We start from the raw sequence: 57,193 nt of genomic DNA, 5'->3' as shown, positions 1-57,193 counted from the left end.
CGTCCGGGCTTCTCCTCGTCGGTGGCGACCGCGAGCTCGTCGGTCTTCTTGACCAGGGAAACCTTGGGCCGCGCCGCCTCGTCGATCGGCGCCTGTCCATGCATGCGATCACGCTAACGGCCCGGGCGGGCCGGTGCACGTAGGCTGCCGACATGGTGCCGGTCGGCGGGAACACGCAGCCGCGGTTCGCGCGCGTGCGCAAGGCGTTCGAAGAGCTCGGTGACGCGGGCAGCGGCCTGGCCGTGGTGCACGACGGCGAGGTCGTCGTGGACCTGTACGGCGGTTGGCGCGACGCCGCCCGCACCGAACCGTGGACGCCCGACACGCTGGTGCACGTCTTCTCCGTGGGCAAGGCCGTGGTCGCCGCGGCCCTGGTGCGGCTCGTCGGCGAGCGCCTCGACGATCCGGTGGCCGCGCACTGGCCCGAGTTCGCGGCGCACGGCAAGGGCGGGACGACCGTGCGGCACGTGCTCGCCCACGCCGCCGGCCTGCCCGCGTTCCCCGCGCCGGTCGCGGATCCCGGTGACTGGCACGGGCTGTGCGCGCTGCTCGCCGGCGCCGAACCCGAGTTCCCCGCCGGCACCGCCGTCGCCGAGCACGCGATCACGTACGGCCACCTGGTCGGCGAGCTGATCCGCCGGATCGACGGCCGGATGCCGGGGGAGTACCTCCGGGCCGGGTACGCCGGCCTCGACTTCGCGCTCGGGGCGACGCCGGACGAGCAGGCCCGCACCGCCGAACTGGAGTACACCGAGCCCGGCTGGCCGGAGCGGACCGTCGGCCCGCCCGGCTCGTACCGGCGGCGCGTGCTCGACAACCCGCCCGGCTGGCTCGCGCTCGACGTCCTCAACTCGGCGACCTGGCGGCGGGCGCAGGTGCCGGCCGTGAACCTGCACACGACGGCGCTGTCGCTGGCGCGGTTCTACGCCGGACTCACCGGCGAGATCCGCACCGTGCAGGTCGCGGGGGAGGACCGGCTGCTGCAGCGGCACGTCAACTGGGGGCTGGGCGTGCAGGTCGAGGAGACCGGCGAGTTCGGCATGGGCGGGATCGGCGGCTGTGACGCGTTCGCGAACCCGGGACGCGGGTACGCCTACGCGTACGTCACCCGGTGCCTGGGTGACTTCGACCGGTCCGAGCGTCTGATCGAGGCTCTGGAGGAGTGCCTGTGAACAGCGGTGTGCAGGTTCCCGAATCCGGCGACGGCAAGCGGAGCACCTCGGCGCTCGGCCGCACCGTGGTGGCCGACGCGCTGTCGGCGGTCGACCCGGTGGGCGCGCGCGGCGTGCGGTCGGAGACGAGTTGGCGGCAGGCGTACATCGTCCACTTCCGGCGGCTGGTCGAGGCCGGGCTGGACAGCCGCGACGCCGCGCTGTCGATCGCCCGCGACGGCCTCGACTCGCTGTACCGGCACATGACCTATGACGACAAGCCGATCGGGGAGCTCGGCGGCTTCGACGGCGACCCGCTCGGCACCCGCACCGTGGCCGGTGCCGGCGAACCACAGCGCGACCTCGTCGTCCCCTACCGCGGCGACCGCCTCACCGGTGACGACCTGCACCGCCAGCTCGACCGGTGGATCGCCGACGGCATCGTCGAGCCGTCGTTCGTGGAGGCGATCCGGGCCGTCATGGCCAACCCGGACTGGCTCGACCTCACCGACCGGCGGGTGGTGGTGCTCGGCGCCGGCGCCGAGATGGGTCCGCTGATCTCCCTGTTGCGCTGGGGCGCCGACGTGGTCGCCGTGGACCTGCCCCGGCCGGCGGTCTGGGAACGGGTGCTCGGCGTCGCGGCCCGGCACGCCGGAAACCTCACGGTGCCGGTCCACCGGGACACCAAGGACCTCGCCCAGGGTGCCGGCGCCGACCTGGTCTCCGACCTGCCCCGCGTGGCGGCGTGGATCACGGCGATCGACGGCCCGCTCGTGCTGGGCAACTACGTGTACGCCGACGGGGCCACCAACCTGCGCGTCTCGATGGCGGTGGACGTGCTCACGACGTCCCTGATGAAAGAGCGACCGGAGACGGCGCTGGCCTTCCTCGCGACCCCGACCGACGTCTTCGCCGTGCCAGCCGAGGCGGTCGCCGAGGCCGACCGGCGCTACCGCGACCGGAGCGGTCTCGGCCGGCTGAAGCGGCCGGTGCGGCTCCTCAGCGGGGGCCGGCTGCTCAGCCGCAACTACCCGCCGGGCGCCGAGCCCGGCGTGCACGACGCGCTGGTGCCGCAGCAGGGCCCGAACTACGCGCTGGCCAAGCGCCTGCAACGGTGGCGGGCCGCCGTGGCCCGCGACGCCGGGACGGCCGTCTCGCTGAACGTCGCGCCGGCGACCCGGACCCGGAGCGTGGTGCGGAACCGGGCGCTCGCCGCGGCCTACGCCGGCGCCCACCGGTTCGGGATCGAGGTGTTCGAGCCGGCCACCAGCAACACGTTGATGGCCGCGCTGCTCGTGCACGACCTGCGCGCGCCGGTGCCGGCTCATGATCATCCGTGGCGGGACGAGGCGTACGCGGCCGCGCACGGCGGGCTGTGGCGGCAGGCGTACTCACCCCGGTCGGCGCTCGGCCTCGCCGTGTTCCTCGGCCTCGGATCGACGAGAGGCTAGATCTCAGTTCCACCCGCGGGTGGACCGAGTTTCGTTCTCGAGGGGCCGGGGTACGCGATCATCGGTCCGAGGCGGCTCGGCTGGGGGGTGCGGTGCGCACGCTGGGTAGGCGGTACCGGCTCGAGAAGGAGCTCGGTACCGGCGGCATGGCGGTGGTCTGGCGCGCGCAGGATCTCGTTCTCGGCCGGCAGGTGGCGGTCAAACTGCTCGGGCCGAGTTTCAGCGGGCGGGAGTCCCGCGAACGCATCAAGGCCGAGGCCCGGGTCGCGGCCCGGCTCGCCCACCCGAACGTGGCCGGCGTGTACGACTTCGGCGAGTCGCGCCAGGGACGGCGCGGCAAGGTGCCGTACATCGTGATGGAGCTCGTGCACGGCGACACCCTCGCGGTGCGCCAGGAGAGCGACACGATGCACTGGCGCACGGCGGTCGGCATCGCCGCCGAGGTGGCCGCCGCGCTCGCCGCCGCGCACGCGAGCGGCGTGGTGCACCGCGACGTCAAGCCGGGCAACATCATGCTCGCCCGCACCGGGGTCAAGGTGGTCGACTTCGGCATCGCCGCCGCCGTCGGCGAGCTCGACGATCATGGCGACGAGCTGCTCGGCACGCCGGCCTACGTCGCGCCGGAGCGCTTCGTCGGGCGTCCGGCGGCGCCGGCGACGGACGTCTACGCGCTGGGCATCCTGCTCTACCAGTGCCTCACGGGGTCCCTGCCGTGGCCGGCCTACACCGCGACCGACCTGGTCACCGCGCACCGCGAGCTGCCGCCGGCGCCGCTGCCGCCGATACCGGGCCTGCCCGACGACGTGGCGGAACTGTGCGACCAGTGCCTGAGCAAGGACCCGGACGAGCGGCCGTCGAGCCTGTACGCGGCGGTGGTGCTGGGTGAGGCGGCCGGGGTGGCGGTGACGCTGCCGGCGGTCGGTTCCATGGAGGCGGCTCCGTTGACGAACCCGGCCCCGCGCGCGGCCTCGCGCGCCGCCTCCCGCGCGGCCTCCCGCGCCGCCTCGCGGCCCGCGCGCCGCGCCGCCGGCCCGGCGGTGGGTGACGCCGGTGCCGCCGGTGACGCGGGTGACGCCACCCAGCCGGTGCGGCCCCGACTGCCGCACCGCCACCGGCTGGTCAACAGCTACCTCTCCGAACGCATCTCGATCGGGCGGTTCTCCATCCGCCGGGTGGTCGCCAGCGCCGGGCTCGCCGTGATCGTCGGGCTGGCCACGCTGGGCGCGGCCGTCGCGGGTGCCCGGGTCGCGCAGGACCGGGCGGAGGGACCGTCGGGTGCGGCGGCGACGCCGAGCGGCGGCTGCGCCACCCGGTACGTGGCCAACCCGGCCAGCGGCGGGACGTTCACGGCCGAGATGGCGATCACGAACACCGGCCGGGCGCGGCTCGACGCCTGGTCGCTGGAGTTCGCGCTGCCCGTCGGCCAGCGCATCACCGACGCCGGCGGGCTGCGCTTCGACCAGCGCGGCGAGGACGTGACGCTGCACGGCGACCGGCCGTTGGAGGCGGGTGGCACCCGGCAACTGGCGTTGACCGGTACGGCGTCCGCCGGGCCCGTTCCGCCCACCCGGTTCACCCTCGACGGCGCACCGTGCACCCCGTCGGCGGGCGGCACAGCGGTGGTTCCGCCACCCGCACGGTGAGTTCCGGGTCGTGACTGTCCGCCCGTGCGGGTGATAGACATCCACCTGTGTGGTTGGTAGACCAAAAGTGGTGAAGCCCGCTGACGCACCCGTACCCGGGAGGATCGTTGCTGCCTACGTGATCCCGATGGTGGTGGTCGGCGCTCACCTGCTCGTAGTTCCGGAGTGGGGCGGTGCCGGCTGGCCCCTGATCGGCGTCATCGGCGCGGTCGCGGTGGTGGTCGGGGTGCATCGCAACCGGCCGGCCCGGCGGTTGCCCTGGTACCTGCTCGGCGGAACGATCCTCTGCGGTGCCGTCGGCGACGCGCTGTACGCGCTCGACGGCCAGCGGGAGGGCATCTTCCTCACCCTGTCCGACACCACCTACATGCTGATGGTTCCGCTGGTCACGGGCGGTCTGCTCGGGTTGACGCGGGTCAGCGTGGTGCTGCGGGACCGGCTGGGACTGGTCGGCACGCTGACGGCCACCTGTGCCATCGGCCTGATCGTGTGGGTGCTGGTGGCGAGCCCGGTGCTGCGGCACAGCACGCTCGCCGCCGCCGACCGGTACTCGATCGCCGGGTTCCTGCTCGGTGACCTGCTGATCCTCGCCGTCGCCGGCCGGCTGGTCCTGGCGATGCCGCGGAACTGGTCGGTCATCCTGATCATGATCGGCGCGGTGGCCAGCCTGGCGGGCGACATCGCGTACGCGTTCGCCACGATGGCCGGCCAGGGCTGGGAGGACGGCCCGGCCAACATCGGCTACCTGGTGCTCTACGGTGCCTGGGGCGCGGCGGCGCTGCACCCGTCGATGGTCGACCTCACGACGCCGCTGCCGCCCCGCACCCCGGGCATGAGCCGCCGCTGGATGGTGCTGATCGCGGTGTCGCTGGCGGTGCCGCCGGTGATCCTCCTCATCGAGTCGTTGTCCGGCGGCATCGTCGACGGCGTGATGATCGCGATCGTCTCGGTGGGGATCTACGTCCTGGTGTTCACGCTGCTCGCCGACGTCGTGGGCGCGCACCGCCAGGCCGTGCTGCGGGAGACCGGGCTCCGGCAGGCCGGCGGCGCGCTCGTCGCGGCCACCGCGCAGGCCGAGGTGTTCGCGGCGGTGCGGGTCGCGGTCGCCGGGCTCATGCCCAAGGGGACGCAGCACAGCGTGTTCCTCGCCGGTGAACCCGTCGAGGGGGCGACCACCCGGATCGTGCCGGTGGCCGACCTGGCCGCCGAGGCGCAGGCCGAACTGGCCGGTTTCGCCGACGCGCTGGAGTGCCCGATCCTGCCCCGGCCGCGCGGTGCGGTGGATCCCGGAAAGGTGGGCGGTGCCGTCACCATCGGTGCCGACCGGCGGGTCCTGCTGATCGCGCGGGACGCCGTGGAGGTGCTGGCCGCCGAGGCCCGGCTGGCGCTGGAACGGATCCGGCTGACCGAGGCCATCAACCGCCGCGACAGCGACAACTACCTGCGCACCGTCATCCAGAACACGAGCGACGTCGTGCTGGTGGTCGACGAGGACGACACGATCCGGTACGCCAGCCCGGCGCTGGGCCGCGAACTGGGCCTGCCGCTACCGCCGTCGGGCCGGCTCAGCGACCTGGTGACCGACGACGAACTCGCCGGCATCGAGCTGACCATCGCGCAGGCCCGCGACAACAGCGGCCCCGACGGCGTGCGCGACACCTGGAACCTGCGCCGCGCCAACGGGAGCCGCGTGGTGGTCGAGGTGAGTTGCCGCGACCTGCGCGACGACCGAATGGTGCGCGGCTACGTCCTGACGCTGCGCGACGCCACCGTCGAGAGCCAGCGCCACGAGGAGGAGATCCGGCAGGCGCTGCGGACCCGGCCGGCCGGCCAGAACCGCCACAACTCGTCGAACAAGTTCCGCTGATCTATGCGGGGAACGCCTCGCGCATCCGGTTGATCTCGACGGTCTGCTCCGTCGCGATGTTGTTGGCCATCTCGCCGATCTGCTCGTTGCGGCCGGCGCCCAGCACGTCGGTGGCCATCTTCACAGCGCCCTGGTGGTGGCTGATCATCAGGTCGATGAAGAGGCGGTCGAAGGCGTCGCCGCGGGCGGCGGTGAGGTCCTTGATCCGGTCGGCCGACTGCATGCCCGGCATCGTCGCGTGATCGTGGCCGGGGTCGTCGAACGGCAGTCCGCGGGCCGCCAGCCAGCTCCGCATCACCGCGATCTCGGGTAGCTGGGCGGCGCGCACCCGGTCGGCGATCGCCAGGATCTGGGGGTGGTTGGTGCGGCCCGCCGCCAGGACGGCCATCTCCAGCGCCTGCGTGTGGTGCGGGATCATCATCCGCATGAAGTAGACGTCGGGCAGGTTGTAGGCGGTGCCGTCGGGCACCGTGAGCTCGTTCGACATGACCGTCGACGCCGACTCGCCCGGCCGGCCGGGCACCACCACGGGAACCGGCGAGGTCGACGGTGTCTTCGATGCGCTCACGCCCGTCTCCCCTGAACCGCCGCCGCCCGCCGTGGCCGCGACCGCCGCGACGACGAGCGCGGCCGCACCGGCTGCGACCGCGATCAGCAGGCGGCGGTTCGGTCGGTGCGGGGTGGGCATCTCGCCACGCTATCCGCCCATCGACAAACTTTGTTCAGTGACCCAGGTCACACCCGCCCGGGGGATCGAAGGAGAGCGATAGCCTGTCCTAACCTTGCTCTCAACAAAGGGGTTGATCATGCTCGCTACCACCCCACGAGGGCTGCGACGACTGAGATCCTTCGGCTTCACGGCAAGCGCCGCCGTCGTGGTCGCTCTCGGTGCCGTAGCTCCGGCCCTCACTCCTGCCGCGGCCAGCCCGACCACAGACGACTGCGTCGCCGACGTCGTCTCCACCGTCTGCCTGCCCAGCGGCGAAGCGGTGTCGATCGACACCTCGGCGGCCGACATCCCCGGTGTCGACGAGATCCGCAGTTCACCGAACATGCGCCTGGTCACGAACCGGCCGAAGCTCGGCCCGGCCGCCACCGCGACCAACTCCGACATCGCCTTCCAGGGCAAGTACGCCTTCGCCGGCAACTACAACGGCTTCACGATCTACGACATCTCGAACCCGCGGAGCCCCGCCGAGGTCAGCCTGGTGTCGTGCCCCGGCTCGCAGAACGACGTCTCGGTCTACGGCAACCTGCTGTTCCTCTCGACCGACTCGCCGCGCTCCGACGACTCCTGCGCGAGCACCGCGACCTCTGCCACGATCAAGGAATCGTGGGAGGGCATGAAGATCTTCGACATCAGCGACAAGAGCAACCCGCAGTACATCAAGTCGATCGAGACGAACTGCGGCTCGCACACCCACACGCTGGTGCCCGGCAACCGCGGAAACGTCTACATCTACGTGTCCTCGTACGCCCCCGACGCCACGTTCCCGGACTGCCAGCCGCCGCACGACCTGATCTCGATCATCAAGGTCCCGGTGCGCAATCCGACCGCGGCGGCGCTGATCTCCACCCCGGTGCTGTTCCCGGACGGTGGCAACCCCACGGGCAACTACAGCCGCGTCACGTCGGGCTGCCACGACCTCACCGCGTACCCGGTGAAGAAGCTCATGGCCGGTGCCTGCATGGGTGACGGCATCCTGATCGACATCGCCGATCCCGAGCAGCCGCGCGTCATCAGCCGCGTGCGTGACACGGTGAACTTCGCGTTCTGGCACTCGGCGACGTTCAACCAGCTCGGCACGAAGGTCGTCTTCACCGACGAACTCGGTGGCGGCACGCAGGCCCAGTGCACCGAGGCCGCCGGCCCGACCCGTGGCGGCAACGGCATCTACGACATCGTCGGCCGCGGTGACAGCCGGCAGCTCGTGTTCAAGAGCTACTACAAGATCCCGCGGATCAACGCCGCCACCGAGAACTGCGTGGCGCACAACGGCTCGATCGTGCCGGTGATCCTCGGTGACCTCATGGTGCAGGCGTGGTACCAGGGTGGCGTCTCGGTGTTCGACTTCACCGACTCGTCGCGGCCGCGGGAGATCGCCTGGTGGGAGCGGGGTCCGATCTCGGACACCGCGCTCGTCACCGGCGGCGCGTGGTCGGCGTACTGGTACAACGGCTACATCTACTCGAACGACATCACCAAGGGGCTCGACGTCCTCGAGGTGACCGACTGGCGGGTCTTCACCGCCAAGATCAACCGGATTCCCGAGCTCAACACCCAGACTCAGCCGTCCTACTGGGGCTGGTAACACCCGGTAGTGGAGTGACTGCCCCGTTCGTCTCTTGGGCGAACGGGGCAGTATGGGTTGGTGAGCCGAACTCAGATCCGACGGGCGATCGCCGCGGCGGCCGCCATCACCGTGGTGCTGGCCGGCGGCGCGGCCTGCTCGAAAGACAAGAACAGCTGGAACGGACAGGGCGGTGACGACGGCGACAAGAAGGCCGCCGTCGACCTGGCCGTCACACCGGCAGAGGCCGCGACCGACGTACCGGTCTCGGCGGAGATCGAGGTCAAGGCCACGGGGGGCAAGGTTTCGGAGGTGACGCTGGCCGACTCCACCGGCGCGGCCGTCACGGGCGCGATGCGCGCCGACGGGACGTCGTGGGTGCCGGCGTCGCCGCTCAAGTACACGACGCAGTACAAGGCCGTGGTGAAGGCCGCCGACGAGAAGGGCAAGGCCGTCGAGAAGACGGTCAACTTCACCACCATGGCCCGCCCGGGCAACCGCATGGGCGCCCAGATCTTCATGTCCGACAACATCCAGACGTACGGGCAGGCCATGCCGATCGTCGTGGAGTTCCGCAACGGTGGGGTCAAGGGCAAGGACCAGAAGGCCATCGTCGAGAAGCGGCTGTTCGTCACCAGCGAGCCGGCCCAGGAGGGCGTCTGGCACTGGGACAGCGACATCCAGGTGGAGTACCGGCCCAAGGAGTACTGGCAGCCGGGCACCCAGTTGAAGGTCCGGCTCGGGCTCGGCGGCCTGCCGCTCGGCGACGGCCGGTTCGGCGAGACCGACATCACGATCAAGGCCGGCATCGACAAGGTGCGCCGCTCGATCGAGGTCGACAACGCCACCAAGCAACTGGTGGCCACCCAGGACGGCCAGGTGGTCAAGCAGATGCCGGTGAGCCTCGGCAAGACGGCCAACCCGTCGATGTCGGGCACGATGGTGATCATCGAACGGCTGGAGAAGACGGTGTTCGACTCCTCCACGTACGGCGTGCCGGCCAACTCGGCCGACGGGTACCGCACCGACATCCAGTTCGCCGAGCGCCTCACCTGGAGCGGCCAGTTCATCCACGCGGCTCCGTGGTCAGTTGCCGACCAGGGCAAACGCAACGTCTCGCACGGCTGCGTGAACGTGGCGACCGACAACGCCGCGTGGGTCTACAACTGGACCCGCGTCGGCGACCCGGTGACCGTCAAGGGAACCGAGGAGAAGCTCCCCGGCGGCGACGGCTGGACCGCGTGGAACCTGTCGTGGGAGGAGTTCCAGAAGGGCAGTGCGCTGCAGAAGTCCGGCACGCCGGGCAGCGGAACGGGCGTGACGCCCAGCTCGTCGCCGAGCTGAGCGCCACGCACGCTTTCTAGACGAGGGCTGGCTCCTTCTCGGCCACCGGCAGGTGGTCCTGGGGCCGGCCCTCGACGTTGAACTCGGGCAGGCGCTTCGCCAGCCAGCCCGGCATCCACCAGTTGGCCTTGCCGAGGATGTGCATGACGGCCGGCACCAGGAGCAGGCGCACCACCGTCGCGTCGATCAGGATCGCGGCGGCCATGCCGACGCCGATCACCTTGAGGATGACGTCGGGGCTCGGGACGAACGCCGCGAACACCGCGATCATGATCGCCGCCGCCGCGGTGATGACGCGACCCGTGCCGGCCAGGCCCTCGGTGACCGCGCGGCGGTTGTCGCCGGTGCGCACCCATGCCTCCCGCATCCGGCTGACCAGGAAGACCTCGTAGTCCATCGACAGCCCGAACAGCACCGCGAACATCAGCACCGGGACGAACGACGGCAGCGGGGTCTCGGTGTCGATGCCGATCAGCTGACCGGCCCAGCCGCCCTGCAGGACGTAGGCCACCACGCCGTACGCGGCGGCCACCGACAGCAGGTTCATCGCCGCCGCCTTGAGCGCGACCGCGACGCTGCGGAACGCGACCAGCAGGAGCAACATCGACAGCAGCACCACACCACCGACGAGCAGCGGCAGCTTGTCGGCGACGTTCTCGGTGCTGTCGATCGAGGTGGCGGTCAGGCCGCCCACGTAGGCGTTCGAGCCGGTGCCGGGGATGACGTCGTCGCGCAGCCGGTGCACGAGGTCCTCGGTGCCGGCGGCCTGCGGCCCGGTCGTCGGGATGACCACGACCACGGCGGTGTCACCGGCGGGGTTGAGCCGGGCCGGCGCGACCGCCGCGACCCCGGTCGTGTCCTTGACGGCCTGGCTGAGCCGGGTGAGCGCGGCGTCGGTGGGGTTCTCCATCACCAGCACCAGCGGGCCGTTCGCGCCCGGGCCGAAGGCCGCGGTCTGCATGTCGTAGGCCTGCCGACCGGACGTCTCCGCCTGGGCGTTGCCGGCGTCGGGGAAGCCGAAGCGGACGCCGAGGAACGGTGCGGCGAGCGCGAGCAGGATGGCGACGCCGGCACCGGCGGCGAGCAGTCGGTGCCGCTCGATCAGCCCGCTCCAGGCCAGCCAGCCGCGGCTCGGCTCGACGTGACCGTTGACCGCAACTTCAGTGCGGCGGCGGCCGATCGGGAGGCGCAGCCGGTCGACGTGCCGGCCGAGGTAGCCGAGCAGCGCCGGGAACAGCGTCATGCTCGCGACCATCACCACGAAGACCGCGAGGATCGTGACCAGCGAGGCGCCACGCATGAACGACAGGCCCATCGCGAACAGGCCGAGCATGCTGACCATCACGCTGCCGCCGGCGACGAGCACCGCACGCCCGGCGGTGTCGAGCGTGGCCACGGTGGCCGCCTCGGGGTCGAGGCCGGCCGTCCGCCACTCCCGGAACCGGGTGACCATGAGCAGCACGTAGTCGATGCCGATACCGATGCCCATCATCGTGGCCAGCGAGGTCGACCAGTCCGGCGCGTCGACCAGCAGCAGGAGCACGCCGGTGAGCATGCTGCTGACGGCGAGCCCGGCGACCGCCACGAGGATCGGCAGGCCGGCGGCGACCACGGTGCCGAACGTGATCAGCAGGATCAGGGCGGCGGCCAGCAGGCCGATCATCTCCGAACCGACCTCGCCCTGCTCCGCCTGCTGCACCGGCTGGCCGCCGAGGGCGACCGTCAGGCCGTCGGTGCTGGCGGCCTTCGCGGCGTCGAGCAGCCGCTGGGTGTCGGCGACCGGCATGTCGTCGGGGTTGGTGACGTCCAACCGGATCTGCGTGACGAGCGTGCGCCCGTCCGGTGAGATCGACCCCGGCGTGGTGTAGGGATCGGGGACGCCCGCGACGTGCGGCAGGCCCTTCATCTCGGCGAGCAGGCCGTCGACCGCAGACTTTGCGGCCTCGACGCCGCCGTCGGCGCGCACCACGAAGTCGATCGTGGCGCCGGACTCGCTCGGGAAGCGGTTCTCCAGCAGGTCCTGCGCGGCGCTCGAGTCGGAACCGGGCGCCGAGTAGTCGGCGTTGAAGTCGCCGCCGAAGGCCACCGAGAGGCCGACCGCGATGGCCAGCGCGGCGAGCCACGCCAGCAGCACGCGGCCGCGGCGCCGGTAGGCGACCCGGGCGATCCGCCCGAGCGGGCCGGGTTCGGCCTTGGCAGCCGCGTCACGCGACGGCGGCTCCGGGCGGTTGGGCGCGAGAGTGGACATGATCCCCGTCCTTGGGTCGTCGTTACGTCATTTAACGTCACTTGAGTTACGATGCATAACCAACACGACGCCGCATCACTTGTCAAGTGTCTTCACGTCTGTGATGATGATTAACGCAACGGTCTTCTGAGAGGATCCTGAGAAGACCTGAGAGGACGAACAGGTATGTCCGCCGCCCCCCGCCCCGCCCCCCGCCGCGAGCGTGCCCGTGCCGCCACGATCGACGAGATCAAGCACACCGCGCTCGACCTCATGCGCAGCAGCGGCTCGATCGACATCAAGTTCACCGACATCGCCCGCGTGATGGAGCTCACCCCGCCGGCGCTCTACCGCTACTTCGCCGATCGTGACGCACTTCTCAACGTCCTCATCGCCGACGCGTACGTGGCGCTCGGCGCCGCCGTCGCCGCGGCCCGCGACGCGGTGCCGGTCGCGGACGTGTGGCGCCGGTTCCTGGCGATCGCGCAGGCGTACCGCCACTGGGCCCGGTCCGAGCCGCAGTTGTTCACGCTGATCCTCGGGATGCCGGTCGCCGGCTACGAGGCGCCGGAGGACGGGCCGACCACCGAGGCCGCGCAGGGCGCGATGCGCGAACTGTCGCGGGTGTTCGTCGACGCCAACCGGCAGGGCAAGCTCGGCGAGCCGATGATCTCGTCGGACAACGAGGACCTCGTCGAGCACAAGAAGGAGAAGCACCACGAGGCCGAGGAGATGTCGGCGGGGCATTTCCAGGCCATGCTGCACTGCTGGGCGTCGCTGCACGGGTTCACCACGTTGGAGGCGTACGGCCACTTCGACTGGCTCACCGAGAACGCCCGCGACGGCCTGTTCGTCGACCAGGTGGCGCTCGCCGCCCGGGCCGCGGGGATCTCAGTACCCTGACGTTCGTCTCAACCGGGCGCGGCGTGCGCCGATAGGGCCGTTGACTGTCCCCGCCGCGAGGAGTGAGACGCCCGATGGCACCGTCGCACTGGGTTGGCCGCATCGCGTGGGTCGGCCTGGTCGTCACCGTGCTCGTCATCGGGGCGGGCACGTTCGTCGCCGGGTTGAGCGTGCGCGAGCAGACGAACACCACCGCCACCGAGTCCGACCTCGACGGCGCCTACGACGACGCGGCCGACGCGGTGGCCGCGGAGATCGCGATCGAGCGCAAGTACCAGTTGCGCCCCGACCCCACCCTCCGCACCGAGTTGAAGGTCGCGCAGGACAAGCTCGACCGGGCACTGACCGAAGTGGTGGAGTACGGCACCGGTGCCGACCTCGACATGGTCACCGAGCTGCGCAACGCGCACATCCTGCTGAACCGGAGCATCCAGCGGATGATGGAGGCGGCCGACGCGGGCGACCGCGCGATGGCGCTGCGGATCGAGACGAACGAGCTGGCGCCCGCGTTCGACACCATCCACACCCTGATCGTCGAGGCCGGCGAGAAGAGCGAGGCGACCGCCGACAAGGCCGTCAACGACCTGCAGCGGATCGAAGCGATCATGTTCGTGACGATCGGCGTGATGTTCGTGCTGGGGCTGGCGTTGATCGCGGGCTGCATGGTGCTGATCTCGCGGTTCCAGCGCCGGCTGGTCGAGCAGGTCGAGGCCAGTCACCACCAGGCCACCCACGACGCGCTCACCGGCCTGCCGAACCGGGTGCTCTTCGCCGACCGGCTCGGCCAGGTGCTGTCGTCGGGCCGCCGGAACGGGACGTCGGTGGCGGTGATGCTGCTCGACCTCGACCGCTTCAAGGAGGTCAACGACACACTCGGCCACCGGTACGGCGACGACCTGCTGCGCAGCGTCGCCGAGCGGCTCGGCGGGATGCTGCGGGAGTCCGACACCGTCGCCCGGCTCTCCGGTGACGAGTTCGCGGTGCTGCTGCCGGGGGTCGACGCGGCGGCCGGCCGGGAACTGGCTGACCGGGTGCTGCAGGAACTGCACCGCAGCTACCTGCTGGGCGACGTCACCGTCGACATCGAGATCAGCATCGGCATCGCGGTCGCGCCCGAGCACGCCGACGCGGTCGAGGACATCATGCGCTGCGCCGACCTCGCGATGTACAGCGCGAAGGACGCCAAGACCGGCGTGGTCATGTACGACCCGGGAACGCTGGTGCACCAGCCGAGCCGCCTGGTACTGCTGGGCGACCTGCGCCGGGCGCTGGACCGGACCGACGAACTGGTGCTGCACTACCAGCCGAAGGTCGCCCTGAACATGGATCAGGTGTGCGGCGCGGAGGCGCTGGTGCGCTGGCACCATCCGGTGCGCGGCATGGTGTCGCCGGCCGAGTTCATCCCGATCGCCGAGAGCACCGGCCTCATCAACCGGCTCACCGTGCACGTGCTGGCGTTGGCGTTGCGGCAGGTGCGGCGGTGGCTCGACGACGGGCACGAGATCCCGGTCGCGGTGAACCTCTCGCCGCGCTGCCTGCTCGACACCTCGTTGCTCGACACGGTGCGGAACCTGCTGACGCGGTACGGGGTGCCGGCGCGCATGTTGCGGTTGGAGGTCACCGAGACGGCCGTGATGGGGAATCCGGCGCTCGCCCTCGCCACGCTGACCGGGCTGCACGAGCTCGGCGTGCGGCTGGCCATCGACGACTACGGCACCGGCTACTCGTCGATGGCGTACCTGAAGCGGCTTCCGGTGGACGAGTTGAAGGTCGACCGGTCGTTCGTGCTGAACATGACCGCGAGCGACAACGACGCCATCCTGGTGCGCAGCGCGATCGACCTCGGGCACAACCTCGGCCTGACCGTGGTGGCCGAGGGCGTCGAGACCGACCAGCACGTGGAAGCGTTGCGGCACCTGGGCTGCGACATCGCGCAGGGCTACCACTTCGCCCGTCCGATGCCGGCCGAGGACGTGGTCGAGTGGCTGCGGACGAGCGGCCGGCAGACCCGCGTCGCGGTCGGATAAGGCTTCAGCTGACTCTGCTAGCTGGCCGTGCGCAGCGCGGCCCGGAGACGGTCGAGTCCGACCGGACCCAGGTCGAGCGCGGCCGTGTGCCACCGCTTCAGGTCGAAACCGGGACGCTGCTGCGCCTCGGCCCGCGCCGCCAGCCAGGCCCGCTCGCCGAGCTTGTACGAGATGGCCTGCGCCGGCCACCCGAAGTAGCGCACCACCTCGGCGTGCACCCGGTGCGGTTCGGCCCGGCCGCGGTTGCGCAGGAAGTCGCACGCGTTCCCGAACGTCCAGCGGGAGCCGTCGGGCATCGGCAGATCGAGGTGGACGCCGATGTCGAGCACCACCCGCGCGGCGCGCAACGACGAGCCGGTGAGCATGCCGAGCCGGGTGCCCCGGTCGGTGAACCAGCCCAGCTCGTCGGCGAGCCGCTCGGCGTACAGGGCCCAGCCCTCGCCGTGCCCGCTCACGCCGGTCATCTTCGCGAACCGCGACAGCTTGTCGCCGGCGATGCGGCAGGCGCCGTTCTGCAGGTGATGGCCGGGCACGCCCTCGTGGTAGACGGTGCTGAGCTCGCTCCACGTCTCGAAGCGCGTGCGTCCCCCGGTGGGCCACCAGGTGCGCCCGGGGCGGCTGAGGTCCTCGCTCGGCGACGTGTAGTACGCGGCGCCCGACTTCGACCCGGTCGCCAGCGTCACCTCGACCGTGCGCAGCGGCTCGGCGATGTCGAAGTGCACGCCGTTCAGCTGCTCGATGGCCCAGTCGTGCTTGTGCTGCAACCAGGCCCGGTAGGCGTCCTCGCCGTCGACGTACTCGGACGCGTCGAGCAGCGCCATCGCCTCGTCGATGGTGGCGCCGGGCCTGATCCGGGCGGCCTCGACGGCGAGCTCGGCCTCGATGCGCTCGAGTTCCGCCCAGCCCCACTCGTACGCCTCGCGCGCGTCGAGGTCGGCGCCGAGGCTCATGCGGGCGTGCACGGCGTACCGTTCCGGCCCGACGCCGTCGACCTCGGTGGCCCGCGGCGCGTAGGTGTCGAGGAGGTACTTCGCGAGCTCCGCGTACCCCGCGTCGGCGGCCTGCGCGGCCCGCGCCAGGTCGGTGGCCACCGGCCCGTCGCCGTACGCGCGCACCAGTTCGTCGTGGCTGCCGACATAGCTCTCGGCCTGCGCGGCGCCCTCGACGGCCTGCCGCCGCGCGGCGGGCGTGCCCCGCTCGATGCCGGTGTCGAGCGTCTGCCGGAGCCCGGCCAGCATCAGCGGCACGGCGGCCAACCGGGTCGCGACGTTGCGCCACTGGTCGTCGTTGCCGCGCGGCAGCATCGACGCGTTGTCGTGGACGATGTGCATCGTGCCGAAGAGCGCCCGCAGATCGCGTGCCGGTTCACCCAGGTCGTACCACGCGGCCTGCGATTCCAACCGCTCGCGCAGGTAGGCGGCCGCGCCGCGGTCGGAATCGGTCATGACGCCGGATTCCAGCACCGACAGCTCCGACAGCGTCGAGCGGACGAGGTGCTCGCGCGCCGCGTGCCCGTCGGGACCGTAGTCGGTGGCGACTCGGAACTCGGTCTCGACACCGCGCATCGTGGCGAAGACGGGGTCGAGCGCGGCGAGACGATCGACGTAACGGGAGCAGAGTTCGAAGACCGGCGTCACCCGTAGAACCCTAGTGCAGCGGTTATCCGGTCGCCGCCATACCACGGGGGTAATAGCGTCGGGGGGTGGATGCCTATCTCACCACCGAGCGGCTGGTCCTGCGGTGGCTCACACCGTCTGATGTGGACGATCTGGTCGCGCTCGACAGCGACCCCGAGGTGATGACGTACCTCACCGGCGGCAGGCCGAGCAAGCGGGAGACCGTCGAGCGCACCCTGCTCGACGCGTGCGAACCCGAGGCCGGGTACGGCCGCTGGGCGGCGTTCGAGATCGCCACCGGTGCGTTCGTCGGGTGGTTCGCGCTCACCCGCGACGGCAAGCACCCGCCCGACGAGGCGGAACTCGGGTACCGGCTGCGGCGCGACGCGTGGGGCAAGGGGTACGCGTCCGAGGGCGCGCGGGCCCTGCTGCGGAAGGCGTTCACGGAGCTGGGCACCCACCGGGTGTGGGCGGAGACGATGTTCGTCAACACGCGGTCCCGCGCGGTGATGGAGCGGATCGGGCTGCGGTTCGTGCGGGTGTTCCACGTCCACTTCGACGACCCGATCGAGGGAACGGAGCACGGCGAGGTCGAGTACGAGCTCCGTCGCGACGACTGGCTGGGCGGGCGTCCGTAGCGGACGCCCGCCCGTCGGTCGGTATTACGGGCCAGTGCCCTCGACCGGGTCGATCGACTCGACGAGGGAGCTGGACACGCCGCAGTTGGGTGCCGACCAGAACCGGCTGCTCCGGCGGTCGACGTGGGTGTGGTCGTTGTGGTCCGGGTAGCCCGGGCCGAGAATTCCCGGGAAGCCGTGGTTACGGGCCTGCTGCGCGAGCCGGCACAACGTGTGCGGTCCGGCGCCGAGGTCGACCGCGTCGCCGTAGAGGTGCCGGCTGCTCGACGCGCCGCCCGCGGCGTTGTTGCAGGCCACGCTGCGGAATCCGCTGGTCACCCGGATCTGCTGGTCGCCGAGGGCGTGCCGCATCGCCTGCAGCTTCCACATCGACAGGAGCGCGTTGGCCTTCGCCGTGGCCGCCGACACGTTGCCGCCGGCCCAGGTGCTGTTGCAGTCGTTCAGTTCCGCGTAGCTGAAGTTGACCGGTGTGCAGTCGTCGTCCTGCAACGCGTAGATCTTGGCGAACGTGTTCGGGCCGGCGATACCGTCGTCGGCGAGCCCGTACGCCTGCTGGAACCGCACAACCGCGGCCTTGGTGCCGGCCCCGAACTGGCCGTCGACGGCCAGAACGCCGCCGTAGCCCGGGTATCCGGAGATCCGGATCTGCAGTTGCCGAACGTCCTCTCCCGACGTGCCCTCGGAGAGCTGACGGCCCCAGGTGTAGCAGCCGTCGGCGAGTGCCTTCTCCGGCATGGCGAGGGCACCGACGAACGTTGCGGTTACGGTGAGTAGAAGCGACGCGAACACATTGCCGAGCCGCCGCATGACGCCTCCAGTTCTGCCCCCCATTAGCAGGACCGATTCGATCGAAGTATGGCGATGCGGGTGGTGACCGTCAACCCATCGACCTGCAACGATCGCGATAATCGGTGGCATGCGACGGATCAGTACGGCCGAACGGCGGGCCCGGTTGGGCCGTCTGCACCGGCTCACCGCGACCTCCCGTGCGTCCACTGTGGAGGACGCGACCCGGTCGGTCGTCGCGCTGCACGCCACCGATCCGGCGACGGTGTATCTCTCGCTGCAGGCCCGCGTCCGCGACGTCACCGTGTCCGGTATCGAGCGGGCCCTGTACGACGATCGCACGCTGCTGCGGATGATGGCGATGCGCCGCACCCTGTTCGTGGTGCCGGTGGAGTCGGCGCCGGTGGTGCAGGCGGCCGCGAGCCGCGCGGTGGCCGCCACGCAACGCCGCCGGTACCTCAAGCTGATGGCCGACAACCACCTGGACCTCCCGGCGAGTGACCGCGCCGAATGGCTCGCCGACGTGGAGGCCGGCACGTTGCGGGCGTTGCTGGCGCGGGGCGAGGCGACCGGCGCGGAACTGGCGGCCGACGAGCCACGGCTGCACGCGACCATCTCGATGGCCGCCGACAAGTCGTACGGCGGCACGCAGAAGATCACCAGCTGGGTGCTCAACCTGATGTCGCTCGACGGGCACATCGTGCGCACCCGGCCGCGCGGCTCCTGGATCAGCCAGCAGTGGCGCTGGGCGCCGGCCGACACCTGGGTGCGGGGCGGTGTCGGCGACCTGCCGGTCGAGGACGCGCGGGCGGAGCTGGTGCGCCGGTGGCTGGCCGCGTTCGGGCCCGCACCGGTCACGGACATCAAGTGGTGGACGGGCTGGCCGCTCGGCCAGGTACGCGCGGCGCTCACCGCGATCGGCCCCGAGGAGGTCGACCTCGACGGCGCGCCCGGCGTGATGCTGCCCGGCCCCGATACCGACACAGCCACCGACGCGCCGGAACCGTGGATCGCGCTGCTCCCCGGGCTCGACCCGACCCCGATGGGCTGGGCCGAGCGGTCGTGGTTCCTCGGCCCGCATGCCGGTCCCCTGTTCGACCGCAACGGCAACATCGGCCCGACGGTGTGGTGCGACGGGCGGATCGTCGGCGGCTGGGCCCAACGCCGCGACGGCGAGGTCGTGGTGCGGTTGCTGGAGGACGTCGGTGCCGAGGCGGCCGCCGCGGTGGAGACGGCGGCGGCCGGCGTCACCGCGTGGACCGGCCCGGTGCGGGTGACCCCGCGCTTCCGGACGCCGCTGGAGAAGGAACTTACGGCCTGACGAGTTCGGTACGCAGTTCGTGGCTCTCGTCGGGCAGCCGGGCCTCGTAGTAGATGCGGTAACCGCCGCCCGGCAACGGCACCGCCTCCAGGTACCGCACGTCGGTGACAGGCGTGCCGGGCACGGCCGCGAGTCCGGATCCATCCGGCGCGGCGATCCCGCTGCGCTCGAACCAGTTCTCCGCCGCGCTGGCCCGCCCGTCGTAGGCGGCCCGGCCGTCGGGCAGCACGGTGGTGACGCGCGCGCCACGGGCGTCCCACTCGCCCGTCCGTCCTTCGAGGACGGTGCCGTGCCACTGCCACGCGAGGCCGTCGTCGCTCGTGGCGTAGGCGGTGTTCATCCGGTCCTCCTCGCCCGGAAGGTCGAGGAGGTGGCAGCAGATCCAGGCGTGGTAGCGGCCGTCGACGAGGCGGATGAACGGGTCCTTCACCGCGTTCAGGTCGTCGCCGGGAAACCCGGGCTGGGCGGGTGCGTCGGCGAACCCTGCCGGGTCGGCGGCCTCCAGCGACTCGATCCACCACCGCTTGCTGGCGGGATCGTCGACCGGGCTGCCCATGCAGACCCACATCCGCCACCGGTCCGGCGCGACCTTCACGAGAGCGGGACGCTCCATCCAGTTGGCGCCGAACCGGCGGCCGTCGAGCACCGCCACCGTCGTGAAGGTCTCGCCGTCGGGCGAGCGGGCGACGACGGTCTGGTCGAGGCCGTCGTGCCCGTTGCGTACGCGGTAGGCGAGCACGTAGGTACCGTCGTCGTCGAGCGCCGCGCTCGGCGCGCCGGCCCAGAATCCGGGGCCGGCGGCCGGCGCCGCCGCCACGACGACCGGCGTTCCGGTGCCGGGAACCGGGAAGTCCGTCATGGAGAATCAGCTTACGGCGCAACCTCTGGCCCGCAACGGATCCGGCCGACACGATGGTGCGATGGATGGTGCGATGACCGAACCGGCTCGCAGGGGATTCAGCGGCGAGGTCGCCGAGAACTACGCGCGGTTCCGGCGCGGCTATCCGCCGCCCGTCGTCGACGCGTTGGCCGAGGCGTTCGGGCTCGACCGCACCGACGTGGCGGTCGATCTCGGCTGCGGCACCGGCCAGTTGACGCTTCCGTTGGCGGAGCGCCTCCGCGCGGTGGTCGGCGTCGATCCGGAGCCCGACATGTTGCGCCTCGCGGCGGCGACCGCGCGCGAGCGGGGCGTGCGCACCGCGTCCTGGATGATGGGTTTCGACAGTGACCTGCCGACGCTGGCCGCGTTGCTCGGGCCCGGCGCGGTCGCGGCCGTCACGGCCGCGACCGCCATCCACTGGATGGACCACCGTGCGCTGTTCGCGTCGGCGCGGGCTCTTCTCCGGGACGGCGGGGGAGTGGCCGTCGTCACCAACGGCGATCCGTTGTGGTTGCAGGCGAGCGACTGGTCGCGCACGCTGCGCGCGGTGCTGGCGGAGTGGACGGGCAAGGACGTCGGGTGGGCGTGCGGTACCGACGAGGAGTCGCGGGCGGGCTACCGCGCGGCGATGGTCGACGCCGGTTACGAGGCCGGCGAGACGCGGGTGGAGTACGAGGCCGATCTCGACGTCGAGGGGATCGTCGGCCTCATGTTCTCCGCGATGTCCACAAAGGACGTTGCGGATCCCGTGCGGCGCAACGACTTCGCCGGCCGGGTGCGCGCCGCGTTGGCGCCGCGCACCCGGTTCGTCGAACACGTCACGGTGGTGGTTCAGACCGGCGTGCTCGAAAAATGATGCTCAGAAAGTGATGAGCGGGTCGCCGACGAGATCGGCGACGAAGTTGACGAAGAAGAAGCCGAAGAACAGCACGTTCAGAACGAGGATGACGTAGTGCCACGGCCGCGGCCGGGCCGGCTTCGGCAGCCTGCTGTTGAGGTACATCAACAGGAACGGGTAGATGAGCGCGCCGAGGTTCGACATGTTCGCCGACCACTGCACGAGGTTCACCGGTAGCGCCTGGTGCAGCACCACGGCGATCACGACGATCAGGAACAGCATGAACGGGTAGTAGAAGCGGCGCGGGTCACCCTCGATGAGTTTCCGCAACCGCGGGCTGGTGCCGTGTGCCGCGTCGGTGGTCACCCGCACCATGCCCTCGAAGATGCCGAGTTGCGTGCTGAAGAGGATCAGCACGCCGAGAATCAGCGCGATGTAGAACATCGGCCGCCCGTACTCCTCGTCGAGCACGCCGGCGACGAACGTCGGCACGGTGGCGGGCGTCGGCTTCTCGCCCGAGACCTCGACGGCGTGCGCCATCAGGATCGTCGGCAGCAGCATGCCGAGCATCGCCCCGATGAAGAACACCACCCACTGGTCGAGCAGGAGCAGGCGGTACCACCGCTTCCACATCGACGTGTTGGCCTGGTCGTCGGGGAACGTCACCCCGACCGCCTTCAGTTCCGGCCGTTCGCCCCGCATCCCGGAGATGTAGCCGGTGCGGTAGCCCATGCCGTAACCCTTGTCGCGGTAGTGGCCCATCACGTACCAGTTGAGGCCCGACGCGAGCGCGGTGAACCCGGCGAGCCCGCCGAGTTGGGTCGCGGTGATGCCCTCGGGCGGCAGCGCCGGGGTGACGAAGCCGCGGATGCCGTCCCACCACACGGAGAACGGCACCACGAACAGGTCGATGAGCACGAGGCCGACGAGGATCGTGCCGACCATCAGCCAGTTCGCCAGTTCCAGCGAGCGGCTGATGCGCCGCGCGGCCACCGTGATGAGGAAGACCAGCACCAGCAACGCGATCGCCCAGATCCGGGGCTCCTCCGCGCCGCTGGGCGCCACCTCGCCGTGCACGAGCGCGTACACGCCCTGCCCGGCCGAGGCCGCCCAGCCACCGGCGATGAACGCGAAGATGACGACGAACACCGACAGCGGCACCCAGAGCAGGACGCCGGGTGGAACGCGTCCCCACGCGACCACCGGCGCCTCACCGGTGGCCATGACGTTGCGGGCGATCTCCACGTTGTAGAACGTCTGCAGGACGGCCGAGACGGTGATGACCCAGCCGACCCCGATGAAGCCGTACTGGCCCACCGCCTGCGGGCCGAGCAGCCATTCGCCGCTGCCGATCGAGATGCCGAGGGCGATCAGGCTCGGCCCGATCGCGAACTTGATGATCTGCACCCATCCCAGGCGGGGGACCTTGAAGACCTCTTCCGGTTGCGGCAGGTCGTCGACCGCGAGCGGGGGACGGGTCTTTCCGAGTTGGACTGACATGTTGGCGCCTCCCATGGTGCGCATGGAATACAGCCGGACACCAATGGTCATCCGGCCCGGCGCCACGATCAATAGAAGATGGCCAATACGTTACCGAAGGGTGTCGGCATGGGATGCCGGTTCACCGGGCAGGGCGGCGCCGGCGGTAGAGGAGGACGCCGAAGACCACCGCGAGGCCCGCGAGGGCGATCAGCACCGTCGTGGTCGGACGCCTGCTTTCGGACGCCGCTGGCGTCGTTTCGGGTGCGGCGGCGGTGGTTCTCGCGGCGGGGGCGTTCGTCGCCGTCTCGTCGAACGGGTTGCGGTCGGCGTCGACCGGCATGGTCGGTGGGCGGATCTCTTTCCACGGCAGTTGGTCCGCGGGCATCTCCATCGGCGTCGGCACCGGCAGCGCGATCAGGGCGCCGGGCGCGGCGAGCGTGCCCACCCGGTACGGCTGGAAGTCGCCCTGCAGGCCGACCAGCGTGTAGGCGCCCGCGGCCGGCAGGTAGATCGTGGTGACGTAGTGCGCCGGCTCGGGCAGCGCGATCCCCGTGAACGTGGTGGTGGCGCCGCCCGGGACCACCAGCTGGAGCGCCACCGGGTCGAGGGTGCCCTCGTACGGGTGCGAACCGTGCTGCAGCACCCAGAACCCGATCGTGTAGGACCGGCCCGGCTCGAACCGGTCGGGCACCGGGTCGAGCACCGTGGTCGCCCAGTTACCGGCGTAGGCCGGCCCTGCGCCGAGGATCGCACCGGCCATGCCGGCGCCGAGAACCGTCAGAAGAGCGGCCGCCGCGCGGATCAGTCTCATCGTTGCCCACCTCCACGAGGTGGACACCGCGGCGGCGTGCGGGGTTCCCGGCACCGGCGGGCCGGCCGGCGCTTCCCTTCACCGGCAGCCTGGCGATGCAGTGGGTCGGCGAATCAGCGGGTCGGCGGTTCCCAGTAGTGGTCGTTCTCGACGAAGGCCTCGGCCACGAGGTTCTGCACCCAGTGCATCCGCGTGACCGCGGCCTCCGGGAAGTCGCCGTAGGCCTGTGCGACCCAGGCGGCGCAGCCACGGGCACCGAGTACGCGGAGCGAGTGTTCGATCGCTTCCCGTACGTTTTCCGGGCTGGGATGGTCGGATCGGCGTATCGACGATGCGAAGAGGGCTTCGCACCGCATCGTGTGAAGGTTGACGCGGGGCACTGACCGATGCTCCGTCGCGGCGCACCCTCGAGACATCCGCCAACTCGCGCGGGTCTCAGCTCCAGGTGCGGGAGTCGATGTGGAACCACTGGCCGGCGTCGTCGTCGACGTTGTCGCCGGTGAAGTCGAGGTCCAGGTCGAAGAGGCCGTCGAGGCCGTCGAGGTCGACGTCGTGCGTGCGGGCCGATCCGTCGCAGTGGGTCAGCACGACCGCATGGATCGCGATCGCGTTGCCGCAGACCACGGTCGAACGCTGGTAGATGTGGGTGAACCGGTTGCCGTTGGCGTCGGCCTGCGCCATGCCGACCGGAGCCAACAGCAGCCCGCCGGCCGCGATCGCGGCGACGCCTGACAGCCGGAGAATCTGTCGCTTCATGATGTGCGGTCCTTCCGGGAGAGCTGAAAAACGGACCGGGCGCCCATCACCCGGGTGACGGGGATGGGCGCCCAGCGTGCTTGGCCGTGCGGTCCTACCAGTTGATCGCGTAGGCGCCGCCGTGGCAGCCGGCCGACGCGAACCCGAAGATCGCGATCGAGTTGCCGCAGATGCTGGTCGGGCTCTGGTACACCGACGAGTACTGGTTTCCGTTGAAGAACCCGGCGTTGAAGCCCGAGTACATGCCGCCGCCGCCCCAGCCGCCGCCGTGCGCCGCGGCCGGTGCGCTGAAAGCGAACAGGCCGGCGCCCGTGATGGCGGCGACGCTGACTGCCCGGAGGATCTTCCGCTTCACTTTGTTGCCCTTCCCCGTAATGTGCGCCCGTTTCGAACGCCCGGGAATAGCTAATCCCAACGAGCGAGGCTTCGTTGCAGTTTCGGGGTAATTCATCCGTCTATCAGCAAATCACAGCAAATAGCCCATCAGAGGTCGGTTGTCGATCGACCCGGAGCGGGGGAGACTGGCCCTGCCTGCACATGGAGGAGGCCCCCCTTTGAGCCGTCCGGCGATGCTCACCGTCGACGACGATCCCGCCGTTTCCCGGGCGGTCGCCCGCGATCTTCGGCGCAAGTACGGCGAACAGTTCCAGATCGTCCGGGCGTCGTCCGGCGACGAGGGGCTGGCCGCCCTGCGTGAGATCAAGCTGCGCGGCGGACGGGTGGCCGTGCTGCTCGCCGACTACCGCATGCCCCAGATGAGCGGCATCGAGTTCCTCGAACAGGCGATGGACCTGTTCCCGAACGCCCGGCGGGCGCTGCTCACCGCGTACGCCGACACCGACGCCGCGATCCAGGCCATCAACGTGGTCGACGTCGACCACTACCTGCTCAAGCCGTGGGACCCGCCGGAGGAGAAGCTGTACCCGGTGGTCGACGCGCTCGTCGAGGCGTGGAAGGCGGCCCCCGACCGCGAGGTGTCGGAGATCAAGGTGGTCGGGCACCGGCTGAGCGCGCCGTCGTGGAAACTGCGCGACTTCCTCGCCGCCAACCTGGTGCCGTACCGGTGGTTCACCGTCGACGACCCGGAGGGCCAGCGGCTGCTCGACGCCGCGGGCGTCGGCCGGGAAGCGGTCCCGTTGATCGTCACCGCTGATGGGCGTCCCCTCGCCGCTCCGTCCAAGGCGGAACTGGCCGCGGCCGTGGGCCTCTCGACCGAGGCCAGCCAGGACTTCTACGACCTCGTGATCGTCGGCGGCGGGCCGGCGGGCCTCGGCGCCGCCGTGTACGGGGCGTCGGAGGGCCTGCGCACGGTGCTGCTCGAACGGCGGGCGACCGGCGGCCAGGCCGGCCAGAGCTCGCGGATCGAGAACTACCTTGGCTTCCCCGACGGCGTGTCGGGCTCGCAGCTCACCGAGCGGGCGCGCCGGCAGGCCGGCCGGCTCGGCGCCGAGATGCTCACCACGCGCGACGTCACCGCGATCGAGGCGCGGGGCTCGGCCCGGGTCGTGCGGTTCGGCGACGGCAGTGAGATCTCCGCGCACACCGTGATCCTCGCGACGGGTGTGTCGTACCGGCCGTTGCAGTGCCCGGGCGCCGCCGACCTCACCGGGCGCGGCGTCTACTACGGCTCCACGGTCACCGAAGGGGCCGCGTGCAAGGACAGCGACGTGTACATCGTCGGCGGGGCCAACTCGGCCGGGCAGGCGGCGGTGTTCTTCTCGCAGTACGCCCGCAGCGTCACGATCGTGATCCGGGGCGAGTCGCTGGAGCGCTCGATGTCGTACTACCTCATCCAGCAGCTCGGCGCGATCGAGAACGTCAGCGTGCGCACCTGCACCGAGGTGGTCGGCGCGCACGGCGACGGGCGGCTGGAGTCGCTGACGCTGCGCTGCTCGAACGACGGCACCCACGACCGGGTCGAGGCCGGCTACATGTTCGTGTTCATCGGCGCCGAGCCGCGCACCGACTGGCTCGGCGACGCCGTCGCCCGTGACTCGCGCGGGTTCGTCTGCACCGGTCCCGACCTGATGCTCGACGGGAAGCGGCCGAGCGGCTGGGACCGCGACCGCGACCCGTACCACCTGGAGACCAGCGTGCCCGGGATCTTCGCGGCGGGCGACGTACGGTCGAATTCGGTCAAGCGGGTGGCCTCGGCCGTCGGCGAGGGCGCGATGGCGGTGACGCTGGTGCACCGGTACCTGGAGGCACAATGACTCCCGATGAACTGAGGCAGCTTTTCCTGTTCGAATCGCTGTCCGACGAGAAGCTGCAGTGGCTCTCGGAGCAGGGCCGGGTCGAGGAGTTCCCGGCCGGCGACGTGCTCCGCGAGGGTGAGCCGGCCGAGCTGTTCCTCGTGCTGCTCTCCGGCACGGTCGCGCTGAGCCGGCGGGTCGGCCAGGGCGAGGTCGAGGTGAACCGGACCGACCACGCCGGCTCCTACATGGGCGCCACCCAGGGTTACCTGGCCGACGACCAGTACGGCCGCGTCTACACGATGACCGTGCGCGCGATCACCCCCGCGCGGTTCTTCGTGCTGCCCGGCGACGCCTTCGGCCACATGGTGCGGGAATGGTTCCCGATGGCCATCCACCTGCTCGAGGGCCTGCTGTTCGGCATGCGCAACTCGCAGGCGATGATCGGCCAGCGCGAGCGGCTCAGCGCGCTCGGCTCGCTCACCGCGGGCCTGATGCACGAGCTGAACAACCCGGCCGCCGCCGCGGGGCGGGCCACGGTCGCGTTGCGCCAGCGGGTCGCCGGCATGCGGCAGAAGCTCGGCAAGCTCGCCGACGGCCGCGTCACCCAGGAGCAACTGGTGGCACTGACCCAGTTGCAGGAGTCGGTGATCGAGCGGGCCGCGAAGGCGCCGTCGCTGTCGGCGATCGAGGCCAGCGACCGCGAGGACGAGCTGTCCGACTGGATGGACGAGCAGGGCGTCTCCAACGCGTGGGACCTCGCACCGATCTTCGCCCAGGGCGGCATGGACATCGAGTGCCTGGAGGAGATCCGGGAGACCGTCGGCGACCCGCTGCTGGTGGAGAAGTCGTTGCAGTGGCTCGCGTACGCGCTCGAGACCGAGCAACTGATGACCGACATCGAAGACGCCACCGCCCGGGTGTCGTCGCTGGTCGGCGCCGCCAAGCAGTACTCGCAGATGGACCGCGCCTCGCACCAGTGGATCGACGTGCACGAGGGCCTCAAGAGCACGCTCATCATGCTGAACCACAAGATCGGTGACGGCATCACGGTGGTCAAGGACTTCGACCGCACGCTGCCGAAGATTCCGGCCCACCCGGCCGAGCTCAACCAGGTGTGGACCAACCTCATCGACAACGCCGTCCACGCGATGAAAGACGGGGGGACGCTCACCATCCGCACCGCGCGCGAGAACGACTGCCTGTTGGTGGAGGTGCGCGACACCGGCACCGGCATCCCGGCCGACATGCTCCAGCGGGTGTTCGAGCCGTTCTTCACCACGAAACCCGTCGGCGAGGGCACCGGGTTGGGGCTCGACATCTCCTACCGGATCGTGGTCAACCGGCACCGCGGCGACATCAGCGTCACCTCGTCGCCCGGTGACACGCGGTTCCAGGTGCGGTTGCCGCTCACCGAGTCCCGAGACGATTGATCAGGTCCGTCAACGCGGCCACGACGGCGTCGAGGCCGTCGTGGGGCGGGCCGCCGGGTTCGCGCATGTAGGTGTCCCGGCGGATCTCGATCATGATCGCGGCGACGCGGCTCTCCCGGCGGTAGTGCTCGAGCGGAACGTAGCAGCCGCTGAACGGGGTGTTCTCGGCCGTCTCCGGAAACGCTTCGCGGGCGGCGGCGAGCAGCTCGGGCGGTGTGTGGAACGGGTCGGTGCCGAGGCAGACGGCCGGCCGCGCGCCGTGCCGGTGCAGTTCGTACGGCAGGGCGCGGCTCGGGTACGAGTGCACGTCGACGAGCGTCACGGTTCCGGCGGCGGCGAGGCGATCGTCCACTGTGGACGTCATGGCCGCCGCGTAGGGGTGGAAGTACGCCGCGAGGAGGTCGGCCTCGTGGTCCCCGTCGTCGGCCCGGAGCACCTCGCCGTGGGTGGTACGCGTGTAGACGGCGCCCATCCCGACGGCGGCCATCTCCTCCCGCTCGTCGGGAAAGCGTTCGGGATCGACGACCACCCGCGAGAGCCGGTTGACGAACCGGTGCGGCCGCACGTCGGCCCGGGCCGCCGCCAGCTCCGCGATGAGGTCGGTGTGCGCGTCGGTGATGTGCCCGAGCTCGGCGGCCAGTTCGGCGTCGCCGAGCAGGATGTGATCGCGCGCCGACGCCGGCACGTGGGTCGACGAGTGCGGCACGTGCAGCAGCACTCCCGACGCCGGCTCTCCCGCGAAAATTTCGTACACGGTCGCGATTCTGACACCTTTGCAACGTCTTAAGTCCGGCTGAAAGGGAGCGCCCGAGCGTGGTCGAGTGGATACCGTCCGGCTGGATTGGGGGTGTCCATGGTGGACGTCAAGAACATGGTTCGCATCGGAGCGGTCCTCGTCGCCGCGGTGCTCGGCGGCGGGCTGGCCGTGTCGCCGGCGCAGGCGGCATCGAAGACCTCCGGCGGCGGCTTCACCCTGCCCGCCGGTGCGCCGACCCCGGGGGCGGGTTTCAAGATCAAGAATGCGTACCGGGTGGCGGTCGGTGTGCAGGAGTACGCCTGCACCGACGCCGGTACGTGGGCGACGGCATCGACGCCGGAGGCCCTGCTGGTCCGGTACGGCTCACCGCGGCCGATCTACCACTACGCCGGGCCGCGCTGGCGGGCGCTCGACGGGTCGATCGTCCTGGGCGCGGTGGCGACACGGGTTCCGAAGGACGGCACCATCCCGTGGTTGCTGCTGACCACCACCGTGGAGAAGGGCCGACCGGGCCAGGAGCTCACCAACGTGACGCACATCAGCCGGGTCAACACCACCGGCGGCGTCGGCCCGACCGGGGCCTGCACGGCGGGCACCACGCAGAAGGTCCGCTACGGCGCGGACTACGTGTTCTGGGCACCGGTGTAAACGTACGAAACGCGGCGCGGCGCTCCGTTCCCCTCGGAGTGCCGCGCCGCGCGCGTCAGATATCTCTTTACTTGTTCGGGGCGAGGCAGAGCACGAGGCCCTTCTTGCCGGCCTCACCCTCCCAGTACGCCTGCTCGGCGCCCTGGTCGACGTACGGGGCGCACACGGTGTTGCCGGCCTCGGACTGGGTCTTGTTCTCGACCCGGCCGACGACCTTGAAGTCGGCGTCGGCGCTGCTGCACTCCACGACCTTCAGGTCGTCGGCGCCCTCCTGGGCGACGCAGTCGCCGACCTTCGCCTTGTTGGCGGCATCACGGTTCATGTACCAGCTGACACCGGCGATGCCGCCGAGCACGACGAGACCGACCACGATGCTGGCGACCCGCTTCTTCCAGCCGCCACCCTGCCGCACCGGCTGCGGGGGCGGGCCGGGCTGGAAGCCGCCCTGGGGCGGGAACCCGCCGGGCTGGCCTTCTCCGGGCGGCGGGAACTGTCCTGGCTGCCCCGCGGGCGGAAACTGCTGGTTCGGGTCGTTGGGGAAGGGCTGCTGCGGCCCGGAGGGGCTGGACATGGTGCTCCTGATTCGCTCGGCGAGCTGGCGCGAGGGTCTTTGCTGTGTAAATGCTCAGCGTCGTTTTCAGAGCGCACTGTATCCACCGAGGTAAAGCCCCGTCGTCCCGCCAGGGGGAACTTGTCACCGATCTGAGCTCTTCACACGTTCGCTCACCCTGGGTGACTGTCACTCTAGAACTTCGGTACCTCACGGGCCTCGGCCGCCGCGGCCGACACGTCGTCGAGCCCGGCGCCGGTGGCCGCGAGCACGGCGGCGGCGACGGCGCCCTCCACGAGCGGCGCGTCGATCAGGAGCACGTCGGCCCGCGGGCGGTCGTCGAGGACGGTGCGCACGGTGAGCACGGCGCTACCCATGTCGGCCAGCACGACGACGCCGTCGCCCCGGTCGGCCTTGGCGATCGCCGCCTCGATTCGCTGGTAGCTGGTGCCGAACCTGCCGTCGTCGGTGCCGCCGGCGGCCTCCACCGCCACCTCGCCGGGAGCGAGCGTGACGACCAGGTCGCGGAGCCCCGCGGCCAACTGCTCGCTGTGCGAGACCAGAACCAGACCGACCATGATGCGGATGCTAATTTCGTCTCGATCTGTTCTGCAATACCGAACGAGTGAGACTGAGGTGTCATGGCGACCGTACAGGCCGTGGCCAGAGCGATGGAGATCCTCCGGGGTCTCTCGGGTGCGCCGCGCGGGCTCGGGGTCACCGAGGTGGCGGCCCGGCTCGGCGTCGCCAAGCCGACCGCGCACGCGCTGCTACGCACCCTGGCCGGCGGCGGCCTGGTGAACCAGGACCACAACACCGGCAAGTACCGGCTCGGTCCGGCGCTGCTCGAACTCGGCAACGCCTACCTGGAGACGCACGAACTGCGCGCCCGGTCGCTGATCCTGGCCGACGCCCTGGCCTCGCGGGCCAACGAGGCGGTCTGGGTGGCGGTGCCGAGCGGCGACCACGTGCTCGTCGTCCACCACGTGTTCCGGCCCGAGGGCGCGGTGCAGATCCTGGAGGTCGGCGCCGTGCTGCCGTGGCACGCGTGCGCGCTGGGCAAGGTGATGGTCGCCTACCTGCCGGAGGCCGACCGGGCCACGCTGCTGGCCGGCGCGCTACCCGTGCTGACCGGCAGCACCGTCACCGACACCGGGACACTGCGGGAGGAACTGGCCGAGGCCCGGCGGAACGGGTACGCGGTCGAGGACGGCGAGGCCGCCATCGGTGACGCCGGGATCGCCGCGCCGGTGTTCGACAGCGACGGCGTCGTCGGCGCTCTCGGTGTGGTCGGGCCGGTCGAGCGGGTGCTCGCCCCGGAGCGGCGGGAGGCGCACGCGGTGCAGGTCCGGGAGACCGCCAAACTGCTCAGCCGCGATCTGGGTGGCGGCCGACCGATGCTGCGGCGGGTCGTTGCTTAACGGTTCTTGACATGCCTGAAACGACGGGCATACGTTCCGAACCAGTTTCGGTGATGACGAACGCGCACCCAGGGATGTGACAGCGTGAAGAAGTTCATCAACGCCCCCGAAGACGTCGTCCGCGAGGCCCTCGCCGGAGTGGCAGCGGCCCATTCCGACCTGCGGGTCGATCTCGAGAACCAGATCATCGTCCGGGCGGACGCGCCGCGCAGCGGGAAGGTCGGCCTGGTCAGCGGCGGCGGCTCCGGCCACGAGCCGTTGCACGGCGGCTTCGTCGGCCGCGGCATGCTCGACGCGGCCGTTCCCGGCGAGGTGTTCACCAGCCCGGTGCCCGACCAGATCCTCGCCGCCACCCAGGCCGTCAACGGCGGCGCCGGCGTGGTGCACATCGTCAAGAACTACACCGGCGACGTGATGAACTTCCAGATGGCCGCCGAACTGGCCGCCGACGACGGGATCACGGTCGAGAGCGTCCTGGTCGACGACGACGTCGCGGTCGAGGACTCCACCTGGACCGCCGGCCGTCGCGGCACCGGCGCCACCGTGTTCGTCGAGAAGATCGCCGGCGCGCTGGCCGAGGAGGGTGCGAGCGCCGCCGACGTGGCCGCGATCGGCCGCAAGGTCAACGAGAACAGCGGCTCGTTCGCGGTCGCGCTCACCGCCTGCACCACGCCGGCCGCCGGCAAGCCCGGCTTCGACCTGCCCGACGACGAGATGGAGGTCGGCGTCGGCATCCACGGCGAGCCCGGCCGGCGGCGGGAGAAGCTGCAGCCCGCGAAGCAGATCGCGGCGACGGCGGTGGAGTCGATCCTGGCGGCGAAGCCGCTACAGCGCGGCGACCGGGTGATCGTGATGGTCAACGGGCTGGGCGGCACGCCGCAGATCGAGCTGTACCTCCTGTACGGCCACGTCGCGGCGCTGCTCGCGGACGCCGGCGTCGAGATCGTGCACAAGCTCGTCGGCAACTACGTGACCAGCCTCGACATGGCTGGCATGTCGCTGACGATCTGCAGGGCCGACGACGAGCTGATCCGGCTGTGGGAGGCACCGGTCGTCACGCACGGCCTACGGTGGGGGGCATGACCGAGCACTCGTGCGAGGGCATCATTAGCTCAGCGCAAGTTCATCAATCGTCCGACCGAAGGGAGGACGACGCATGAACTTCGACGCCGATGCTGCCCGGGCCTGGGTCGTCGCGGCCGCCGCCGCGGTCACGGAGAACGCCGACCACCTCACCCAACTCGACTCCGCGATCGGGGACGCCGACCACGGCGTGAACCTGAAGCGGGGCTTCACCGCGGTGACGGCCGCGCTCGACGGGTTCGCGGCCGACGGGCCGGGTGCGGTGCTGGTCAAGACCGGCACCACGCTCATCTCGAAGGTGGGCGGCGCGTCCGGTCCGCTGTACGGCAGCGCCTTCCGGGCGATCGGCAAGGCGCTCGACGGTCCCGAAGCCGACGCCGCGGCGCTCGGCGCCGCACTGCGCGACGGCCTGGCTGCCATCCGGAAGCTCGGCGCCGCCGCCCCCGGCGACAAGACCATGGTCGACGCCCTCGACCCCGCGGTGGAAGCGTTCGTGGCGGCCGCCCCCGACGGCCTGGGCCCGGCTGCCGAAGCCGCGGCGCAGGCCGCCGAGGCCGGGGCCAAGGCGACGGCCGAACTCCAGGCGAGGAAGGGCCGCGCGTCCTACCTCGGCGCGCGCAGCGTCGGCCACCAGGACCCCGGCGCGACGAGCACCGCGCTCATCCTGCGCGCGCTGGCCACCGTGCTCGATTAGCGGCGGGGTTTGATCCAGTCCAGCGTGCGTTCCACCGCCCGTTGCCAGTTGTCGTACTCCTCGGCGCGGATCACCGGGTCCATCGAGGGGAGCCATTGCGCGGCGCGGTGCCAGTTCTGCCGCAGGCCCTCCAGGTCGGGCCAGTAGCCGACCGCCAGGCCGGCGGCGTACGCCGCGCCGAGTGACACCGTCTCGGCGACCATCGGCCGGACCACGGGCACGTCGAGCACGTCGGAGATGAACTGCATCAGCAGGTTGTCGGCCGTCATGCCGCCGTCGACCTTGAGCGTCTTGAGGGCGAGACCCGAGTCGGCGTTCATCGCGTCGACCACCTCGCGGGTCTGCCAGCCCGTCGCCTCCAGCACGGCGCGGGCCAGGTGGCCCTTGGTGATGTACGACGTGAGCCCGACGATCACGCCGCGCGCCTCGCTGCGCCAGTGCGGCGCGAACAGCCCCGAGAACGCCGGCACGATGTAACAGCCGCCGTTGTCGTCGACGGTGCGGGCCAGCGTCTCGATCTCCGGCGCGGTGGTGATGAGCCCGAGCTGGTCGCGGAACCACTGGACCAACGACCCGGTGATCGCGATCGATCCCTCCAGCGCGTACACCGGCGCGTCCGAACCGATCTTGTAGCCGACGGTGGTGAGCAGCCCGTGCGTCGACCGCACCGGCTCGGTGCCGGTGTTGAGCAGCAGGAAGCTGCCCGTGCCGTAGGTGCACTTGGCCTCGCCGGGGTGGAAGCAGGTCTGGCCGAACAGCGCCGCCTGCTGGTCGCCGAGCGCGGCGCCGATCTTCACGCCGGGGAACGCGGTGACGGCGTGCCCGTACACCTCGGCGGAGGAGTGGATCTCCGGGAGCATGGCCCGCGGGACGCCGAAGAAGGCCAGCAGCTCGTCGTCCCATTGCAGGGTTTCCAGGTTCATCAGCATGGTGCGGCTGGCGTTCGTGACGTCGGTGACGTGGATGCCGCCGTTCGGCCCGCCGGTGAGGTTCCAGATCAGCCAGGACTCCATCGTTCCGAAGAGCACCTCGCCGCGCTCGGCCCGCTCGGCGAGGCCCGGCCGGCTGTCGAGCAGCCACCGCAGCTTCGGTCCGGAGAAGTAGGTGGCGAACGGCAGCCCGCTCAGCTCGCCCACCCGCTCCGCGCCCGGCGTGGCGGCGAGCTTCTGCACCAGCGAGTCGGTGCGGGTGTCCTGCCACACCACGGCCCGCGAGATGGGGACGCCGGTACGCCGGTCCCACAGCACCGTCGTCTCCCGCTGGTTGGTGATGCCGATCGCCGCGACCTGGTCCGGCTGCACGCCGAGGCGCGGCGCCAGCCGTTCGACGTTGCGCCAGATCTCCATCGCGTCGTGCTCGACCCAGCCGGGCCGCGGAAAGTACTGCTGGTGCTCGCGCTGGGCCACCGACACGAGCTGGCCGCGCCGGTCGAACACGATGCACCGCGTCGAGGTCGTGCCCTGGTCGATCGCGACCACATACATAGGAACTCCTAGCGGCGGCTGGCGCCGAGATCCCGGGACACCGCGCGGGCGGCCTCCCGGACATACGAAACGAGCGTGGCGTCGGGGCGGCCCCGGCTGTCGCAGAGCCGTTCCACCGGTCCGGAGACGCCGATCGCGCCGACGACCAGGCCGCCGTAGCCGCGGATCGGCGCCGCGATGCCGGCCTCACCCGGCGTCAGCTCCTCGACGTCGAAGGCCCAACCCCGGTCGCGCACCTCGGCGAGGGCCCGACCGAGGTCGTCGGGGCGCGTCAGGGTCCGGCGGGTGAACGGCTCCAACTGGACCGCGCGGACGGCGTCGGCGTTGTACGCCAGCAGCACCTTGCCCATCGCGCAGGCGTGCAGCGGCAGCAGCGAGCCGACGTCGAGCGTCTGGAACGTGTCGTCCGGACGGAAGACGTGGTGGACCACGAGCACCTTGCCGTCGAGGAACGTGCCGATGCGCACCGCCTCACCGCTGCGCGCGGCCAGCGGGTCGGCCCAGTTGATCGACCGCGACCGCAGTTCGTTGACGTCGAGGTAGCTGGTGCCCAGGTGCAGGAGCGCCGCGCCGAGGCGGTACTTGCCCGAGTCGGTGTCCTGCTCGACGAATCCCACGTTCTGCAGCGTGCGCAGGATCCCGTGCGTGGTGCCCTTGGCGAGGTCGAGCGAGCGGGAGATCTCGCCGATGCCGAGCCGACCGGAGCTGCTCGCGAGCAGCCGGAGGATCGCCGCTGCCCGCTCGATCGACTGCACGCTGCCGGGCATGTCTCGGACCCTAGACCCGATAAACAGCGTTCGACAATGTCGACCGCTGTTCGTTGACGATCGGTATTCGCCTCCGTACGGTCCACCCAATCGTCTAGACGGTCACCTCGTCGAAACCTCCGCGCAACACCCCCGTGCGCGCCGGAGGTCGAGCTGACCTGCCTGAATATGGAGGGCACATGGCGGCACGACTGAAGGTTTCCGGTCTCGTCAGCGAACTGATCGCCGAGTTCGCCGGGACCCTGATCCTCATCCTCTTCGGCTGTGGTGTGGTGGCGCAGGTCGTCGCCACGAAGGTCGGAGACACCCAATCCATCCACTGGGCCTGGGGGCTCGGTGTGGTGTTCGGCGTCTACGTGGCCGGGCGGATCAGCGGCGCCCATCTCAACCCCGCGGTCACGATCGCCCTTGCCGCGTTCAAGGGCTTCCCGTGGCGCAAGGTCGGTCCCTACTCCCTGGCCCAGTTCCTGGGCGCGTTCGTCGCGGCGCTGATCGTCCGGTGGAACTACAGCGAGGCGCTGGCGACGTTCGACCCCGGCAACACCCCGAAGTCGCAGGGCGTCTTCTCGACGCTGCCGGCCACCGCGCTCGGTGTGAGCGAATGGGGCGCCTTCCGCGACCAGATCATCGGCACGGCGATCCTGCTGTTCCTGATCCTCGCGGTGACCGACGTCCTCGGCACCCCGCCGGGCGCGAACCTGGCGCCGTTCATCATCGGTCTGATCGTGGTCGGTATCGGCATGGCGTGGGGCGCCAACGCGGGCTATGCGATCAACCCCGCCCGTGACTTCGGGCCGCGGCTCGCGTCGTTCTTCACCGGGTACGGGGAGGCGTTCCGCGACACGACGGGGTATCCCTACTGGTGGATACCCATAGTCGCGCCCATCATCGGTGGTCTGGTCGGTGCGGGGTTGTACCAGGTGCTCGTCGGGCGTCACCTGCCGCCGGCCGACGCCCTCCAGGAACCCGGCCGCCTGCCCACCCCAGAGGGCGAAGCCCGCGTCACCGCCTAGAACGGAGAACCTTATGGCTGACTTTGTCGGTGCCGTCGACCAGGGCACGACCAGTACCCGGTTCATGATCTTCGACCACGGCGGCAACGTCGTCGGCGCGCACCAGTTGGAGCACGAGCAGATCCTGCCGCAGGCGGGCTGGGTCGAGCACAACCCGGTGGAGATCTGGGACCGCACCACCACCGTGATCGCCACCGCGCTCCGGTCGCAGAACCTGCAGGCGAGCGACCTCGCGGCGCTCGGCATCACCAACCAGCGCGAGACGTCGGTGGTCTGGAACAGGCGCACCGGCCGGCCCTACTACAACGCGATCGTCTGGCAGGACACCCGCACCGACCGCATCGCGTCGGCGCTGGACCGCGAGGGCAAGGGCGACGTGATCCGGCGGAAGGCCGGGCTGCCGCCGGCCACCTACTTCTCCGGCGGCAAGATCCAGTGGATCCTCGAGAACGTCGACGGGGTCCGCGAGGCGGCCGAGAACGGCGACGCGGTGTTCGGCAACACCGACAGCTGGTTGCTCTGGAACCTCACCGGTGGTGTCGACGGCGGGGTGCACGTCACCGACGTCACCAACGCCAGCCGCACCATGCTGATGGACCTGGAGACGCTCGACTGGGACGACGAACTGCTGTCGTTCTTCAACATCCCGCGCCGGATGCTGCCCGAGATCCGGCCGTCGTCCGACCCGAACCGGTACGGCGTCACCCGGGCCGGCGGCCCGCTCGGCGGCGAGGTCGCGCTCACCGGCGACCTCGGCGACCAGCAGGCGGCCACCGTCGGCCAGGTGTGCTTCGCGCCCGGAGAGGCGAAGAACACCTACGGGACCGGCAACTTCATGCTCCTCAACACCGGAACCGACCTGGTGCGGTCGCAGAACGGGCTGCTGACCACGGTCTGTTACAAGTTCGGGGACGCCGACGCCGTCTACGCGCTGGAGGGGTCGATCGCGGTCACCGGTTCGGCCGTCCAGTGGCTGCGCGACCAGTTGGGGATCATCCGCAACGCGGCGGAGAGCGAGACGCTGGCCGCGCAGGTGGCGGACAGCGGCGGGGTCTACTTCGTCCCGGCGTTCTCCGGCCTGTTCGCGCCGTACTGGCGCTCCGACGCCCGGGGAGCGATCGTCGGGCTGTCCCGCTTCAACACGAGTTCGCACATCGCGCGGGCTACGCTGGAGTCCATCTGCTACCAGTCCCGCGACGTGGTGGAAGCGATGGAACAGGACTCCGGGGTGTCGCTCGACGTGCTGAAGGTCGACGGTGGCATCACCGCCAACCAGCTGTGCATGCAGATGCAGGCCGACATCCTGGGCGTGCCGGTCAGCCGGCCGGTGGTCGCCGAGACCACCGCGCTCGGGGCCGCCTACGCCGCCGGCCTCGCGGTCGGCTTCTGGAAGTCCACCGACGAGTTGCGGGAGAACTGGAACGAGTCCCAGCGCTGGCAGCCGGCCTGGTCCGACGAACAGCGCCAGGAAGGATTCGGAAAATGGAAGAAAGCAGTTGAGCGGACGCTCGACTGGGTAGACGTCGGCTGAATCACAACGTGCGGGCGGCCGCCGTAGGGTTCCTACGGCGGCCGCCAAGATTGAGAGGCCTGCCACATGCGATCGGGATCCCTGTCACCCACGGCCCGCCAGACCGCGTTGGAGGCGATGGCGGCCGCGCCGGAACTGGATGTCGTGGTCATCGGGGGAGGCGTGGTCGGCGCCGGCGCGACCCTCGACGCGGTGACCCGTGGCCTGTCCACCGGCCTGCTGGAGATGCGCGACTGGGCCAGTGGCACGTCGAGCCGGTCGAGCAAGCTGATCCACGGCGGGCTGCGGTACCTGGAGATGCTCGACTTCGCCCTGGTGAAGGAGGCGCTGCGCGAGCGCGGGCTGCTGATCCAGCGGATCGCGCCGCACCTGGTGCGGCCGGTGAAGTTCCTCTACCCGCTGCAGCACCGGGGCTGGGAGCGGTTCTACGCCGGTGCGGGCGTCGCGTTGTACGACGTGTTGGCGTCCGTCGGGGTCAACCGGGGGCTGCCCCGGCACCGGCACCTCACCCGGCGGCAGGCGCTGCGCGAGTCGCCGGCCCTCAAGAAGGACTCGTTGATCGGCGCGCTGCAGTACTACGACGCCCAGGTCGACGACGCCCGGCACACCATGTTCCTGGTGCGCACCGCCGCCGCGTACGGCGCGCACGTGGCGTCGCGGGCGCGCGTGATCGGGTTCCTGCGCGAGGGCGAGCGGGTCACCGGGGTCAAGGTGAAGGACCTGGAGCACGACGAGGTCTACGAGATCCGCGCCCGCCAGGTGATCAACGCCACCGGCGTGTGGACCGACGAGACGCAGGCGCTGGTCGGCGAGCGCGGCCAGTTCAAGGTGCGGGCGTCCAAGGGGATCCACCTCGTGGTGCCGCGCGACCGCATCCAGTCCAAGACCGGCCTGATCCTGCGCACCGCGACGAGCGTGCTGTTCGTGATCCCGTGGGGCCGGCACTGGGTGGTCGGCACCACCGACACGGACTGGAAGCTCGACAAGGCGCATCCGGCGGCGTCGAGCACCGACATCGACTACCTCCTCAACGAGGTCAACAAGGTGCTCATCACGCCGCTCACCCGCGCCGACGTCGAGGGCGTCTACGCCGGGCTGCGCCCGCTGCTGTCGGGCGAGTCGGACAGCACGTCGAAGCTGTCCCGCGAGCACATCGTGGTCAGCCCGACGCCCGGGCTGGTGGTGGTCGCCGGCGGCAAGTACACGACGTACCGGGTGATGGCCAAGGACGCCGTCGACACGGCGGCGCACGGGCTGGGCGGCTCGGTGCCGCGGTCGTGCACCGAGCGGGTTCCGCTGCTCGGCGCGGAGGGCTTCACCGCGATGTGGAACCAGCGCCGCACGCTCGCCGCCGACACCGGGCTGCACGTGGCCCGCGTCGAGCACCTGCTGCGCCGCTACGGCTCGATGGTCGACGAGGTGCTCGACCTGATCCGGGCCGATTCGACGCTGCGCGAACCGATCGACGGCGCCGACGACTACCTGCGCGCCGAGATCACGTACGCGGCGAGCCACGAGGGCGCCCGGCACCTCGAAGACGTGATGACCCGCCGCACCCGCATCTACATCGAGTCGTTCGACCGGGGCGTGCAGGCGTCGCGGGCGTGCGCCGAGCTGATGGGCGGCGTGCTGGGCTGGACGTCGGAGCAGATCGAGCGCGAGGTCGAGCACTACCGGCTGCGGGTCGAGGCCGAACGCGCGTCCCAGGAACAGCCCGACGACGCCACCGCCGACGCGACGCGCCTCGGCGCACCGGAGGTCGTGCCGCTCGCCGGCGCCTGATCGCGAAGGTCTGGCTATATGTAGACCGTCTCTATATAGTGACGGCATGACTGTCGATGTGTTGGCCGGGCGGTACCGGAGGCTGCTCGCCGCCTACCCCCGGTGGTACCGCGAGGAGCGCGGCGCGGAACTGGTCGGCACGCTGCTCGACAGCGCCCGTCCGGGCCAGGTCCGCCCGTCCGCGCGGGAGGCACGGGCGTTGATCCTGGAGGGGCTGCGGCTGCGGGCGGGCACCTCGGGACACCGCACGGCCCGGGAAAGCCTCACGGGCGGCCTCCAACTGGGAATGCTGCTGCTGATCGCGCTGGCGGTGCTGCGAGACGCGTCCGTCGTCTGGGAGGGGTCGAACGGTCCCGTTCCCCCGCCGGGACCGGCCTGGTGGGCGTTCGCCGTGGCCGGGGTGTTGTGCGAGATGGTCCTGTTCGGGCTGATCGCGGTCGGCCGGTTCGGGCTGGCGGTGCCGGCCTCGGTGGTCACCGGCGTGGTGACGACCGTCGGGCACCCGATGTACTTCGACCAGGCGGATCGTCTGGTCTACCGGATGCTCGCCGTGAACGCGGCGCTGAACCTGGCCGGCGCCGTGGCGCTGTGGTTGCTGAGCCGGCGGTTGGGCCGGATCACCGCCGGGCCGGTGATGCTCGCCTGGGCCATCGTGCCGGCCGTGATTCTCATGATCTCCGTCTACCTCAACGCCACCGGCCGCGGCGATTCCGGCACCCAGTGGGCTTTCGTGCTTCTCTACCTGTGCGCGCTGGGCTACGCCGGCATCGACCCGCGGCCCGCGCTCGCGGCGGCGTTCGCGCTGACGATGTTCCTCGCGCAGATCATGTCGACGGTGGCGCAGCTGACGGACCCGCCCCACGGTCTGGTCGTCGTCGCTGCCGGCTACCTGGGCGTCGCCGTTTCCGCCGGGGTGGCCGGCTGGCTGGGCCTGCGGCGGCAGCGGGCGCTCCGTCCACTCGGCGTGCGGGGCTGACGCCGTGGGCATCGCCGCCATGCAGGAGCCGACGTACTTCATCCTGGCCTCGCTGCTCGACGAGGCCCGGCACGGCTACGGGATCATCAAGCGGGCCGAGGAGCTGAGCGGTGGCCGGGTGCGCCTCGCCGCCGGCACCCTCTACGCCGCGCTCGACCGGCTGGAGTCGGCCGGCCAGATCCGGGTCGAGCGCTCCGAGGTCGTCAACGGGCGGGCGCGCCGGTACTACGAACTCACCGTGGACGGGTCCGCGGCGCTGCGGGCCGAGGCCGCCCGGATGGCGGCGGCGGCCCGGGTGGTCACGGGCCACGCGCCACGCGTCGCCGGGAGACCCGCGGTGGGTGAGGCATGAAAGACAGGAGGACGGCGGAGGAGCGGCTCGCCGCGCGCTACTGGGATCTGCTCGACTACTACCCGCGCCGCTACCGCGAGGATCGCGGGGCGGAACTCGTCGGGACGCTGCTCGACTGCGCCGAACCGGGTCAGACCCGCCCGTCGCGGCGGGAGGCCCGGGCCCTGGTGTTCGAGGGGCTGCGCATGCGGGCCGGAACGGGTGACCACCGCCCGGTCGGGGTGACCGTTGCCGAGGGCCTGCGGCTGGGGCTGCTGGTGCTGCTGGTGACGATGACGATCGAGGGCGTCACCACGCTGGGCACCGCGCGCGGGTACGACGACGTGCGGCCGGTGACGGCCGGGTGGTCGGTGCTCGTCGGTCTCGCCGTGCTGGCCGGGGTGGTCCCGGTGGCGCTGCTGGCCCGGGGACGGACCCGCCTCGCGTTGCCGTTCGTCGCCGTCGCGGGCGCGGTGCAGACGATCGGGTACCCGTGGCTGCACCACGTCGGGTGGCCGGCGATGGCGCACCGCCCGTTGCCGGAGGAGTGGCCGCTCCTCGTGCCGCTTTATCTGTATCCGGGTCCGGCGACGGCGGCCGTTCTCGGTGCGCTGGCCCTGGCCTTCTCGCGGTTGCGGCCGCTCCGGGGCCGGACCGTTGCCGGTGCCGTTCTGCTGCCCGCGCTCGTCTGGCTGCCGGACTGGCTGGAGGCGGTGGGGCTGCTGCCCTCCACCTTCGAGTTCTACGCGCTACCGACGTTGCTGCTGATCCTGCTGGGCTACCTCGGGGTGATGGGGTACGCGGCGGTCGACGCGCGTCCGGCGATCGCGCTCGCGTTCCTGGTCTCGGCGGTCGCCGCCGCGACGGTGGTGGCGTGGCTGAAGTTCGGCCCCGGCGTGTCCGAGGCGGTGTACGTGCTGGTGATCACCGTGCCGGTCGCGTCCGCCGGCTGGCTCGGTGCCCGCCGGCGGGCCCGGATCCCCGCGCCCGACGTCACCGTCCGGTAGCCGCTCATCCCTCGCCGTACCCGCGCCGAACCCGCGCGCTCTTCCCAGTGATTGCGCCTTGTTGTAGTGATGCATGTGCATGCATCGGTGCATCGCAGGGGAGGACATCGTGCGCAGAAGAAACCTGGCCGGAGCCGCGATCGCGGCACTGGTCGTGAGCGTGGGCGGCGTCGCCGCCCCGGCGGGAGCCGACCCCGGCCGCCCGAACGCGTCGGACACCACACCGGCGGCTTACGAACTACCCGCGGACGGGCACCCGTCCCGCGACAAGGACAACCGGATCGGCCGCGTCGAACCCAACGCGAGCCAGCGGTCGCTGGCCGGTTCGAAGGCGACGGTGCGCTGGAACAACCTCGGCACACCGAAGTCGCTGAGCCCGGCGGGCGCCACCGGAAAGCAGATCGCGGGCGGGCTGTCGGCCGACCCGGAGACCGCGGCCCGCCAGTACCTCGCGGGGAACCCGGACCTGTTCGGGCTCGACGAGAAGTCGGTGTCCACAATGGAGACCCTGCTGGTGCGCCCGATCGGCACCGGCGCGGTCGTGGTGCTGCGCCAGCGGTTCGGCGATCTGCCGGCCGGCTACGACGGCCAGGCGGCGGTGCTGGTGAACAACGGCGCGGTGGTGCGCGTCACCTCGACCCTTTCCCGGAACACGAACGCACCGCAACCGGCGACGCTCGGCGCGTCCCAGGCGGTGGCCGCCGCCCTCGCCGACGCGGAGGTCGCGGCCGGCGAGCTTGCCGGCGCGCCGGAGACGAAGCTGGTCGCGGTGCCGACGCCGCTCGACGGGCCGCGCGCCGCGTTCGCCGTGTCGTTCAGCGCGACCGGGGTCGACCACCCCGAGTCGTTCACGACCTACGTCGACGCCCGCACCGGCGGCGTGCTGGTGCGCGAGGACCAGGTGGACTTCGACACCGACAACCCGAAGTGGGCCGTGTACCCGGCCACCCCGCCGCCCAGCGGCGCCGACACCCGCGAGCGCTGGTGCTTCGCGCCGGCCGCCGGGTGCGTGCGCACCGTGCGCGACCCGAACACCGGCCAGGCGTGGGACGTCAACGTGGCCACCGGCGCGTCGACGCAGACCTCGTCGGGCAACTCGGCGAACAACGTGGTGCAGTGGGGCGGCGGAACGGCCGTGTTCCCGGCGACGCCGAGCCCGGACCGCAACTACCTCTACCCGTTCACCGACCAGTGGAAGCAGGCCCGCTGCAACCCCGACGTGTTCACGTCGGCCCAGCGCAACGACGCCGACGCCGCGGTGAGCAACCTGTTCGCGATGCACAACCGGATGCACGACTGGGCGTTCACCCTCGGGTTCACCGAGGCGGCCTGGAACATGCAGGTGGTCAACGTCAGCGGTGCCGGTCTCGGCAACGACGCCGAGCAGGGACGCGCGCAGTCCGGCGCGATCTCGGGCAGCCGCAACAACGCCAACCAGGGCACCGGACGCGACGGACTCCCGCCGACGACCAACATGTTCCTGTGGCAGCCGCAGGCCGGCGGGGCCTACCCGCCGTGCGTCGACGGCGACTACGACATGACCGTGATCGGCCACGAGTACACGCACGCGATCACCAACCGCATGATCGCCGGACCGGACGCCGGCATCGGGTCGGCGCAGGGCGGCGCGATGGGCGAGTCGTGGGGCGACCTCATGGCGATGGAGTACCTGTCCGAGTACGGCTTCCGGCCGCCGGGCGAGACCCCGTTCGTCACTGGTGGCTACGCGACCGGCAACCTGACCCAGGGCATCCGCAACTACGACATGAGCCGCAGCCCGCTGAACTACTCCGACGTCGGCTACGACCTCGTCGGCCAGCAGGTGCACGCCGACGGCGAGATCTGGTCGGCGACGAACGTGCGCATCCGCAACGCGTTCGTGCAGCGGTACGGCGCCGGCACGCCGGCGCTGCAGGAGCAGTGCGCCAACGGGCTCGTGCAGTCCGACGCCTGCCCGGGCAACCGGCGCTGGGCGCAACTGGTGTTCGACTCGTTCCTGCTGGAGGCCTCCAGCCAGTTCAGCATGCTCGACATGCGCGACAACATGCTCGCGGCCGACCTTGTGCGGTTCGGCGGCGCGAACCAGGACATCATGTGGAACGCGTTCGCCACGTCGGGCATGGGCATGGACGCCACCAGCGGCCCGAGCGACGCCGACCCGGTGCCCAGCTTCGCGTCCCCCTACACCACGAACGCGACCATGACGCTGCGCGCGGCCGGTGACGCGGCGGGCGCCGCGATCCGGCTGTACGTCGGCGACTACGAGGCGCGGGCGGTGCCGATCGCCGACACCGACCCGAACACCGACCTGCCCGACACGTTCTCCATCGTCGGCGGTCAGCAGTACTCGTTCACGGCCGGCGGCCCCGGCTTCGGGTACCGCAAGTTCAGCTCGTTCGTGCTCGCCGGACGCGCGCAGGAACTGCCGCTGAACCTGCCGCGGAACCTCGCCTCGGCGACCACCGGTGGCGTGTTCTCCGGCGACGGCGTCAACGTCGACAAGCTCGGCGACGACACCGAGGCCACCAACTGGGCGTCGCTCGACGGCGTGGCGGGCAAGCGGATCACCGTCGACCTCGCCGGCACGGCGCCGCAACTGGTGAGCCGGGTCAACGTGAGCGCGTTGCTGCGGCCGCAGATCGTCGGTGACGTGGACGGGCTGAGCCAGAACCGGTTCAGCGCGCTGCGGTCGTTCGGCGTGTCGGCGTGCAACGCGACGATCGCCGACTGCTCGCAGCCGGGCAACTTCCGTCGGGTCTTCACCAGCCCGACGGACGCGTTCCCGGCCGGGAACTTCCGGCCGACGGCGTCGCAGTTGAACCTGCGGACGTTCTCGTTCACACCGGTGTCGGCGACGCACCTGCGTCTCGACGTGCTGACCAGCCAGTGCACCGGTAACCCGCGTTACGCGGGCGAGCAGGACGCGGATCCGCGCGCGAACACGGACTGCACGGTGAACAGCCTGTTCGCCACGCAGGTCCGGGTCAGCGAGTTCCAGGTCTTCACCCGCTGACGTCGTTCATAGAGGAGGGGTCCATCGCGGTACTGTGCCGCGGTGGACTCCTCGCGTGTTCGGCGGTATCTGGACCACCTCGGGGTGGAGCGCGGTTCGCCGACGCTGGCGCTGCTCTCCGAACTGCAGGAGCGGCACCTGCACGTGGTGCCGTTCGAGAACCTGAGCGTCCACCTCGGCGAGGAGATCGTGCTGGAACCCGTCGCTCTGGTCGACAAGATCATCGAGCGGCGACGGGGCGGGTTCTGTTACGAGCTCAACGGCGCGTTCGCGGCCCTGCTGACCGCGCTGGGGTACTCCGTGGAACTGCTCGCGGCGCGGGTGAAGGACGGCCCGCTGTTCGACCACCTCGCGCTGCGGGTCGACGTCGACGGCGAGCCGTGGCTGGTCGACGTCGGCTTCGGGCGGTTCACGCACCGGCCGATCCGGTTGGACGTCCGCACGCCGCAGGCCGATCCCGGCGGAACGTTCACGGTGTCGGAGCGCGACCACGGCGACCTGGCGATCGATCGCGACGGCGAACCCGAGTACACCGTGGAGACCCGCCCGCGGGTGCTGGACGACTTCGGACCGACCTGCTGGTACCAGCGGACGTCGCCGCGGTCGCACTTCACGCGGTCGCTGGTGTGCACCCGCCTCACCGGCACCGGCCGCATCACGCTCAGCGGGCGGGAGCTGATCCGCACCGGCGCGGGCGGCCGCGACCAGCGGGTGCTGGAGACGGACGCAGAGGTGCTCGCCGCGTACCACGAGCACTTCGGAATTGTGCTCGACAGCGTGCCGACCGTGCGGGCACCATTGAGCCCATGACGCGACTGTTTAGCGGGCCCCGGCTACCGGCGGCCACCTGACGTTCGCGCATCCGCGCAGGCAGAAGCCCCGGTTCCGGCCGGGGCTTTTCCGTGTCCCCGTTCACGCCTGCCTGCGAGGTTCCCCATGTCGATCCGTGATCTCACCGACCCGGCCGCCGGGCCGCACGCCATGCAACTGATCGTCGACGCGTTGACCGCCGGCTGGGACGTTCCCGTGGTGCTGCACCGTGGCGACCCGGTGGTGTCCGTCCGCGACCATTACGACCTGCTCCGCTACCCGCCGGACGCGGTGACCCGCGACCGCCGCTACTCCCGTTACGTCGACGACGACCACATGCTCCGGGCGCACACCACCGCGCACGTCCCGGCGCTGCTGCGCGACCTGCCGCACGACGACGTGCTGCTGGCGGTGCCCGGCATGTGTTACCGCCGCGACGTGATCGACCGGCACCACGTCGGCGAACCGCACCAGTTGGACCTGTGGCGGATCCGTCGCGCTTCGCCGCCTCTCGACGACGCCGACCTCACCGGGATGATCTCCCGGGTGGTGGGTGCCGTGCTGCCGGGAAAGGCCGTGACGACGCCGGCGAGCCCGCACCCGTACACGCTCGACGGGCGCGAGCTCTACGTCGACGGCGTGGAGATCGGCGAGTGCGGCGTGGCCCACCCGGAGGTGCTCGCGGCGGCCGGCCTGCCGGCGTCGGCGACGGGCCTCGCGATGGGCCTGGGCCTGGACCGCCTGACCATGCTGGTGAAGGGCATCGACGACATCCGGCTGCTGAGGTCGGCGGACCCCCGGGTGGCGGCACAGATGCGCGACCTCGGCCGCTACCGCCCGGTCTCCTCGATGCCACCGAGCCGGCGCGACCTGTCCCTGGCGGTGGACGCCGACCTTGACCCCGAACTTCTGGGCGACCGGGTCCGCGCGGCGCTCGGCGCGGAGGCGGAGGGCCTGGAGGAGGTGACGGTGCTCGGCGAGACCGCGTACGCCGACCTCCCGGAGGCGGCGCGCGAGCGCCTCGGCATCCGGGCGGGCCAGAAGAACCTCCTGTTGCGGCTGGTGATCCGCGACCACCGGAAGACCCTGACCACTGAGGATGCCAACCGGATCCGGGACGCCGTGTACGCCGCCCTGCACGCCGGTTCGACCCACCAGTGGGCCGCCTCGGGGCATTAGCTACTCGCCAGTAGGAAGACCGGATAGACTCCTGCGGTGCCCGAACCGCTGCGGATCGCCCTGCTGTCCTACCGGAGCAAGCCGTACTGCGGCGGGCAGGGCGTCTACGTGCACTACCTGTCCCGCGAACTGGTGCGGCTCGGGCATCAGGTCGAGGTGTTCTCCGGTCCGCCGCTGCCGCACCCGCTCGACGCCGCAGTGAAGCTCACCGAGGTCCGCAGCCTGGACCTCTACCGCGAGCCCGACCCGTTCCGCGTCCCCAGACTGCACGAGTTCACCAGCGCCACCGACTGGCTGGAGTGGCTGACGATGTGCACCGGCGCGTTCCCCGAGCCGCTGACGTTCTCGCTGCGGGTCTCGAAGCTGCTGCGTCGTCGCCGGAACGAGTTCGACATCGTGCACGACAACCAGGGGCTGGGCTACGGCCTGCTCGGGCTGCAACGGAGCATGAAGGTGGTGGCGACCGTCCACCACCCGATCACGGTCGACCGGGAGATCGAGCTCGCGGCGGCGCCCAACCGGCGGCGCCGCGCGGCGTTGCGGCGGTGGTACGGGTTCACCCGCATGCAGGGGCGGGTGGTGCGGCGGTTGCCGGCCGTGTGCACGGTGTCCGAGTCGTCGGAGGCGGAGACGCTGCGGGCGTTCAAGGTGCGGCCGGAGCGGTTGAGCGTCATCGGGGTCGGCGTCGACGACGAGGTGTTCCGGCCACCCACGGTTCCGCGATCGAAGAACCGCATTGTGACGGTCACCAGCGCCGACGTGCCGTTGAAGGGACTCGACGACCTGCTGCATGCCGTGGCCAAGCTGCGGACCGAGCGCGACATCGAGCTGGTGGTGGTCGGCACGCCGAAGCCCGACGGGCCGGCCGACCGCACCGTCACCCGGCTCGGCCTCAAGGACGCCGTGCGGTTCGTGAGCGGACTGTCCGATGTGGACCTCGCCGCCGAGCTCGGCGGTGCCGAGGTGGCCGTGGTGCCGTCGCGGTTCGAGGGGTTCTCGCTGCCGGCCGTCGAGGCGATGGCGTGCGGCACGCCGGTGGTGGCCACCACCGCCGGCGCGCTGCCCGAGGTGGTCGGCCCGGACGGGCACGCGGCGCTGCACGTCCCGCCGAGCGACCCGGAGGCGCTGGCCGCCGCGATCGGCCGGTTGCTCGACGACGCCGATCTCCGCGCGCGGCTCGGCCGGAACGGGCGGGAACGGGTGCTCGCCAACTACACCTGGCGGCGCACCGCACTGTCCACTGTGGACTGGTACCGGGAGGCCCTTTCTTGCTGACCGTCGACTACGACCGGCTCGGCGTCCGGCGGGGGATGAGCGTGCTCGACCTCGGCTGCGGCGAGGGGCGGCACGCGTTCGAGGCGTACCGGCGGGGTGCGCACGTCGTCGCCGTCGACCTGAGCGCGAAGGACCTCGCGACGACGCGCGAGTGGTGCGCGGCGATCCGCCTCGCCGGCGAGGCGCCGGCCGATGCCAGCGCCGCCGCGGTGCGGGCCGACCTGCGCGCGCTGCCGTTCCCCGACAACTCGTTCGACCGCGTGATCGCGTCGGAGGTGCTGGAACACATCCCCGACGACGCCAGCGCGATCGCCGAACTGGCCCGGGTGCTCAAGCCCGGCGGGCGGGCCGCGGTCACCGTGCCGCGCTGGTTCCCCGAGCGGGTGTGCTGGGCGCTGTCGGACGAGTACCACGCCAACGAGGGCGGCCACGTCCGCATCTACAAGGCGTCGGAGCTCTCGCAACGGCTGGCGGACGCCGGCCTGAAGACGATCGGACGCGGCCACGCCCACGCGCTGCACAGCCCGTACTGGTGGCTCAAGTGCGCGGCCGACGACAGCGCCGCCGTGCGGGCGTACCACAAGCTCCTCGTCTGGGACATCACGGCGCGGCCCCGGCTGACCCGGTGGGCCGAGAAGGGACTCAATCCCGTGCTGGGCAAGAGCGTTGTGCTCTACGCAAGGAAGCCGACCGCGTGACGGTACCGTCGTGGCGCGAGCTGAGGTCCACTGTGGACAGCATCGTCGCGGTGCAGCAGCGCGACGGCGCGATCCCCTGGTTCCCGGGCGGTGAGCTGGACCCGTGGGACCACATCGAGGCGGCGATGGCGCTCGACGTCGGCGGCCTCCACGCGAACGCCCGGCACGCGTACCGGTGGTTGCTGGCCGAACAGCGCCGCGGCGGCTGGTGGCCGGCCAAGTACCGCGAGGGCGCGCCGGTGTGCGACTTCGGCGAGACGCACCACAGCGCGTACCTCGCCGTCGGGCTGTGGCACCACTTCCTCGCCACCGACGACGAGGCGTTCCTGGTGGAACTGTGGCCCACCGTGCGGGCGGCCACCGACTTCGTGGTGCGGCACCAGGAGACGTCGGGCGTCGTCCCGTGGGCGGTGCACCCGGAGACCGGTCCCGATCCGGTGGCCCTGCTGACCGGTTCCGCCAGCACGTACCACGGCCTGCGGTGCGCGTCCGCGATCGCCGAGCACCTCGGCCACGCCCAGCCCGACTGGGAACTCGCCGCGGCCGACCTGCAGCGCGCCATCGCGGAGCGGCCGGACCTGTTCGCCGACAAGGGCCGCTACTCGATGGACTGGTACTACCCGGTGCTCGGCGGCGCCGTCCGCGGCAAGAACGCCGCCGATCGCCTGGCGGACCGCTGGGACGAGTTCGTCGTTCCCGGCTTCGGCGCCCGCTGCGTCGCCGACCGGCCGTGGGTGACCGGCGCCGAGACGTGTGAGCTCGCGCTCGCCCTGCACGCCAACGGCGATCCGGACGCGGCCGCCCACCTGATCGCCGACATGCAGCACCTGCGCGACGACGACGGCTCCTACTGGACCGGCCTGGTCTTCGACGAGGGCGTGCGCTGGCCGGTGGAGCGCACCACCTGGACGGCCGCGGCCGTGGTGCTCGCCGTCGACGCGGTGAACGGCGAGCACGTGCGGAGCACGATCTTCAGCGACCCACAGGCGCAGCGGCCGTCTCAGGTGCCTTACGTTGCGTAGGTATTGACACCTGCGGGAGCGCCGGAACGGGCTCCGGTGCCGGTTCCGGATCCGCGCGCTTCGCCAGTGCCCGTGGGGTCCAGTTCTTCAACGACATCGCCGGTTTCTCCACCAGGAACCACGACGGCACCGCGAGCAGCAACGTGCCGGCCAGCGACAGCCCGATGTACGCCGCGACGCCCCACCTGGCGCCACCCATCAACGCGAGCAGCTGCTGCACCGGGTACGCGTAGATGTAGATGCCGTACGAGTAGTCGCGCTTGCGCCCGACGCCCTGCGTCCATCGCGGCAGCTTGCAGGCCAGCCAGACCAGCAGGTACGCGTACGCCAGCGGCCCGATCGCCAGGAACCCGCCGAAGGCGGCCGACCCGACGAACGCCAGGCCAGCGCCGGCCGCCACCGCCGGGTGCATCGGGATGCGGTCGCGGTACAGGTGCATGCTCGCGCCCAGGAGGAACATCAGCCCGAGGAAGAGCACGGAGTTCACCGAGAACACGCCGAGAACCGGGTACGGGCCGATGTCGCCGCGCCGGTACAACCACGTGTTGGGCACCGGGAGCTGCCGCACCCAGTCGCTCACGACGAACAGGTAGACGACCGCCGTCATGAGGGCCACCAGGCGCGGGGTGCGCCGCAGCACGGCGGTCCACGCGAGGATGCCGACCATCGCGTAGCACATCAGCTCGTACAGGAGTGTCCACAGCGACCCGTTGACGGCGCCGCCGCTCGGGTTGCCGGACATCAGCCCGGAGATCGTGAACTGGTTCTGGACGGTGATCAGGTTGCGCCACACGTAGTCGAACGGGCCGTTCGGGTGCGTCCAGAACCCGGCGAGCGTGCCGCGCTCGTACAACGAGACGATCGGCAGCAGAACGCAGGCCATCACCACCAGGCACACCCAGTACCCGGGAAAGATCCGCAGGAACCGGTGCCAGGCGTACCGCGGCAGGCTGAACCGCATACCGCTCGCCGTGATCAGGAACCCCGACAGGATGAAGAAGCCGTACACGCCGAGCCCGCCGAAGTCGAGCTGGCCCCGGGTGAACGCGAAGCCGTAGTTGGCCAGGCCGTACCCGAGGGGGCCCGCGTGCGCCACGAGCACCGAGACGGCGAGCAGCAGGCGGAGGAGCCCGATGCTGTTGGCCCGCGGTGAGAACTCGTCGGCGAGCGATCGGGTCGGGCGCCAGGCCAGTGGGTTAGGCACGGGTCACATCTTCCGCATCAGGCGCAGCGAGCCGCAACCCCGTACTTCGGTGAAATCACCTGACTTCAACGCTTTTACGTAGATGCGGTATGGCGCCTGCCCGCCGTCAGCGGGGTCGGGGAACACGTCGTGGATCGCCAGCACGCCGCCGGCGGCCAGATGCGGGGTCCAGCAGGCGTAGTCGCGCTGCGCCGATTCGTCGGTGTGGCTGCCGTCGAGAAAGACCAGAGCGAGGGGACGGGCCCAGAGCGCGGCCAGCGTCTCACCCTTCGCCACCACCGCGACCACCACGTCCTCCGCACCGGCTGTCGCGATCGTGCGCCGGAATCCGGGCAGCGTGTCGATCCGCCCGACCGAGACGTCCACGAGCGACGGATCGTGGTACTCCCAGCCCGGCTGGTGCTCCTCCGACCCGCGGTGGTGGTCGACGGTCACCACCACGCCGCCGCGCTCACGGGCGGCGGCGGCCAGGTACAGCGTCGACTTTCCCAGGTAGCTGCCGACCTCCAGCAGCGGTCCGGCGATCGCGTCGCGGGCCGCGGCGTACAGGGCCGTGCCCTCGTCGTCGGGCATGAACCCGTCCGCCGCCCGGGCGGCGGCGAGAAGATCTTCGGTCACCCGGTCATGCTGCCAGAATGGGCAAATGGAACTCGCTGAACGCGCCCGCGCCGCATTGAAGCGCTGCGGCGTCGACCTGCCGGCGGCTGTGCTCTCGGGCGGCCGAACCGTGCTGGCCCGCACCCCCGTGACGGGGGAGGAGCTGTTCCCCGTCCCCGCCGCCGACGCCGCGGCCGTCACCGACGCGATCGGCAAGGCGCACGAGGCGTTCCTCACCTGGCGGACGGTGCCCGCGCCGGTCCGTGGCGCGCTCGTCAAGCGGTTCGGCGAGCTGCTCACCGAGCACAAGGCCGACCTCGCCGACCTCGTCGGTGTCGAGGTCGGGAAGATCCGGTCGGAGGCGCTGGGCGAGATCCAGGAGATGGTCGACATCTGCGACTACGCGGTCGGCCTGTCGCGGCAGTTGCAGGGCCGCACGATGCCGTCCGAGCGGCCCGGCCACCGGCTGATGGAGACGTGGCACCCGATCGGCGTCGTCGCCGTCATCTCCGCGTTCAACTTCCCCGCCGCGGTGTGGTCGTGGAACACCGCGCTGGCGTTGGTGTGCGGCAACTCCGTGGTGTGGAAGGCGTCGGAGCTGACGCCGTTGACGTCGCACGCCTGCAGCGCGCTGCTCGCCCGCGCGGCCGCCGAGTGCGGCGCGCCCGAAAACCTCAACGTGCTCGTGGTCGGCGACGCCGAGGCCGCCGCGCCGCTGCTCGACGACCGCCGCGTGCCGGTGGTCAGCGCCACCGGGTCGGAGCGCATGGGCGGCGAGGTGGCGCCGCGCGTCGCGGCCCGCTTCGGCCGGCTGATCCTCGAACTCGGCGGGAACAACGCCGCGATCGTCACGCCGTCGGCCGACCTCGACCTGGCCGTGCGCGGCATCGTGTTCGCCGCGGCCGGCACCGCGGGCCAGCGCTGCACCACGATGCGCCGCGTCATCGTCCACGAGAGCCGCGCCGAGGAACTGGTGTCGCGGATCGCGGCCGTCTACGCCCGCCTGCCGGTGGGGGATCCGTTCGCCGAGGGCACGCTGGTCGGTCCGCTCATCTCCGCGTCCGCGTTCACGAGCATGCAGGACGCGCTGAGCGCCGCCGCCGCCGACGGCGGCACGGTGGTCACCGGTGGCGAGCGGGTCGACGTCGTGGGCGACGGCTACTACGTGCGTCCGGCGCTGGTGCGGATGCCCGCGCAGACCGCGCTCGTGCAACGGGAGACGTTCGCGCCGATCCTGTACGTGTTGACGTACAACACGTTCGAGGAGGCGGTGGCGCTGCACAACGGCGTCCCGCAAGGCCTTTCGTCCTCGATCTTCACCACCGACCAGCGCGAGGCCGAGCAGTTCCTCGCCGCCGACGGCAGCGACTGCGGGATCGTCAACGTCAACATCGGCACCTCCGGCGCCGAGATCGGCGGCGCGTTCGGCGGCGAGAAGAACACCGGCGGCGGCCGCGAGTCCGGCTCCGACGCCTGGCGCGGCTACATGCGCCGGGCCACCAACACCGTCAACTACTCGCGCGAACTGCCACTGGCCCAGGGCGTCAACTTCGGCTAGTGGGCTCGGTGCGGGAGCGGTGGAGGGCCACGCCGGCGACCACCAGGGCGACGCCGGCCAGTTCGGGCACCGTCGGAACCTGGGCGAGGACCAGCACGCCGATCACCGTCGCGGTCGCGGGCAGGAGGGCCACCATCAGCGCGTAGGTGGCCCTCGGCACCCGCGCCATCGCCGCCTGGTCGCACACGTACGGGATCACCGACGAGCACACACCGACCCCGACGGCCGCCGCCAGCAGGAGCGGATCGGTGAACGCGGGCGCGGCGTCGGTCAGGCCGACGGGCAGCGCCACCACGGCGGCCACCAGCATGGCCAGGGCCAGGCCGTCGATCCCGGCGGCGCCCGCGCCGTTGGCGATCCGGTGACCCAGCATGATGTAGAGCGCGAACAGCACCGCGTTCGCGGCCGCGAACGCGAAGCCGAGCGGCTCACCGACCAGGCGTACGTCGGTGAGCAGGTAGACGCCCGCCACGGCGAGGGCGAGCGCGGCGCCGTTGCGGGGGGTGCGGGCGGCCACCGCCGCCAGCGCGATCACCGGCAGGAACTCGATCGCCGCCACGGTGCCCAGCGGCAGCCGGTCGATGGCCAGGTAGAACACGCTGTTCATCACCGCCAGCACCACGCCCCAGGCCACGACGGCTCTCCGGTCGACCCGACGCCACACCCGCCACGGGCGGCGCCACGCGGCGAACACCACGGCGGCCGAGGCGATCCGCAACCACGCGACGCCCAGCGCGTCGATGTGGGCGAACAGCAGCACCGCGAACGCCGGGCCGAGGTAGTGGAAGACCGCGCTCGCGACCAGCCACACGGCGGGCGGGATCCGATCGGTCACCGACCTATGATCGAAGGCGCAAGCGTGCGTGACCATGCATGATCGAAGGCACAGCGGGGAATTCGATGACCACTTCACCGGCCAGATTCCGGTCTGACCTTCTCGACGACACGAACCGCCGGATCCTCGCCCTGCTCGCCGCCGATCCGCGGCTGCCGGTGACGGCGCTGGCCCGTCGGGTCGGTATGTCGGCTCCGGCGGTCCGCGACCGGCTGACCCGGCTGGAGGAGGCCGGCGTGATCCGTGGCTACCGGCTCGACATCGACCCGGCGGCGCTGGGCCTGCCGGTCGCCGCGTGGGTGCGGGTGCGCCCGGGTCCGGGGCAGCTGGGCCGGGTGGCCGAACTGGCCGCGGCGCGGCCGGAGGTGAGCGAGTGCCATCGCATCTCGGGGGAGGACTGCTTCCTTCTGAAGGTGCACGTGGCCGAGATCGCGGCGCTGGAAGGCGTCCTCGATGAATTTCTCCGGTTCGGGCAGACGGTCAGTTCGTTCGTGGTGTCGACGCCGGTTCCCCCGCGGCCGGTCCTTCCTCCCCTTCCAGGGGCATGACCAGTTCGATCTCGTCGCGGAGCGGGATGCCGTGGAAGCCGGTCGGCGGGATCCGCGGTTTCAGGGTGCGCCGCGACTCGTCGACCGCGCCCGGCCGCAGCGCCGACAGGCGGAAGCCGCGCCGCTGGTAGAACCGCAGGCCCTCGACGTTGTCGTTGGTGGTGAGCACCCACAGCGTGCGGCAGCCCGCGCGGGCGGCGATGCCGCGGACGGCGTCGACCAGCGCGGTGCCGGCACCGGCCCACTGAACGGCCGCGTGCAGCGTGAGGACCTCGCACTCGGTGCCCACGACGTCGTACGTGAGCACCCCGGCGATGCCGCCGTCGGCCGCGTAGGTCACGACCGCGGGGCGGGCGGTGGCGTCGACCAGTTCGCCGCGCCGGGCCACCACGTCGGCGCCGTGCCCGGCGAGGAACGCGCGAACGTCGGCGTCGCCGGGCGGAACCTCGCGTGTCTGCATCAGCCCAGTCTGGCCCGAACCTCGTCCGGGACGGGAGTGGGCGCGTGGGTCCCGGGGGTCACGCTGATCGCCGTGAGCACGGCGGTGAAGATGCTCCGGCCCGTCACCTCGCCACGCACGGTGATGTCGAACGACGTGCGGCCCCAGCGGGTGACCGCCGCGGTGAGGTCGATCAGGTCGCCGCGCCGCGCCGGCGCGTCCCATTCGATCAGCACTTTCTTCACCATGTAGTCGAACGGGGCCGCTTCGAGCGCCGCCTCCAGCCACTGCTCGATGACGTCGTCGACGTACACCAGATAGTTGGCGTTGAACACCACGCCCTGGATGTCGCACTCGCCGTACCGCACCCTGATCTGCTGCCGGTACTCCATCACGTTGACCTTAGGACACCGGAACGGTGGCGCGGTGTGGCCGAAGCCTGCGACGCTGTTGAGCGTGTATGACTTCGACATCCTCGTGATCGGTTCCGGACCGAGCGGGCAGAAGGCGGCCATCGCCGCGACCAAGCTCGGCCGCCGGGTCGGTGTGGTCGACCGGCGCGCCATGATCGGCGGCGTGTGCATCAACACCGGCACCATCCCGTCGAAGACGCTGCGCGAGGCGGTGCTCTACCTCTCCGGTCTCAGCCAGCGCGACATGTACGGCCAGAGTTACCGCCTCAAGGACGACGTCACGATGGACGACCTGTCGTCGCGGACCCAGCACGTCATCAGCCGGCAGATCGACGTCATCCGTAGCCAGCTCGCCCGCAACCGGGTCACCGTGATCAACGGCACCGCCCGGTTCACCGATCCGCACGCGGTGACCGTCGACGACGGCACCCACCACGAGGCCAAGTACACCGCGGAAAAAATCATTATCGCGGCCGGTACCCGGCCGGCCCGGCCCGACAGCGTCGCGTTCGACGACAGGAACGTCATCGACTCCGACGGCGTGCTCAACCTGGAGCGGATCCCGCGGTCGATGGTCGTGGTGGGCGCCGGGGTCATCGGCATCGAGTACGCGTCGATGTTCGCCGCGCTCGGCACCAAGGTCACCGTGGTCGAGCGGCGCACCCGCATGCTGGAGTTCGTCGACCTGGAGATCATCGAGGCGCTCAAGTACCACCTGCGCGACCTGAGCGTCACGTTCCGGTTCGGCGAGGAGGTGGCCACCGTCGAGCAGCACCAGGGCGGCGCGATCGCCACGCTGGTCAGCGGCAAGCGGATCGCCGCCGACACGGTCATGTACTCGGCCGGGCGGCAGGGTGTCGCGTCGGAGCTGAACCTCGACGCGGCCGGTCTCGCCGGCGACAACCGCGGCCGGATCAAGGTCGACGAGCACTACCGCACCGACGTGCCGCACATCTACGCGGTCGGCGACGTGATCGGCTTCCCGGCGCTCGCCTCGACGTCGATGGAGCAGGGCCGGATGGCCGCCTACCACGCGTGCGACGAGCCCGTGCACGCGCTGATGGAACTGCAGCCGATCGGGATCTACACGATTCCGGAGATCAGCTTCGTCGGTAAGACCGAAGACGAGCTGACCGAGCAGCAGGTGCCGTTCGAGGTGGGCATCTCGCGGTACCGCGAGCTGGCCCGCGGCCAGATCACCGGTGACGCACACGGCATGCTGAAGCTCCTCGTCGCGCCGGGCGACCGCAGCCTGCTGGGCGTGCACGTGTTCGGTACCGGCGCCACCGAGCTCGTCCACATCGGGCAGGCGGTGATGGGCTGCGGCGGCAGCGTCGACTACCTCGTCGACGCGGTGTTCAACTATCCGACGCTGGCCGAGTCGTACAAGGTCGCGGCTCTGGACGCGGTGAACAAGATGCGTCATATCGACCGTCTGCACGGGTGAGGTAGGGCAGCAGGAACACCGCCGCCACGGCGGTGAGCCCCTGGACGTTCGTGAGCAGTCCCCAGCCCAGGCCGTGTCCGAGGCTGGGGAAGCTCACCACGAGCACCGCGAACCACGCGGCGACCAGCTTCCACCGGTGCGCGGCGGCGAGCGCCGAGATCGGCAGCACCAGCCACACGAGGTGGTGCACCCACGAGATCGGCGAGACGGCCACCGACAGCGCGGCGAGCACGCCAACGGCCGCCAGCCGGTTGCCGGCCCGCTCGCACCGCCACGCCTGGTACGTGCCGACCGCCACCAGGAGGACCGCCAGCACCAGCCACGCCGTCTCGGCGGTGTGCGGATCCAACGCCCGCAGCAGCATGCCGCGCACCGACTGGTTGCCGGGAATGTCGTTGGCGCCGAACCGGGTGGTGTCGCGCGACGCCCGGAACATGTAGTCGCCCGCGCTCGG

The 57,193-nt window shown here is 71.2% G+C and carries 54 protein-coding genes (2 of these 54 only partly in view); 32 read left to right on the top strand and 22 right to left on the bottom strand.

From position 1 onward, the window contains the following. Positions 1-104: the 5' end (the start) of a TRAP transporter permease gene (locus Vau01_RS40235; protein WP_204004999.1), read on the bottom strand. Its footprint begins 2,164 nt before the window's first position; the window shows 104 of its 2,268 coding nt (coding positions 1-104); the start codon lies at positions 102-104; the stop codon falls past the left edge of the window. Positions 105-152: 48 nt separating this feature from the next. On the opposite strand from Vau01_RS40235, the gene Vau01_RS40230 reads away from it, so the two are divergent. From Vau01_RS40230 to Vau01_RS40215, 4 genes are all read left to right on the top strand, one after another. Further along, complete coding sequence (locus tag Vau01_RS40230) at positions 153-1,172, top strand: serine hydrolase domain-containing protein (RefSeq protein ID WP_204004996.1); 1,020 nt, start codon at positions 153-155, stop codon at positions 1,170-1,172. Beyond that, entirely contained in the window at positions 1,169-2,602 is a 1,434-nt protein-coding gene (locus Vau01_RS40225; RefSeq protein ID WP_239152239.1) for a hypothetical protein, read from the top strand. Before Vau01_RS40230 ends, Vau01_RS40225 begins: the two co-directional genes overlap by 4 nt. A gap of 92 nt (positions 2,603-2,694) precedes the next feature. Further along, positions 2,695-4,245, top strand: a complete 1,551-nt coding sequence (locus Vau01_RS40220; RefSeq protein WP_204004993.1) for a serine/threonine-protein kinase — start codon at positions 2,695-2,697, stop codon at positions 4,243-4,245. A 70-nt stretch (positions 4,246-4,315) separates the two neighbouring features. Further along, on the top strand, positions 4,316-6,112 hold the full coding sequence (locus Vau01_RS40215; protein ID WP_204004991.1) for a PAS domain S-box protein: 1,797 nt from the start codon (positions 4,316-4,318) through the stop codon (positions 6,110-6,112). Between the two features lies 1 nt (position 6,113). On the opposite strand, the gene Vau01_RS40210 is transcribed toward Vau01_RS40215, so the two are convergent. After that, positions 6,114-6,800, bottom strand: a complete 687-nt coding sequence (locus Vau01_RS40210) for a DUF305 domain-containing protein (protein WP_204004989.1) — start codon at positions 6,798-6,800, stop codon at positions 6,114-6,116. Positions 6,801-6,918: 118 nt separating this feature from the next. Here Vau01_RS40210 and Vau01_RS40205 point away from each other — a divergent pair, with 118 nt between their 5' ends. After that, a complete protein-coding gene (locus Vau01_RS40205; RefSeq protein ID WP_204004987.1) occupies positions 6,919-8,424 on the top strand; it encodes an LVIVD repeat-containing protein in 1,506 nt (501 codons plus the stop codon). A 60-nt stretch (positions 8,425-8,484) separates the two neighbouring features. Beyond that, on the top strand, positions 8,485-9,747 hold the full coding sequence (locus Vau01_RS40200; protein ID WP_239152238.1) for a L,D-transpeptidase: 1,263 nt from the start codon (positions 8,485-8,487) through the stop codon (positions 9,745-9,747). Positions 9,748-9,763: 16 nt separating this feature from the next. Here Vau01_RS40200 and Vau01_RS40195 read toward each other — a convergent pair whose 3' ends face one another. Beyond that, a complete protein-coding gene (locus tag Vau01_RS40195; protein ID WP_204004985.1) occupies positions 9,764-11,995 on the bottom strand; it encodes an MMPL family transporter in 2,232 nt (743 codons plus the stop codon). 165 nt (positions 11,996-12,160) lie between these two features. Here Vau01_RS40195 and Vau01_RS40190 point away from each other — a divergent pair, with 165 nt between their 5' ends. Continuing rightward, positions 12,161-12,877 carry a TetR/AcrR family transcriptional regulator gene (locus Vau01_RS40190; RefSeq protein WP_204004983.1) on the top strand — a complete coding sequence of 239 codons (717 nt, stop codon included), beginning with the start codon at positions 12,161-12,163 and terminating at the stop codon, positions 12,875-12,877. 74 nt (positions 12,878-12,951) lie between these two features. After that, complete coding sequence (locus Vau01_RS40185; protein ID WP_204004981.1) at positions 12,952-14,904, top strand: putative bifunctional diguanylate cyclase/phosphodiesterase; 1,953 nt, start codon at positions 12,952-12,954, stop codon at positions 14,902-14,904. Positions 14,905-14,921: 17 nt separating this feature from the next. Here the strand turns inward: Vau01_RS40185 and Vau01_RS40180 are convergent, their stop codons facing one another. Continuing rightward, entirely contained in the window at positions 14,922-16,541 is a 1,620-nt protein-coding gene (locus tag Vau01_RS40180) for a DUF885 domain-containing protein (protein ID WP_204004978.1), read from the bottom strand. A 65-nt stretch (positions 16,542-16,606) separates the two neighbouring features. Between Vau01_RS40180 and Vau01_RS40175 the strand changes: the two genes are divergently transcribed. Further along, positions 16,607-17,158: a GNAT family N-acetyltransferase gene (locus Vau01_RS40175; RefSeq protein WP_204004975.1), complete on the top strand. Its 552-nt coding sequence runs from the start codon at positions 16,607-16,609 to the stop codon at positions 17,156-17,158. 24 nt (positions 17,159-17,182) lie between these two features. Here Vau01_RS40175 and Vau01_RS40170 read toward each other — a convergent pair whose 3' ends face one another. Further along, positions 17,183-17,965, bottom strand: a complete 783-nt coding sequence (locus Vau01_RS40170; RefSeq protein WP_204004972.1) for a D-Ala-D-Ala carboxypeptidase family metallohydrolase — start codon at positions 17,963-17,965, stop codon at positions 17,183-17,185. A 109-nt stretch (positions 17,966-18,074) separates the two neighbouring features. Here Vau01_RS40170 and Vau01_RS40165 point away from each other — a divergent pair, with 109 nt between their 5' ends. Continuing rightward, positions 18,075-19,265: a winged helix DNA-binding domain-containing protein gene (locus Vau01_RS40165; protein ID WP_204004956.1), complete on the top strand. Its 1,191-nt coding sequence runs from the start codon at positions 18,075-18,077 to the stop codon at positions 19,263-19,265. On the opposite strand, the gene Vau01_RS40160 is transcribed toward Vau01_RS40165, so the two are convergent. Further along, positions 19,255-20,124 carry a glycoside hydrolase family protein gene (locus Vau01_RS40160; RefSeq protein ID WP_239152237.1) on the bottom strand — a complete coding sequence of 290 codons (870 nt, stop codon included), beginning with the start codon at positions 20,122-20,124 and terminating at the stop codon, positions 19,255-19,257. The two genes, Vau01_RS40165 and Vau01_RS40160, sit on opposite strands and share 11 nt — an antisense overlap. Before the next feature lie 73 nt (positions 20,125-20,197). Here Vau01_RS40160 and Vau01_RS40155 point away from each other — a divergent pair, with 73 nt between their 5' ends. Further along, the gene (locus tag Vau01_RS40155; protein ID WP_204004953.1) at positions 20,198-21,001 is read left to right on the top strand and encodes a class I SAM-dependent methyltransferase; all 804 of its coding nucleotides are present in this window, start codon (positions 20,198-20,200) and stop codon (positions 20,999-21,001) included. 3 nt (positions 21,002-21,004) lie between these two features. Here Vau01_RS40155 and Vau01_RS40150 read toward each other — a convergent pair whose 3' ends face one another. The 5 genes from Vau01_RS40150 to Vau01_RS40130 all read right to left on the bottom strand — a co-directional run bounded on the left by Vau01_RS40150 (position 21,005) and on the right by Vau01_RS40130 (position 24,387). After that, complete coding sequence (locus Vau01_RS40150; RefSeq protein ID WP_204004950.1) at positions 21,005-22,483, bottom strand: Nramp family divalent metal transporter; 1,479 nt, start codon at positions 22,481-22,483, stop codon at positions 21,005-21,007. A 121-nt stretch (positions 22,484-22,604) separates the two neighbouring features. After that, on the bottom strand, positions 22,605-23,276 hold the full coding sequence (locus Vau01_RS40145; RefSeq protein WP_204004946.1) for a hypothetical protein: 672 nt from the start codon (positions 23,274-23,276) through the stop codon (positions 22,605-22,607). A 113-nt stretch (positions 23,277-23,389) separates the two neighbouring features. Beyond that, the gene (locus tag Vau01_RS40140) at positions 23,390-23,632 is read right to left on the bottom strand and encodes a hypothetical protein (RefSeq protein ID WP_204004943.1); all 243 of its coding nucleotides are present in this window, start codon (positions 23,630-23,632) and stop codon (positions 23,390-23,392) included. A 79-nt stretch (positions 23,633-23,711) separates the two neighbouring features. Next, positions 23,712-24,032 (bottom strand): hypothetical protein, encoded by a 321-nt coding sequence (locus tag Vau01_RS40135; RefSeq protein WP_204004940.1) that lies wholly within the window; start codon positions 24,030-24,032, stop codon positions 23,712-23,714. Between the two features lie 94 nt (positions 24,033-24,126). Continuing rightward, positions 24,127-24,387, bottom strand: coding sequence for a hypothetical protein (locus Vau01_RS40130; RefSeq protein ID WP_204004936.1), 261 nt, complete (start codon positions 24,385-24,387; stop codon positions 24,127-24,129). A 199-nt stretch (positions 24,388-24,586) separates the two neighbouring features. Between Vau01_RS40130 and Vau01_RS40125 the strand changes: the two genes are divergently transcribed. Further along, complete coding sequence (locus tag Vau01_RS40125; protein WP_204004934.1) at positions 24,587-26,245, top strand: NAD(P)/FAD-dependent oxidoreductase; 1,659 nt, start codon at positions 24,587-24,589, stop codon at positions 26,243-26,245. After that, the gene (locus Vau01_RS40120) at positions 26,242-27,657 is read left to right on the top strand and encodes an ATP-binding protein (RefSeq protein ID WP_204004931.1); all 1,416 of its coding nucleotides are present in this window, start codon (positions 26,242-26,244) and stop codon (positions 27,655-27,657) included. Before Vau01_RS40125 ends, Vau01_RS40120 begins: the two co-directional genes overlap by 4 nt. Here Vau01_RS40120 and Vau01_RS40115 read toward each other — a convergent pair. Then, positions 27,635-28,411, bottom strand: a complete 777-nt coding sequence (locus Vau01_RS40115) for an N-formylglutamate amidohydrolase (protein ID WP_204004928.1) — start codon at positions 28,409-28,411, stop codon at positions 27,635-27,637. The two genes, Vau01_RS40120 and Vau01_RS40115, sit on opposite strands and share 23 nt — an antisense overlap. 102 nt (positions 28,412-28,513) lie before the next feature. Between Vau01_RS40115 and Vau01_RS40110 the strand changes: the two genes are divergently transcribed. Then, complete coding sequence (locus Vau01_RS40110) at positions 28,514-29,062, top strand: DUF3455 domain-containing protein (RefSeq protein WP_204004925.1); 549 nt, start codon at positions 28,514-28,516, stop codon at positions 29,060-29,062. A gap of 67 nt (positions 29,063-29,129) precedes the next feature. Here the strand turns inward: Vau01_RS40110 and Vau01_RS40105 are convergent, their stop codons facing one another. Continuing rightward, entirely contained in the window at positions 29,130-29,633 is a 504-nt protein-coding gene (locus Vau01_RS40105; RefSeq protein WP_204004923.1) for an LppU/SCO3897 family protein, read from the bottom strand. 173 nt (positions 29,634-29,806) lie between these two features. Further along, entirely contained in the window at positions 29,807-30,190 is a 384-nt protein-coding gene (dhaM, locus tag Vau01_RS40100) for a dihydroxyacetone kinase phosphoryl donor subunit DhaM (RefSeq protein ID WP_204004921.1), read from the bottom strand. Positions 30,191-30,253: 63 nt separating this feature from the next. Here dhaM and Vau01_RS40095 point away from each other — a divergent pair, with 63 nt between their 5' ends. The 3 genes from Vau01_RS40095 to dhaL all read left to right on the top strand — a co-directional run bounded on the left by Vau01_RS40095 (position 30,254) and on the right by dhaL (position 32,810). Continuing rightward, a complete protein-coding gene (locus Vau01_RS40095; RefSeq protein ID WP_204004919.1) occupies positions 30,254-31,033 on the top strand; it encodes an IclR family transcriptional regulator in 780 nt (259 codons plus the stop codon). Positions 31,034-31,117: 84 nt separating this feature from the next. Then, positions 31,118-32,116, top strand: coding sequence for a dihydroxyacetone kinase subunit DhaK (dhaK, locus tag Vau01_RS40090; protein WP_204004917.1), 999 nt, complete (start codon positions 31,118-31,120; stop codon positions 32,114-32,116). A gap of 73 nt (positions 32,117-32,189) precedes the next feature. Then, positions 32,190-32,810, top strand: coding sequence for a dihydroxyacetone kinase subunit DhaL (gene dhaL, locus Vau01_RS40085; RefSeq protein WP_204004915.1), 621 nt, complete (start codon positions 32,190-32,192; stop codon positions 32,808-32,810). On the opposite strand, the gene glpK (Vau01_RS40080) is transcribed toward dhaL, so the two are convergent. Both glpK (Vau01_RS40080) and Vau01_RS40075 read right to left on the bottom strand, forming a co-directional pair. Further along, positions 32,807-34,294: a glycerol kinase GlpK gene (gene glpK / locus Vau01_RS40080; RefSeq protein WP_204004913.1), complete on the bottom strand. Its 1,488-nt coding sequence runs from the start codon at positions 34,292-34,294 to the stop codon at positions 32,807-32,809. The two genes, dhaL and glpK (Vau01_RS40080), sit on opposite strands and share 4 nt — an antisense overlap. 8 nt (positions 34,295-34,302) lie before the next feature. Then, a complete protein-coding gene (locus Vau01_RS40075) occupies positions 34,303-35,061 on the bottom strand; it encodes an IclR family transcriptional regulator (RefSeq protein ID WP_204004910.1) in 759 nt (252 codons plus the stop codon). Between the two features lie 179 nt (positions 35,062-35,240). On the opposite strand from Vau01_RS40075, the gene Vau01_RS40070 reads away from it, so the two are divergent. The 12 genes from Vau01_RS40070 to Vau01_RS40015 all read left to right on the top strand — a co-directional run bounded on the left by Vau01_RS40070 (position 35,241) and on the right by Vau01_RS40015 (position 49,698). Beyond that, on the top strand, positions 35,241-36,074 hold the full coding sequence (locus Vau01_RS40070) for an MIP/aquaporin family protein (protein WP_204004908.1): 834 nt from the start codon (positions 35,241-35,243) through the stop codon (positions 36,072-36,074). A 13-nt stretch (positions 36,075-36,087) separates the two neighbouring features. Then, complete coding sequence (gene glpK / locus Vau01_RS40065; protein ID WP_204004906.1) at positions 36,088-37,605, top strand: glycerol kinase GlpK; 1,518 nt, start codon at positions 36,088-36,090, stop codon at positions 37,603-37,605. Between the two features lie 66 nt (positions 37,606-37,671). Next, complete coding sequence (locus Vau01_RS40060; RefSeq protein ID WP_204004903.1) at positions 37,672-39,387, top strand: glycerol-3-phosphate dehydrogenase/oxidase; 1,716 nt, start codon at positions 37,672-37,674, stop codon at positions 39,385-39,387. A gap of 46 nt (positions 39,388-39,433) precedes the next feature. Then, positions 39,434-40,363 (top strand): hypothetical protein, encoded by a 930-nt coding sequence (locus Vau01_RS40055; RefSeq protein ID WP_204004901.1) that lies wholly within the window; start codon positions 39,434-39,436, stop codon positions 40,361-40,363. 4 nt (positions 40,364-40,367) lie between these two features. Further along, positions 40,368-40,715, top strand: a complete 348-nt coding sequence (locus Vau01_RS40050) for a PadR family transcriptional regulator (protein WP_239152236.1) — start codon at positions 40,368-40,370, stop codon at positions 40,713-40,715. Further along, complete coding sequence (locus Vau01_RS40045; protein ID WP_204004899.1) at positions 40,712-41,701, top strand: hypothetical protein; 990 nt, start codon at positions 40,712-40,714, stop codon at positions 41,699-41,701. The genes Vau01_RS40050 and Vau01_RS40045 overlap by 4 nt, the downstream gene beginning before the upstream one ends. Positions 41,702-41,810: 109 nt before the next feature. After that, positions 41,811-44,714, top strand: a complete 2,904-nt coding sequence (locus tag Vau01_RS40040; RefSeq protein ID WP_239152235.1) for a M36 family metallopeptidase — start codon at positions 41,811-41,813, stop codon at positions 44,712-44,714. Between the two features lie 42 nt (positions 44,715-44,756). Then, positions 44,757-45,524, top strand: a complete 768-nt coding sequence (locus Vau01_RS40035) for an arylamine N-acetyltransferase family protein (protein ID WP_239152234.1) — start codon at positions 44,757-44,759, stop codon at positions 45,522-45,524. Between the two features lie 126 nt (positions 45,525-45,650). After that, entirely contained in the window at positions 45,651-46,703 is a 1,053-nt protein-coding gene (gene srmL, locus Vau01_RS40030; RefSeq protein WP_204004894.1) for a PheS-related mystery ligase SrmL, read from the top strand. A gap of 36 nt (positions 46,704-46,739) precedes the next feature. After that, positions 46,740-47,978: a glycosyltransferase family 4 protein gene (locus Vau01_RS40025; RefSeq protein ID WP_204004892.1), complete on the top strand. Its 1,239-nt coding sequence runs from the start codon at positions 46,740-46,742 to the stop codon at positions 47,976-47,978. After that, complete coding sequence (locus Vau01_RS40020) at positions 47,972-48,676, top strand: class I SAM-dependent methyltransferase (protein ID WP_204004890.1); 705 nt, start codon at positions 47,972-47,974, stop codon at positions 48,674-48,676. Before Vau01_RS40025 ends, Vau01_RS40020 begins: the two co-directional genes overlap by 7 nt. Beyond that, complete coding sequence (locus Vau01_RS40015; RefSeq protein ID WP_204004888.1) at positions 48,673-49,698, top strand: glycoside hydrolase family 15 protein; 1,026 nt, start codon at positions 48,673-48,675, stop codon at positions 49,696-49,698. Before Vau01_RS40020 ends, Vau01_RS40015 begins: the two co-directional genes overlap by 4 nt. Here the strand turns inward: Vau01_RS40015 and Vau01_RS40010 are convergent. Both Vau01_RS40010 and Vau01_RS40005 read right to left on the bottom strand, forming a co-directional pair. Beyond that, the gene (locus tag Vau01_RS40010; protein ID WP_204004886.1) at positions 49,649-50,902 is read right to left on the bottom strand and encodes an acyltransferase family protein; all 1,254 of its coding nucleotides are present in this window, start codon (positions 50,900-50,902) and stop codon (positions 49,649-49,651) included. The two genes, Vau01_RS40015 and Vau01_RS40010, sit on opposite strands and share 50 nt — an antisense overlap. 3 nt (positions 50,903-50,905) lie before the next feature. Then, complete coding sequence (locus Vau01_RS40005; RefSeq protein WP_239152233.1) at positions 50,906-51,520, bottom strand: class I SAM-dependent methyltransferase; 615 nt, start codon at positions 51,518-51,520, stop codon at positions 50,906-50,908. Positions 51,521-51,545: 25 nt separating this feature from the next. Here Vau01_RS40005 and amaB point away from each other — a divergent pair, with 25 nt between their 5' ends. Then, the gene (amaB, locus tag Vau01_RS40000) at positions 51,546-53,057 is read left to right on the top strand and encodes an L-piperidine-6-carboxylate dehydrogenase (RefSeq protein WP_204004885.1); all 1,512 of its coding nucleotides are present in this window, start codon (positions 51,546-51,548) and stop codon (positions 53,055-53,057) included. Here the strand turns inward: amaB and Vau01_RS39995 are convergent. Further along, complete coding sequence (locus Vau01_RS39995) at positions 53,044-53,892, bottom strand: EamA family transporter (protein ID WP_239152232.1); 849 nt, start codon at positions 53,890-53,892, stop codon at positions 53,044-53,046. The two genes, amaB and Vau01_RS39995, sit on opposite strands and share 14 nt — an antisense overlap. Before the next feature lie 65 nt (positions 53,893-53,957). On the opposite strand from Vau01_RS39995, the gene Vau01_RS39990 reads away from it, so the two are divergent. Further along, a complete protein-coding gene (locus Vau01_RS39990; protein WP_204004881.1) occupies positions 53,958-54,440 on the top strand; it encodes an Lrp/AsnC family transcriptional regulator in 483 nt (160 codons plus the stop codon). On the opposite strand, the gene Vau01_RS39985 is transcribed toward Vau01_RS39990, so the two are convergent. Both Vau01_RS39985 and Vau01_RS39980 read right to left on the bottom strand, forming a co-directional pair. Beyond that, a complete protein-coding gene (locus Vau01_RS39985) occupies positions 54,373-54,900 on the bottom strand; it encodes a GNAT family N-acetyltransferase (RefSeq protein ID WP_204004878.1) in 528 nt (175 codons plus the stop codon). The genes Vau01_RS39990 and Vau01_RS39985 overlap by 68 nt on opposite strands. Continuing rightward, complete coding sequence (locus Vau01_RS39980) at positions 54,900-55,271, bottom strand: acyl-CoA thioesterase (RefSeq protein ID WP_204004875.1); 372 nt, start codon at positions 55,269-55,271, stop codon at positions 54,900-54,902. The genes Vau01_RS39985 and Vau01_RS39980 overlap by 1 nt, the downstream gene beginning before the upstream one ends. Before the next feature lie 64 nt (positions 55,272-55,335). On the opposite strand from Vau01_RS39980, the gene sthA reads away from it, so the two are divergent. Beyond that, positions 55,336-56,739, top strand: coding sequence for a Si-specific NAD(P)(+) transhydrogenase (sthA, locus tag Vau01_RS39975; protein ID WP_204004872.1), 1,404 nt, complete (start codon positions 55,336-55,338; stop codon positions 56,737-56,739). Here sthA and Vau01_RS39970 read toward each other — a convergent pair. Then, positions 56,651-57,193, bottom strand: partial view of a glycosyltransferase 87 family protein gene (locus Vau01_RS39970; RefSeq protein WP_204004869.1) — the end only. It continues 1,242 nt past the right edge of the window; the window shows 543 of its 1,785 coding nt (coding positions 1,243-1,785); the start codon falls outside the window, past its right edge — the gene reads right to left on this strand; its stop codon occupies positions 56,651-56,653. The genes sthA and Vau01_RS39970 overlap by 89 nt on opposite strands.

This window comes from Virgisporangium aurantiacum, from assembly GCF_016863635.1.
In the GTDB taxonomy this organism is placed as follows: Bacteria; Actinomycetota; Actinomycetes; order Mycobacteriales; family Micromonosporaceae; genus Virgisporangium; species Virgisporangium aurantiacum.
Note: the sequence above shows the minus strand (reverse complement) of the source record. Positions and strands in the feature narration are given on the sequence as shown.

Coding starts and splice junctions, on each gene's coding strand:
- Vau01_RS40230 (WP_204004996.1), top strand. CDS start 153: ATGGTGCCGGTCGGCGGGAACACGCAGCCGCGGTTCGCGCGCGTGCGC.
- Vau01_RS40210 (WP_204004989.1), bottom strand. CDS start 6,800: ATGCCCACCCCGCACCGACCGAACCGCCGCCTGCTGATCGCGGTCGCA.
- Vau01_RS40205 (WP_204004987.1), top strand. CDS start 6,919: ATGCTCGCTACCACCCCACGAGGGCTGCGACGACTGAGATCCTTCGGC.
- Vau01_RS40195 (WP_204004985.1), bottom strand. CDS start 11,995: ATGTCCACTCTCGCGCCCAACCGCCCGGAGCCGCCGTCGCGTGACGCG.
- Vau01_RS40190 (WP_204004983.1), top strand. CDS start 12,161: ATGTCCGCCGCCCCCCGCCCCGCCCCCCGCCGCGAGCGTGCCCGTGCC.
- Vau01_RS40185 (WP_204004981.1), top strand. CDS start 12,952: ATGGCACCGTCGCACTGGGTTGGCCGCATCGCGTGGGTCGGCCTGGTC.
- Vau01_RS40170 (WP_204004972.1), bottom strand. CDS start 17,965: ATGCGGCGGCTCGGCAATGTGTTCGCGTCGCTTCTACTCACCGTAACC.
- Vau01_RS40165 (WP_204004956.1), top strand. CDS start 18,075: ATGCGACGGATCAGTACGGCCGAACGGCGGGCCCGGTTGGGCCGTCTG.
- Vau01_RS40160 (WP_239152237.1), bottom strand. CDS start 20,124: ATGACGGACTTCCCGGTTCCCGGCACCGGAACGCCGGTCGTCGTGGCG.
- Vau01_RS40155 (WP_204004953.1), top strand. CDS start 20,198: ATGACCGAACCGGCTCGCAGGGGATTCAGCGGCGAGGTCGCCGAGAAC.
- Vau01_RS40150 (WP_204004950.1), bottom strand. CDS start 22,483: ATGTCAGTCCAACTCGGAAAGACCCGTCCCCCGCTCGCGGTCGACGAC.
- Vau01_RS40145 (WP_204004946.1), bottom strand. CDS start 23,276: ATGAGACTGATCCGCGCGGCGGCCGCTCTTCTGACGGTTCTCGGCGCC.
- Vau01_RS40140 (WP_204004943.1), bottom strand. CDS start 23,632: ATGCGGTGCGAAGCCCTCTTCGCATCGTCGATACGCCGATCCGACCAT.
- Vau01_RS40135 (WP_204004940.1), bottom strand. CDS start 24,032: ATGAAGCGACAGATTCTCCGGCTGTCAGGCGTCGCCGCGATCGCGGCC.
- Vau01_RS40120 (WP_204004931.1), top strand. CDS start 26,242: ATGACTCCCGATGAACTGAGGCAGCTTTTCCTGTTCGAATCGCTGTCC.
- Vau01_RS40105 (WP_204004923.1), bottom strand. CDS start 29,633: ATGTCCAGCCCCTCCGGGCCGCAGCAGCCCTTCCCCAACGACCCGAAC.
- dhaM (WP_204004921.1), bottom strand. CDS start 30,190: ATGGTCGGTCTGGTTCTGGTCTCGCACAGCGAGCAGTTGGCCGCGGGG.
- Vau01_RS40095 (WP_204004919.1), top strand. CDS start 30,254: ATGGCGACCGTACAGGCCGTGGCCAGAGCGATGGAGATCCTCCGGGGT.
- dhaL (WP_204004915.1), top strand. CDS start 32,190: ATGAACTTCGACGCCGATGCTGCCCGGGCCTGGGTCGTCGCGGCCGCC.
- glpK (WP_204004913.1), bottom strand. CDS start 34,294: ATGTATGTGGTCGCGATCGACCAGGGCACGACCTCGACGCGGTGCATC.
- Vau01_RS40075 (WP_204004910.1), bottom strand. CDS start 35,061: ATGCCCGGCAGCGTGCAGTCGATCGAGCGGGCAGCGGCGATCCTCCGG.
- Vau01_RS40070 (WP_204004908.1), top strand. CDS start 35,241: ATGGCGGCACGACTGAAGGTTTCCGGTCTCGTCAGCGAACTGATCGCC.
- glpK (WP_204004906.1), top strand. CDS start 36,088: ATGGCTGACTTTGTCGGTGCCGTCGACCAGGGCACGACCAGTACCCGG.
- Vau01_RS40060 (WP_204004903.1), top strand. CDS start 37,672: ATGCGATCGGGATCCCTGTCACCCACGGCCCGCCAGACCGCGTTGGAG.
- Vau01_RS40055 (WP_204004901.1), top strand. CDS start 39,434: ATGACTGTCGATGTGTTGGCCGGGCGGTACCGGAGGCTGCTCGCCGCC.
- Vau01_RS40045 (WP_204004899.1), top strand. CDS start 40,712: ATGAAAGACAGGAGGACGGCGGAGGAGCGGCTCGCCGCGCGCTACTGG.
- srmL (WP_204004894.1), top strand. CDS start 45,651: ATGTCGATCCGTGATCTCACCGACCCGGCCGCCGGGCCGCACGCCATG.
- amaB (WP_204004885.1), top strand. CDS start 51,546: ATGGAACTCGCTGAACGCGCCCGCGCCGCATTGAAGCGCTGCGGCGTC.
- Vau01_RS39990 (WP_204004881.1), top strand. CDS start 53,958: ATGACCACTTCACCGGCCAGATTCCGGTCTGACCTTCTCGACGACACG.
- Vau01_RS39985 (WP_204004878.1), bottom strand. CDS start 54,900: ATGCAGACACGCGAGGTTCCGCCCGGCGACGCCGACGTTCGCGCGTTC.
- Vau01_RS39980 (WP_204004875.1), bottom strand. CDS start 55,271: ATGGAGTACCGGCAGCAGATCAGGGTGCGGTACGGCGAGTGCGACATC.